Here is a 45288-nt window from a genome sequence, read left to right on the forward strand (position 1 = left end):
GCGGTGCGGTCGTCCGGTACGGCCGAGGACATGGGTGACGCGTCCTTCGCCGGCCTGTACGACTCGTACCTGGACATCAGGGGCGCCGAGGACGTGGTCGACGCGGTGCGGCGCTGCTGGGCGTCGCTGTGGACGCCGCGATGCGCGGCCTACCGCAAGCGGCTCGGATTCGACCACCGGGACGCAGAGGTGGCCGTGGTGGTGCAGCAGATGGTGGCGGCCGACACGGCCGGTGTGTTGTTCACGGCGAACCCGCTTACCGAGCGCACCGACGAGTACGTCGTCAACGCGAGCTGGGGCCTGGGGGAGTCGATCGCGTCCGGCATCGTGACCCCGGACGAGCTGATCCTGGACGCGGCGACATTGGCGGTCAAGCGGTCGACCGTCGGGTCGAAGCAGTGGCGCATCGACCGCGCGGCGGCGGGCAGCGGCACGAGCAAGACCGCGACGACGGCGCAGGACGCGGCCCGGCGTTGTCTCGATGACGCGACCGCGGCCGAACTCGGCGCCCAGGGCCGGCGGATCCTCGAGCTGTGCGAGGGCATCCCACAGGACATCGAGTGGGCGGTGAGCGACGGCGAACTGTTCATCCTGCAGTCCCGGGACATCACCGGCGCCGGCTTCCTCTGGGAGGAAGACATCGAGTCCTGGCAGAGCGCTCCCGACGACGAGGAGACCGTGTGGTCGCACACCTGGGCCGAGGCGTTCTGGACCGGAGCGGTGACCCCGCTGTTCTACTCCGTGCGCGGCCGGGAGCTGCGCAACAGCGATGAGCGCCTGTTCACGCTGTGGGGTTTCGACGACCTCGCGAAGATGCGGCGGTTCAAGTACCGCCGGAACACCGTGTACTTCAGTTCGGACGCCGACCGGATCTACTACCGCAACCTCCTGCCCGCGCGGCTGCGCAAGCATTCACTGGACAACCTGCCGCCGGACTGGCGGGATGAGGCGGGGGCCGCCCGGTTCGATCCCGCCAAGGCGGCCCGCATGTACGCCCGCGTACGCGCACTCACCACCGACCACGGGCCGCTGCGCACAATCAAGTCGGTGTACCGGTTCATCGACGACCGTGCTGCCGAGGCGAACTCGCCGTCGGCCGCGGAACTGCGCCTGCTGTCCGACCACGAGCTGCGCAAGGAGATCGCGAGCAAGATCAAGCTGTTCGAGGACTACCTCACGGTCCTGCGCCCGGCGTTCCACGTGTACGCCACCACAGCGTTCGCCATTCTGCGTGAGTTGCTCGCGGCGTGGTACGACGGCGACAACCCCTATGTCTTCCAGGATCTCATCAGCGGGCTGCCGAAACGCACGGCGATGCTGCAGGAACAGGTCGACCTGTGGGAGCTGGCCGCCGAGCTGAGGCGATCGTCCACGGTGGTCGCGCTGCTGGAGAAGAGCACGAACGGGGCGGAGTTCTTCGCCGCCGTGCGGGAGGAACCGGCGGGTGCGGACTTCTGCTCGCGCTACGACGAGTTCATGGCCGCGCACGGGCATCGCGGGCACCAGGACCGGGACCTGTGGTACCCCCGGCGTTCGGAGGATCCCGACATCGACTTCCAGAGCCTCCGTTCACTGGTCGCGGCGGACTCGCCGTCGCCGGTCGACAACGAGCACCGGCTGGTCGCCAAACGCGAGGAGGTCACCGCGGAGGTGATCGAGCGCATCCGCGCCAAGCCGTTCGGATCGATCCGGGCCGAGTTGTTCAAGGCGGTGCTGGACTACATCCACCGGTTCCTGGTCCTGCGTGACGACGAACGGCCGTTCGCCGACGCCATCACCATGGGCAAGAAGCGGGCTTTCGTCGAACTCGGGCGACGGCTGTACGAGCGGAAGCTGATCGACGATCCGGACGACTTCTACCACCTGGCCGAGTACGAGCTGTACGACCTGCTCGACGGGCGGGTGTCCCGCAGGCTGGTGCGCGCGAAGGTGCGCAACCGGCGTGCGGTGTTCGACAAGTTCATCGCCAGGTCGGAGATCCCGGCGGACTACCTGCGCGGCAACACTCCGATGGAGGTCGACGACGGCACGGACACCGGTCTGGAGGGGACTTTCGCAGGCGTGGGCATGAGCCGCGGTTCGGTGACCGGCACCGCGCGGATCGTCGGCGACCTCCGGGACATCGGGCGGGTCCGGCGTAGCGAGATCCTGGTCTGCAACTCCACCGACCCCGGCTGGACGCCGGTGTTCGGGTTGATCTCCGGTCTGATCCTGGAGGCGGGCGGGATGCTGTCCCACGGCGCGTGCCTGTCCCGGGAATACGGTCTGCCCGCGGTGAACCTGCCTGGCGCGATGCAGAAGATCCCGGACGGCGCGACCATCAGCGTCAACGGCGACACCGGCCGGGTGAGCGTGGTGACCGAGGATGACTGACATCCGAGTGGTGCGGTCCCCGGTGAATTTCCGCGATCTCGGTGGTCTCTCGACCGTCGACGGCGGGGTGCTCCGGCCGGGTGTGCTGTACCGCTCCGACAACCCGCATCTGGCCACCGACGAGGACGTGCGGTTGCTGACCGCCGAGTACGGTGTCACCGACGTGATCGATCTGCGCTCCCAGCGCGAGCTGGACGCGGAGGGCTGGCATGCCGGGCTGTCGGCGGGCGCCCGCGTGCATCACTTCCCGATCGCCGGTGGTGCCGGCAACGCGGTCGAGGCGGCGCCCACCGGCGAGCGTCTCGCGGCGCGCTATCTTGAATACCTCGACGACCATGGGGACAGTGTCGCCGGAGCGGTGGCCACCGTCGCCTCCGCCACCGAGGGGGCCGTGGTGGTGCACTGCCGGGTCGGGAAGGACCGGACCGGCGTGGTCATCGCCATGATCCTTGATGCGCTGGGTGTCCGTGAGGAGGACATCGTCGCCGATTTCGCGCGCACGACCGCGGGTATGAAACAGATCATGGCACAGCTGCGGGCGAGCCCGACCTACGCCGCCAACGTGTCGCGGCTGCCAGAGGAGATGTACCGGTCGGACGCGCCGACCATGTCCGCGTTCCTGGCGAAGCTGCGTGACCGCGGCGGCGCGGTGCGGTGGCTGACCGAGCACGGGATGTCCGCGTCCGCGGTCGGTGCCCTGAAGGAGCGGCTCGTCGGGTGAGCCGCACGTGCCGGGCCGTGGAATCCGCGGCCCGGCACGGATTCACCGCGTCGCCGGAATTTCGCCGAAGACGGCGGTGCAGGCCAGGTCGGCCGTCTGGCTCGCCACGACGTCCGGGGACCACGACCCTCCCGGGCGGTACCAGGTGGGCACGCTCGTGACTGCGGAGAGCACGAAGAACGACATGACCTTGACGTCCATGTCGGCTTTGGTGAGACCCTGCTCGTGCGCCGTCAGGATCATCTTGCGCACGTAGCTTTCGAACAGGCGCCGATGCCCGCGCACGGTCTCGGCGTAATCGCCGGTCAGGTGGTGCCATTCGGTGAAGTAGAGGTTGGCGCGTTCCCTGTTGGCGAGATACCAGACGATCAGCCTGCGCACGTACTCCCGGAGCTTGTCCTGCACGGGCAGCCCGAGGGCGTCCACCTCGTCCATGATGGCAGTGGATTCGTCATGGGCCTGCTGGAATATGCGGAAAAGCATTTCCTCCTTGGAGGTCATGTAGTAGTACAGGCTGCCCTTTTTGATGCCGACGGCGGCCGCCACGTCCTGGAGCGAGGCCGCGAGGTACCCCTTCTCGTAGAAGACTTTCATGGCGACGGTGAGCACTTCGTCGTCGCGATTGCGGCGGCGGGTCACGAATCGCCCGCCGCTTGTGAGGGGAATGGGCGCACACGTCCAATCTAACAGCCGGCCGGTCGGCGTGGCGGCCCGAGCCGGTCGGCCCCGTGCGCGCCAAGCGGCACTCCGGCTTGGCGGCCGCGCACGACGGCCCGGTGACACTGGCGCTGCCGCCGGCCGGGACATCCGAGGGCGTGCCGTTCGGCCGGGTCTAGGGGATCCGCCTCGTGCTCGGCGACAGTGAGCTCACCTCCGCGCCGCCGCCTGCGACCAGACGGCGCGCCCGGAGATCTCGACACCCGTTTCAGCGGGCCGATCGGGCGGGCGTCCGGCCGGACGACCTGCTGCTGCAGCTGGTGCGCGGGCGGCCCGGCTGCGGTGACCGATCTCGACGATGCGCTGCTCGGCTGCGGCCTGGCGGCCTGATCCGCTGGAGTCCGGACGGCATCCCGTCGTTCGCGCCGGCGGCGCCGTTCGCCGTGGCCTCTCGGAGTTACCCTTGCGACTTTGGTCTGATAATTCTACAGTCAGACCCAATGTAGTGACGGGGGCCACTCTACGGAGGCGAGCACATGTCAACGGTGACCGTGCAGGACCACTACGGCGAGCAGGACATCCGGGCGTTCTACGAGGCCGGGTACTGGCAGGAGGACGGGCTGTCCGCGCTGGCCGATGCCCGGGCCGCGTCGCACGGTGACAAGGTCCTCGTTTCCGACGGCACCTCGGGGCGGACCTACGCCGCCGTGCGGGACCAGTCGGCGAGGCTCGCCGAGGGCCTGCGCCGCCTGGGTGTCCGGTGTGGTGACCGCGTCGCCGTGCAGTTGCCGAACTGGACCGAGTTCGCCGTGATCGCACTGGCGGTGAGCAGGCTCGGTGCGGTGCTCGTGCCCATCATGCCGATCTACCGGGGCGCCGAGGTCGGCTACGTCCTGCGGCACGCCGGGGTCAAGGTCGCCATCACCTGCGCGGAGTTCAAGGGCTTCGGCCACCTGGACATGATCGCCGGGCTCCGCGCGGACCTGCCGGACCTGGAGTCGCTCGTCGTCGTACGCGGTGAGGGCACCGTCACCCTCGACGAGCTGCTCGACGCGCCGGACACCGGCCTGGAGTCGCCGCCCCCGGACGAGCCGTTCCTCATCGTCTACACCTCCGGCACCACATCCCGGCCCAAGGGATGCCTGCACACGGTCAACACCCTGCGCGCGAGCGCAGCCGCGATCGCCAAGAGCGTGCGCTACACCGAGGACGACGTCCAGTTCGGGCCATCCCCGGTCACGCACAGCACCGGCCTGGTGACCAGCGTCGTGCTGCCGATGCTGACCGGCGCCTCCTCGCACCTCATGGAGGCGTGGGAACCGGAGGAGGGCCTGCAGCGGATCGCGAAACACGGCTGCACCGCCGCGGTCACCGCGACACCGTTCCTGCAGATGCTCACCGCCGCCTACGACCCGGACCGCCACGACGCGAGCAGTCTGCGGCTGTGGGTGTGCGCGGGCTCGCCGATCCCCGGTTCGATCGTCCGCCGCGCGAGCGAGCAGTTCGCCGGCTGCCGGGTACTGAGTCTCTACGGCCGGTCGGAGAACTTCCTGACCACCATGTGCACGATCGACGACCCGCCGGAGCGCTCGGCGACCTCGGACGGGGCCGCGATCGCGGGCGCCTCCGTCAAGATCGTCGACGAGCTCGGCGAGGAGGTGCCGCGCGGCACCGAAGGCGACATCGCCTACCGCGGGCCGAGCCACATGCTGCAGTACTACCGCGACCCCGAACAGACCGCGGCGCTGTTCACCCCCGACGGCTACTCCCGTTCCGGCGACCTCGGCTTCATGGACCCCGACGGGTACGTCCGGGTCACCGGGCGGCTCAAGGACATCGTGATCCGCGGCGGGCTCAACATCAGCGCTCGCGAGCTGGAGGACCTGCTTGTCGACCACCCCAAGGTCGACGAGGTCGCCGTGGTCGGCATGCCCGACGAACGGCTGGGGGAACGGGTCTGCGCCTACGTCGTTCCGGTGGCCGGGCAGACGCCGACCCTGGCCGAGCTGACCGAGTATCTGCGTGGGTGCGATGTCGCGACACCGAAGCTGCCCGAGCGGCTCGAACTGCTCGACCGGTTGCCGCTCACCGCCACCGGCAAGGTCCGCAAACACGTCCTGCGCGACGACATCAAGGCCAAGCTCACCGAGCCCCGGCGGTGAGCCGCGACATCCTGCGCGCGGCGCTGGAGAACGCCGCCGTGATCGCCGGGTGCGGGCGGGCGCGGGTGGTGGGTGCCGACGATCCGGTCCCGCGTGACGCGCCATCCGTGCCGCTCGGCAGGGCGGGCGTGCTGGTTCTCGACGGTGCCGAACTCGACGAGTCCGCGCTGCGACGGCTGGCGGCGCTGGGCGAGATCGTGCGGACCGCGCTGGCCGAAAACGACGCACTCGCCGTCGAGCTGACCGCCGAGCGGCGCCTGAGCGCGCTGGCCGGCGGCCCCGGCGGACTGGCCGCGCTGGTCCACGCCTGCTCCGACCTGACCGGCAAGGTGGTGGTCCTCTACGACGCGCAGCACAGGCTGGTGGCGTCGGCGAGTCCGCACGGCGCGAGCCCGATCCGGTTGCGTTCGCTGGGCGAGATCGGCGCCCGCGACGGCATGGTCCCGGCCCGCCTCGACGGGCTCACCCACCGGCATCTCGTCGTTCCGGCTGACCGCCACGGCGAGACGTTCGGGTGGCTCGTCCTGGTCGAACACCCGTCCGCGTTCCGCGCCAACGACCGGGAGATCGCTCGCCGCGCGGCCGGGCACGTGGCCACCGAGTTCGCGGTGCAGCGTCGTGTGGCCGCGGTCGCCTGGAACGCGCGCTCGTCGCTGGCGCGCCAGCTCGTCCGCGGCTCGTCCACGGTGGACGATCTACGCAGCAGCGGCGAGTACCTCGGCGTGGACGTGGACGCCCGGCGCGTGCTCGCCTACGTCCTGGGGGAGCCCTCCGACGGCGAGCGGCTGGCCGCCGCGGTGGAGGAGATCCTCGGCGCCGAGGTGCTGGGCACGCGGGGTTCGGAGGGCGTGCTGCTGCTCGTGCAGGCGCGGGAAGGTCCGATGGTCCGCCGGGTGAAGGCCGCCGTCCGGCAGGCCGCGCACGGGTCGCTGGGGGAGCTGGCGGTGGGGGTGTCGCCGGTGTGCGAACCGCACGCACTCGCGCGCGCCTACCGGGAGGCCCGCGAGGTCGCGCATTGCGTGCACCGGTTCGTCGGCCCGGAATCGCCGCGCATCCTCGCTGTCGACGACCTCGGCCCGGCGCGGCTCTTCGTCGCCAACAGCGCGGTCGGCGCGGTGCGCGCCTACGTCGACGACGTCCTCGGCCCGCTGCTCACCGGTGAGGCGGCCGTGGCGGACCTGCTGTGCACGCTGCAGCAGTACTTCGACGCCGGTCGGAGCGTGCGGGTGTCGGCGTCGCGCCTCGGCGTGCACGAGAACACCGTGCGCCTGCGCCTGGCCCGGGTCCGGCAGGCGACCGGGTTCGACGTCGCCGCGGACCCGGGTGATCAGCTCAGCGTTCAGACCGCGCTGCTCGTGCTCCGTCTGCAGGGGCATCCGGCACTTCCCGCCTTCGACGAAGGCGGGCTCGACGAAGACGGAAGGAAGACGGCGTGACGCAGGAACGGAAGGTCAAGGCGCTGGTCACCGGCGCCGCCCGCGAGGGCGGCATCGGAGCGGCCATCGTGGAGCGGCTCGAGGCGGACGGCATGACGGTGGAGACCCTCGACTGCGAGCCGGGATGCACCTACCAGGCCGACATCGCCACCGACGACCTGCCGCCCCTGGACGACATCGACGTCTACGTCGGCAACGCCGGGCTCACCACGATGTTCGGTTCCGCGCACGGGTTTTCGCTGGAGCGGTGGAACAAGGACCTCGCGGTGAACCTCACCGGAACCTTCCGCGTGCTGCAGGCGTGCCTGCGCGGCATGCGGGAACGCGGGTTCGGGCGCATCGTGATCGTGTCCAGCACCGCCGGAACGCAGGGGCTGCCGGGGCAGGTGTCCTACAGCACCAGCAAGGCCGGGCTCCTGGGCCTGGTCAAGACGGTCGCCGCGGAGAACGTCACCACGGGGATCACCGCCAACGCCGTCCTGCCCGGGATGACCGCCAGTTCCGGTGTCCTGTCGATGCCCCAGGACATCGTGGACGCCTGGACCGAGAGCATGCCCGGTGGCCTGGTGCGGCCCGAGGACATCGCCGGGGCGGTCGCGTTCTTCGCCTCGCCCGCCGCTTCCCGCGTGACCGGGCAGATCCTGACCGTCGACGGCGGGGACAGCCTCAACACCCGGTCGGTCACCTCGACCATGGTCCGGCGGTGAGCATGCGCGCCTTCGTGATGACCGAGCTGACCGGTCCCGCCGGTGGTGCGGTGACCGACGCGCCCGAGCCCGTCGGCGCCCACCCCTGGGCGGACGGGGACCGCCTGCTGATCGACGTGCACGCGGCCGGGGTGTCGTTCCCCGACCTGCTGCAGACCCGGGGGCAGTACCAGCACGGCGCGCCGCCACCCTACGTGGCGGGCGGCGAGGTCGCCGGCGTGGTGCTGGAAGCGCCGGAGGGGTCCGGGTTCCGGCCGGGCGACCGGGTGGCGAGCCTGACCGTGTGGGGCGCGCTGGCCGAGCGGGCGCTCGGAATTCCGCGCTACACCGTCAAGTTGCCCGGCGACTTCGACTTCGTCGCGGGCGCGGCGCTGTACCTGAACTACGCGACCGCGTGGTTCTCGCTGCACCGGGTGGATTTCGTCAAGGGTGAGGACATCCTGGTGCACGGCGCGTCCGGCGGGGTCGGCACGGCGACGGTCCAACTGGTGCGGGCACTCGGCGGACGACCCATCGCGGTGGTGTCCACTCCGGACAAGGCGCGCGTCGCTCGCGAAGCCGGCGCCGAGGACGTCGTGCTCAGCGACGACGGCTGGGTCTCTCAGGTGCGCGAACTCACCGGCGGGCTCGGTGTGCCGGTGGTGATCGACCCGGTGGGCGGCGACCGGTTCACCGATTCGCTGCGCTGCCTCGACGTCGGCGGCCGGCTCGCGGTCGTGGGTTTCGCGGCGGGGGAGATCCCGACGGTGAAGGTCAACCGGCTCCTGTTGCGGGACCTGAGCGTGGTCGGTGTCGCGCTCGATCCTTACGTGGCGCGGTTTCCGGAGGTGGCGCGGAAGCTGGCGGGCGAGCTGGAACGGCTCGCGGCCAGTGGTGAGCTCCGCCCACTGGCCGGGCATGTGCTGCCGTTGAAGTCCGCCCGCGAGGCACTGGAGCTGATCGACACCCGGCGCGCGGTCGGCAAGGTGGTCGTGACGATCCGCTAGTTGATCAGGACGCCGCCGTCCACGGGGAGGCTCACGCCGGTGATGTAGGCGGCGGCGTCGCTCGCCAGGAAGACCGCTGCCGCGGCCACGTCGGCAGGGTCGCCGATGCGGCCGAGCGGGATCTTCGCGTCGATCACCTTGCGCCGGTAGTTGTCGCTGTAGTGCGCGGTCGCCTCGGACGGGAACACGCCCGGCAGCAGCGCGTTCACCCGGATCCCTCGTGATCCCCACTGCGCGGCCAGGTCACGCGTCAGGCCGAGCAATCCGGCCTTGCTCGCGCTGTAGCCGGCAGCCGGCATCTTAGCCGTGGTCAGCGCCATCACGCTGGAGATGTTGACCACCGACGATCCCGGTCCCATGACGCGCCCGCAGGCCTGCGCCATCCAATACGCGCCGTGCAGGTTCAGGTCGACCACGGACCGGAAGTGCTCGGGCGGGTCCTCCGTGGCGGGGAAGTACCGCCCACCGGTGCCGGCGTTGTTGATCAGCACGTCCACGCGCCCGAACGCGTCCATTCCGGCGGCGACCAGTCCGTCGCAGTCCTCGACCACTGTCACGTCGGTACGCACGGCCACCGCCTTGGTCGCGACCGCGGACGCGGTCTCGCGCAGGCGGTCCTCCCGGCGGGCGCCGAGGACCAGGTTCGCGCCCGCATCGGCCAGCGCGTGCGCGAAGGCGACCCCGAGACCGGAGGACGCGCCGGTGACGACGGCGACCTTGCCGTCCAGGCGGAAACGGTTCATGCCTCGCTTCTTACCCGTTGCCCGGGCCCGGTTCGAGCGCCGGCGATCCAGCCACTGTGGGAATCTCCAGCGCGAAGGCACACGCTCCTTGCCCGGCCCTCGGCGGAACCACCACAGTGAAGGAGTGCCGGAACTCGACCACGACGACGTTCTCCAGCGTGCCGGGAAACCCTGGCCGGGCGGGCGCTTGCTCGGCCTGCGCCGCTTGCCGGGCGGGGTTTCCAGCCTCACGTTCGCGTCGGTCCTGCGGCGACCGGGCCACGCCGACGTCCCGGTCGTGCTGAAGGTCGCACCGCCCGGGCTCGCCCCCGTGCGCAACCGCGACGTGCTGCGCCAGGCGCGGATCATGCGCCTGCTGGCGGACACCGCGGTGCCGGTGCCGCGGGTACTGGCCGAGGATGCCGGGATCCCGCCGTTGTTCGTGATGAGCCACGTGCCCGGCGAATCTTACGAGCCCCTGCTGGACGTGATGGACCGGCCGCCCGCGCCCGGCGTCATCGCGGCCAGGGCCCGCGCCGCCGCCGGCACGCTGGCCCGGATGCAAACCGTGCCCGTCGCCGACCGTCCCACCTCGCTGCGCGCCGAGCTGGACCGGTGGGCACGCCTGCTGGACACGGTCGACGCGGACATCGCTCCGCACCACGAGCGGCTCTACCGCGCGCTGGCCGCCCGCCTCCCGCAACCGGTGGAACCCTGCCTGCAGCACGGCGACTACCGGCTGGCCAACATGCTGTTCACCGGTGAGCGCCTGACCGCCGTCATCGACTGGGAGATCTGGTCGGTGGGCGACCCGCGGATCGACCTGGCGTGGCTGCTGATGCACACCGATCCGCCGCACCGCTTCCACGAACACCGCGACGACGCGAACGTCAAGGCCGGCAGCGGAATGCCCTCCCGCGAGGAACTGCTGGCGGAGTACCACGGCATCCGGCGCGGCACGCTGCCTGATCTGCCGTGGTTTCTGGCGTACTGCCACTACAAGACGGCCGCGACGCTGTCGGTGTTCGTCAAGCGCAACCGGCGCCGCCCCGACCCCGATCCGCAGCTCGTCGTCGCGGCGCGCGGACTGGGCGAGGTGATCGAGCGGGGACGGGCGGTGCTGGCTCAGTCGAAGTAAGCGAGGACCGACTCCGCCACGCACGCGGGCTTGTCCGAACCCTCGATCTCGAAAGTCTGGGTGAGGGTGAACCGCGTGCCGCCGGAGATCTCCCTGGCCTCGCTGAGCCGGGCGACCATGCGGACGCGGGCGCCCACTCGCACCGGGGTGAGGAACCGGACCCGGTCGAAGCCGTAGTTCAGCCCGAGCGAGTGCCCGCGCATCGTGTAGATCTCGTACAGGAACTTGGGTCCCAGCGACAACGTGTAGAGCCCGTGTGCGATGGTGCCGCCGAACCCGGCAGCCGCGCCGCGCTCGGGATCGACGTGGATGTCCTCGAAGTCGTCGGTGGCGGCGGCGAAGGCGTCGATGCGAGCCTGGGTGACCTCGTGCCAGGCGCTGGTGCCCAGTTCGGTGCCGACGAGTGCCCGCAGTTCTCCGATGCTGTTCAAGGTCCGCATGCGCCAGACACAAGCACCTCTCGCGGCGGCGGGGAATTCCCGGTGCCGCGAGTGATGGAGAAGTCCACAGTGCCGGTTCCGGCCGTGCTGGGGCGCCGCCGCGGAACTTCCTAGCGTGGGGGAAAGTCCGCCGACGAGAGGTCGTGCCATGGAGTGGTCCATCCCCGCTGACGTCGAACAGTTCGTGAAGGATCTCGACGCGTTCATCGAAGCCGAGATCCGTCCCCTGGAGGCCGCGAACCCGGAGCTGTTCGACCACCGCCGGGAGTTCACCCGCACCGACCTCGACCGCGGTGGCATCCCGACCCGGCGCTGGCGGGAGCTGATGCTCGAAGCGAGGCGGCGCGCCGACGCCGCCGGGTTCTACCGGTACCCGTTGCCGGCCGCGCTCGGCGGGCGGGACGGGACGAACCTGGCGATGGCGGTGATCCGCGAGCACCTGGCCGGTCTCGGTCCGGGATTGCACGCCGAGCTGAGCCACGAGGCGTCGGTTGTGGCGAACCTGCCGCTGGCGCTGGTTTTGCACGCCTACGGCACACCGGAGCAGAAGGAGGCCTACCTGGAACCGCTGATCCGCGGGGACCTGGAGATGGCGTTCGGGCTGACCGAGCCCGGTCACGGCAGTGACGCCACCTACCTGGAGACCACCGCCCGCCGCGACGGCGACGACTGGGTGATCACCGGCGCGAAGCGGTTCAACAGCGTGGTCGACGTGGCCGAGGTGGACCTGGTGTTCGCCCGCACGTCCGGCGAGTACGGCAAGGCTGAGGGCATCACCGCGTTCCTCGTGCCGACGAACGCACCCGGGTTCGAGATCCCGTACTACCACTGGACGTTCTCGATGCCGAGCGACCACGCGGAGGTGACGCTCGACGGCGTGCGGGTGCCGTCGTCGGCGGTGCTCGGCGAGGTGGGCCGCGGGCTGGACTGCGCGCAGCTGTTCGTGCACGAGAACCGCATCCGGCAGGCGGCCTCTTCGCTCGGGGCGGCGCAGTTCTGCATCGACGAGAGCGTGCGGTACGCGAACGAGCGGGTGGTGTTCGGCAAGCCGCTGCACGAGCACCAGGGCATCCAGTGGCAGCTGGTCGAGTTGCAGACCGATGCGGAGCTGCTGCGCAACACTCTGTACAAGACGGCGTGGTTGATGGACACCCACGGCCGGACCGGGGTGACGGACAAGGTGTCGATGGTGAACCTGCGCGGCAACCAGCTCGCCTGCCGCGCGGCGGACCGGGCGATGCAGATCCACGGCGGAGTGGGGTACACGCGGCACAAGCCGTTCGAGTTCATCTACCGGCACCACCGGCGCTACCGCATCACCGAGGGCTCGGACGAGTTGCAGTTGCGCCGGATCGCCGGGTCGATGTTCGGGTTCCGGAAGGGCTGAACTCAGCGGCGCAGCGTGGCCAGACCCTCGCTCGCGAAGCCGGCGATCAGATCGGCCAGCGCGGGGGCCTGGGCCAGCTTCGCGGGCCAGTAAGCGATCGAGAAGATCACCCCGAGGCACGCCTGGGTGCCGGCCGCTATCTCGTCCGCGCCGGCGTGCGGGAAGCACCGGGCGACCACCGCCTCCCAGCGTCCGACGTACTGGCGGCGCCGCCGGTCGAACTGGCGCTTCCACGGGTCCACCAGCGACCGGTCCTCGCGCTGGTAGATGTTCACCAGGTGCCGGTGCCCGACGGCGAACCCGACGTGGTGCCGGATCAGCCGTTCGAGGTCTTCCGCCGGGTCGTCGTGCACCGGCGCGGTGGCGCTGACCAGCTCGTCGAGCGCCTCGTTGAACAACGCCGCCAGGATCTCGTCCTTGCCCGAGAAGTGCCGGTACAGGGCCGGTCCGCTCAGCCCGGCGCGCTTGCCCAGCTCGTCGACCCCGACCCCGTGGAACCCCTTCTCGTAGAACACGGCCGCGGCCGTGTCCAGGATCTTGCGGTCCCTGTCCACGCCGCGAAATCTAGCACATTGGCGTGAACGATCGTTATTGTGAGCGGGTGCGCAAGGAAGCGGAGCTGGCCGGCCGGGGCCGGGCGTTGCTGGACGAGGCGGCCGCCCTCGCCGGGCCGATCCTCGACGCCGCGGCGCCCGCGGGCGATGATCCGGCGGCGTTCGACGGTCCGCTGGCGGTCCTCATCGGCGTGCTCCGCGACCACCTGCCGGAGGCGGACCGGCCGGCCGAGGCCGCTCTGCTGCTGGCCGACGCCTATGCGTTGCGTTCCGAGATCCGGGAGCTGCTCGGTGGCGAGAGACTGCGCCGGCGGGACGCGCTGGAGTCCGGGCTGGCCCGGCTGCGCCGGGTGTCCGATCCCGACGAGCTGCTCGCCCGCGCCTGTGAAGCGGTCGTCGAATCGTGCGGGTTCGACCGGGTGATGTTGTCGCGGGTGGAGGGCTCGCTGTGGCGGCCGTGGAAGAGCTTCGCCGTGACCAACCGGGACCCGGAACGAGCGTTCCGCGAGTGGATTCGGACGCTGCCGGAGATCCCGCTCGACACCCTGGTGCTGGAGACCGAGATGGTCCGCAGGCGCGAACCCGCGCTGGTCACCGACCCGCGCAACGACCCTCGCGTCCACGGACCACTGGTGCAGGCGTCCCGGCTGAACTCCTACGTCGCCGCCCCGCTGATGCCAACGGGCCGGGTCATCGGGTTCCTGCACGCCGACTACGAGTCCCGTCGGGTCACCACGCTGGACCGGGACATCCTCGGCGCGTTCGCCGACGCGTTCGGCCGGATCTTCGAGCGCGCCGTCTTGCTGCGCCGGCTGAGGGAGCAACGTGAGCAGGTGCGCGAGGCGATGCGGACGGTGGAAACGGTGCTGGAGGACCTCGCCGACGCGGAGATCGACCTCGCGAACCAGTCGCAGGCGGCACTGAGGCCAGCGCGGATCCCGGTGCGCTCGTCCGCGACGCTGGAGTCCCTGCTCACCAGCCGGGAGCTGGAGGTGCTGGCCCTGATGGCGACCGGGGCGACCAACAGCCGCATCGCCGACGAGCTGGTCATCGCCGACGGCACGGTGAAGTCCCACGTCAAGCGCATCCTGCGCAAGCTGTGCGTGGAAAACCGGGCCGAGGCCATCTCGCAGTACCTGCGGCTCACGATCGGGGACTCCGCCTTCTGAGTCATCCGCCGTGCCCCTTGAACCGGCGGGCCGTCCGAATTATGGTCCAATAGTTGAGCCAACGGAGGTGGCCGGTGCGGGCAGTCGTCATGCGGGAGTTCGGTGCGGCCGAGGCGCTGGCGGTCGGTGAGGTGCCCGACCCGGTCGACGAGCCGGGCTGGGTGACGGTGCGGCTCAAGGCCGCCGCGTTGAACTGGCACGACGTGCTGGTGCGGCGCGGGCAGTACGGCTCGCCCCTGCCGCACGTGCCCGGCGCCGACGGGGCGGGCATCCGCACCGACACCGGCGACGAGGTGGTGATCGTCCCGTCCCTGTGGTGGGGTGAGGACGAGTCGGCGCCGGCGCCGGGGTGGGAGATCCTCGGCGACCACCGGCCCGGCACCTACGCCGAACTGGTGCGGGTGCCCGTCGAATGCCTCGCACACCGCCCGGCCGGGTACAGCTGGGCCGAAGCCGCCGCGCTGCCGCTGGTCGGGCTGACCACCTTCCGGGCCCTGTTCAGCCGGGCGCACCTGCGAGCGGGTGAGTCGCTGCTGGTGCTGGGCGCCGGTGGTGGAGTCGCCACCACCGCCGTGACGCTGGCGTCCGGGGTGGGCGCCTCGGTGGTGGTCACGTCGTCCTCGCGGGCGAAGATCGAGCAGGCCCAGGCGCTCGGTGCGCTCGACGGTGTGCTCTACACCGAGATCGGCTGGGAGCACGCCGCGAAGAAGCTCTCGCCCGGTGGCCGGGGCTTCGACGTGGTGCTCGACTCGGTGGGCACCTGGCCCCAGGCGCTGTCGGCGTTGCGTCCCGGCGGCCGGCTGGTCGTGCTCGGAGCGTCCGCGGCCGAGCACGCGCCGATCGACGTGCGGAAGTTCTACTTCGGACAGTACAGCCTGCTGGGCACCACGATGGGCAGCCCGCGGGACTTCGCTGGGCTGCTGCGGCTGCTCGGCGAGCACTCGATCGCGCCGCCGGTGATCGATCGGACTTATCCCCTGGCCGAGGCGGCGGCCGCACACCGCTACCTGGAACAGGGCGGCGGCTTCGGAAAGGTGGTCCTGCTCCATGAGTGAAAAGTTCGTCCGTTACGAGGTCGACGAGGCCGGCGCGGCGTTCGTGACGCTCGACGATCCCGGCACCCGCAACGCGCTCAGTGACGAGCTGCTCGACGAGTTGCTGGCGGCACTGGAAAGGGCGCGGGGCGACGAGGCGGTCCGGGTGGTCGTGCTCGGCTCGTCACATGAGCGGGTGTTCTCCTCGGGCGGCAACCTCAAGGCGTTCGCCGACGATCGGCCGCCCATCGTCAAGTACGCCGGGCTGGACCGCTTCCCCCGCCTGTTCAAACTGATCGGGGCGCTGGGCAAGCCGGTGATCTGCGCGGCCGGCGGCGACGTGCTCGCCGGTGCGTTCGGCCTCGCGCTCGCGTGCGATCTGGTGCTGGCCAAGGAATCGGCGCACTTCGGGTGCCCGGAGATCAACGTGGGCGCGTTCCCGTTCATGATCTCGGCGCTGATCTACCGCAATGTCGACCGGATGAAGGCCAACGAGCTGATGATGCTGGGCGAGAAGATCACTGCGGCGCAGGCGCGGGACCTCGGCATCGTCAACCGGGTCGTCCCCGACGAGGAGTTCGACGCCACGGTCCGGGAATGGGCCCACCGGGTGGCCGCGAAGTCGCCCCTGCTGATGAAACTGGGCAAGGACGCCATCGACGCCACTCGCGATCTGAGTCTGCCCGAGGCGCTGGACCACCTGCAGGCGCAGCTCGCGCTGGCGTTCACCACCGAGGACCTGCGCGAGGGAGTCCGCGCGTTCCAGGAAAAGCGCGCTCCGGAGTGGCGCCGCCGCTGACGCCGTCGCGTTCCTTCGCGGGAATCCGGACCGTTGATTTTTTGGTCCAACAATATTAACGTTGGACCGACGCACAAGGTTCGGACTCAGTCCATCTCCCAGATCAAGGAAGATCGCTCATGACGTTCGCGCGGGTCACGGATCGCTACTCGGCCGAGGAGATCGAGCAGTTCTACGCCACCGGCCGCTGGCGCAGGGAGAGCCTTTTCGATCTGCTCGAGCAGCAGGTGGAGATCCGTCCGGACAAGGTGTTCCTGACCGACGGCACCGCCTCGCTGACCTTCCGTGAGCTGCGCGACGGTGCCCTGCGGCTGGCCGCCGGCCTGCGCCGGGCGGGCGTGTCGCGTGGCGACCGGGTGTGCGTGCAGATCCCCAACTGGGTCGAGTTCGGGCAGATCGCCGTGGCGCTGTCCCGGATCGGCGCCATCATGGTGCCGATCATGCCGATCTACCGGCTCGACGAGGTCGGCTACATCGTGCGCAATGCCGGCGTCCGGATGGCGATCACCTGCCACACCTTCAAGAAGTTCGACTACGTGGCCATGTACCAGCAGATCCGGCAGGACGTGCCCGACCTGGAGACCGTCGTCGTGGTCCGGGGCGAGGCCGACGGCGCGACGTCGCTCACGGAACTGACCGCCGACGTCGAACCCGGGGCGGCCGTTAGCGAGATCGGGCCCGGCGCCGGGCCCGACGACCACTTCGTGATCGTCTACAGCTCGGGCACGACCTCGCGGCCCAAGGGCTGCCTGCACACGTTCAACACCATGGCGTGCGGCTCGCGGTTGCTGGCTCAGGGCTTCGGCTACAGCGACGCCGACGTGCAGTTCGGACCGTCCCCGGTCACCCACACCACCGGTCTCGTCACGAGCATCCTGCTGCCCCTGATGCACGGCGCGGCCTCGCACCTGATGGAGGTGTGGGAACCGAAAGCCGGCCTGGAACAGATCCGCGAGTTCGGTTGCACCGTGGCCGTCACGGCGACCACGTTCCTGCAGATGCTCATGGACGTCTATGATCCCGGCCGGCACGACGCGAGCAGCATGCGGTTGTGGGTCGCCGCCGGCGCGCCGATCCCGGCCGCCTTCGTCGAGCAGGCGCGGGAACTGCTCCCAGGCTGCCGGATCCTCAGCCTCTACGGGCGCACCGAGAACGTCACCACGACCATGTGCACGGTCGAGGACGACCCGGCGCGCTCGCTCACCTCCGATGGGCGCGTGCTGCCCGGCAGTTCGGTCAAGATCGTCGACGCGCTGGGGGAGGAGGTGCCGCGCGGGCAGGAGGGCGACATCGCCTACCGCGGGCCGATGCACATGCTGGAGTACATCGGCAACCCCACCGAGACGGCCGCGCTGTTCACGCCCGACGGGTATTCGCGGTCGGGCGACCTCGGGGTCATGGACGCCGACGGGTACGTCCGGGTCACCGGCAGGCTCAAGGACATCGTGATCCGCGGTGGCATGAACATCAGCGTCCGCCAGGTCGAGGACCTGCTGACCGGGCACCCCGCGGTGGCCGCGTGCGCGGTGGTCGGCATGCCGGACCGGCGTCTGGGCGAGCGGATCTGCCTCTACCTCGTGCCCCGCTCCGGCCACGAGGACGTGACCCTGGAGCAGATCAAGGAGTTCCTGCTCGGGAAGGGGCTGGCGATCCAGAAGATGCCGGAGCGCTTGGAAGTCGTGCCCGAGCTGCCGATGACGGCTACCGGCAAGATCCAGAAGCACCGGCTGCGCGCCGACATCGCGGCCAAGGTGGAGGACGCCGAGACCACGGCGCGAGGCCGGTGATGGACTGCGACGTCACCAGCCTGCACGACCGCCGGGCGGACCGCCGCTGGAACCGCATGGCGGTCGGGGACGTGCTGGAACGCCTCACCTGGAGCCGCCCCGACCAGATCGCGATCACCGGGCGGCCCGGCGCGTCCGGCGGCGAGCGGTTCTCCCGGCTGACCTACCGTCAGGCCGACGAAGCCGCGAACCGGGTGGCCCACGCTCTGCGCGCCCAGGGGTTGCGGCGCAGTGCACGCGTGCTCCTCTACTGCGACAACTCGGTCGAGGCGCTCGTCCTGATGTTCGGCATCGCCAAGGCCGGGCTGGTCGCGGTGCCGGTCAACCCCATGCTCGCCCCGGACGTGCTGGCCTGGGTGCTCGATCACGCGGAGGTGTCCTTCGCTGTCGTGGACGCCGAGTTCGCCGGACGGGCCGCTCCGGTCCTCGCCCGGGCCGGCCTGCCCGAGCCGGTGGTCATCCCGATCGGCGGTGACGGTGGCTCTTCGTCGTTCCACGATTGGATCCGCGACCAGCCGTGCTCGGAGGTCGACGGCCCGGTCCACGCGGACGACGTGTGGAGCCTCGTGTTCACCTCGGGCACGACCGCGATGCCGAAGGCGTCGATGGCCACGCACACCTACTCCTACCTCACCGCTTCCAGCTATGCGCTGTCGCTCACCCGCGGGCTGCGGTACGAGGACGAATTGCGGCTGTGCACGTTCCTGCCGATCGTGTACCACTGCGGCCACAACTCGGCGGTGTTCCCGGCGTTCTTCACCGGTGGGAGCGTCGTGCTCGGCCGCAGGCCGGACCCGGTGGCACTCGCCGACGCGATCACCGAAGAGCGCGCCACCGCGATCTGGGCGGGCTCCCCGCTGTGGCTGCAGAAGCTCGTCGACGAGGCGGCCGCGCGGCCCGGCGAGGTGGACCTGCGCAGCCTCACGGTCGCGATGTTCTCGTGGGGCGCGATGAAGCCGGACCTGTTCGAGCGGATGCGTGAGGCCTGCGGCGGCGACGTGCAGCTGCTGGAGGTGTTCGGGCAGACGGAGTCGATGTCGTGCTACCGGTTCTGGCCGGACCGCTTTCCGGACAAACGGGATCTGGCGATGACCGGTGTCAACTACGTCGGCACCCCCAACCCGTTGCTCGCGGCCGACATCGTGGACGAAAGCGGGCGGAGCCTTCGCGGCAAGCCCGGTGTCGCCGGGGAGGCGGTGTACCGCTCACCGGTCATCACCGCCGGCTACTACCGCGACGAGCGGGGCACAGCCGAGGCGTTCCGCGGCGGCTGGTTCCACTCGGGCGACAGCTGCGCGTTCGACGAGGACGGTCAGCAGATCATGGTCGACCGGTTCAAGGACATCGTGAAGTCCGGCGGCGAGAACGTGTCGAGCCTGCGGGTGGAGTCTGTTCTGGCCGAGCACCCGGACGTGGCCCGCGTCGCGGTGATCGGGGTGCCGGACGAGAAATGGGGCGAGGTGGTGACCGCGGTGGTCACCACCGTCGCCGGTGCGGCAGTGGACGAGGCCGCTCTGATCGCGTTCGCGCGGGAACGACTGGCCGGGTACGAGTGCCCGAAGCGGGTCCTCTTCGTCGACGAGATGCCGGAGACGGTCGGCGGGAAGATCCTCAAGTACCGGCTCCGGCAGCGCTTCTCGTGAGCCTCAGGTGACGGCGACCCGTGCCGTGGCACGCAGGACCTCGTCCTCGCCGCGGATTGCCCGCAGGGTCAGCTCCGCGACGCCGTCCCGCACCCCGGCCACCTCGCCGGAGAAGCGCAGGACGGCGCCCAGGAAGACCGGCGCCACGAAGCGGACCTCGTACTCGCGCAGATGCTCCACCCCGCACCAATCGGTGAGCCAGGCGGCGAGCATGCCCGCGTGCATCTGGCCCATCGCCAGCACGCCCGGGAACCCGGCCGCCCGGGCGAACTCCGGATCGTGGTGCAGCGGGTTGAAATCCCCGCCGGCACCGGCGAAACGCACGATGTCGGTCTGGGTGACGGGGCCGACCTCCCGCTCCGGCAGCGACTGGTCGGGCGCGACGGCGACGGGTGCTCTCATCGTTCTCCTCGCTCGATCAGGACTTCCCGGACCCGCACAACGCACTCGCCGTCGGCGTCTGAGTAGTCGGTCTCCAGGGTCACGAACCGCTTCCCGTGCTTGCGCACGTCATCGGCCACCCGCCGCACGCCGTGCAGCGAGTCGCCGGCGCACAACGGCCGGAAGTAGGTCCACTTCACCGAGCCCACCACGACGCGGTCGAAGGCCAGCCCCAGGTTCGCGACGAATCCCTGCTGGTCCCGGTGGTGCCCGGCGACGACGACGTGGGTGGCGGTGGCGGGCACGTCCGGGAACCCGGCGGCGCGTGCGGCTTCGGTGCTGGTGTGCACGGGGTCCTCAGTGCGGGTCGCCCGGGCGAACTCCCGGATTTTCCCGCGCTCGACGTCGAAGGCCACTTCGTCCAGGATGTCCACCGAACCTCCCTGTTTGGTCCGACCTATAGTATCATTGGTCCGAAACGACGTGAAGGGTTGGCACATGGACCTCACGGACTCCCCCGAGGAGGAGCAGTTCCGCGCGGAGATCAGGGAATGGCTGGCCGCCGCGCTGCCGAAGCTGCCGTGGCCCGAGCCGCCCGGCCTGGAGGACAAGCTGCCGTTCTGGCGGCAGTGGCAGCAGATGCTGTTCGAGGCCGGCTACGCGGGGCTGTCCTGGCCGAAGGAGTACGGCGGACGGGGTGTGGACGAGAAGCTGCGCGCCGTGTTCATCGAAGAGACGGACCGGGCCGGCGCCCCCGAACGGCTCAACATCATCGGCGAAGACTTCGCCGGGCCCACGATCGCCGAATTCGGCACCGAGGCGCAGAAGGAGCGGTTCCTGCGCCCGATCCTCGCCGGCGAGGAGATCTGGTGCCAGCTGTTCTCCGAGCCGGAAGCCGGGTCCGACCTGGCGTCGCTGCGCACGCGGGCGACCAAGGTGGACGGTGGCTGGCGCATCGACGGCCAGAAGATCTGGACCAGCCGGGCCCAGCTCGCGGCGCACGCGATCCTGCTGGCCCGTACCGGCGGCGGTCCGCGGCACAAGGGCATCACGTTCTTCCTGCTGCCGATGGACAGCCCGGGCGTCACGGTGCGGCCGCTGAAGCACATGCTCGGTGAGGCCGAGTTCAACGAGGTTTTCCTGGACGGCGTGTTCATCCCCGACGACCTGGTCGTGGGGGAGGTCGACGGCGGCTGGCGGGTCGCGATGGGCACGCTGGGCTACGAGCGCGTCGCGATCGCGACCGGCCGGGTCAACACCCAGCGCGCGGTCGCCGACATCATCAGCGACATCGCCGGGCGCACCGGCGAGGACGGCCGCCCGCTCGGCGCGAATCCGGTGATCCGGCAGAAGGTGGCCGACCTCTACGGCCGGGCCCTGACCCACCGCCTCATCGGGCAGCGTGTGGTGACCCTCGCCGCCGAGGGTGGTCCGCCCGGACCGGTCACCTCGATCGGCAAGCTGTACTTCTGTCCGCTGGTGGAGGACCTGGCCGACTTCCGGCTGTCGCTGGAGCCGCTGGGCGGCCAGTTCGGGCTCGACGACGAGCTAGCCGAGGCCGCCAGGTGGCTGCGGCTCACCTACCAGGCGCGCGGTACCGCCATCGCCGGCGGTTCCACCTTCATCCAGCGCAACATCGTGGCCGAGCGGATGCTCGGCATGCCGAGGAGCTGACACCGTGGTCTACACCTGGGTCCCCACCGACGACTACGTCGAGCACGCCAATGTCACCCGGCTCGCCCGTGCCCACGGCATCGGCTCGCTGGCGCAGCTGCGGGCGCGGTCGGTCGCCGACATCGAGTGGTACTGGGACGCGGTCGTGCGCGACCTCGGCCTGCCGTTCCGCACACCGTACGCGCGCGTCGCGGACCTCTCGCGGGGCATCGAGTGGCCGGAGTGGTTCCCCGGCGGCGAGCTGAACATCGTCGACGCGTGCCTGACCCGGTGGGCCGACGCGTCGCCGGAGCGCCCGGCCGTGGTGCACGAGGCCGAGGACGGCAGCGTCCGCACGCTCACTTTCGCCGAGCTGGCCAGTGAGGTCGAGCGCGTGGCCGCCGGGCTGCGCGCGCTGGGCATCGGCCGCGGTGACGCGGTCGGGCTGTTCCTGCCGATGGTCCCAGAGGCCGTCGTCGCCTGCTACGCGATCGCCCGGCTCGGCGCGGTGCTGGTGCCGCTGTTCTCCGGGTTCGCGCCGACCGCTATCGCCTCCCGCCTGCAGGACGCCGACGCCAAGGCCGTCGTCGTGGCCGACGGCACCGTCCGCCGACGCCGCGAGGTGGCCATGAAACCGCTGCTCGACGAGGCACTGGAATCCTGCCCGGCCGTGCGCCACGTGGTCCTGGTCGGCAACCTCGACGAGGAACCGAAGACCGCAACGTCGCGGGATGTGCTCTGGTCGCGGCTGCCGGCCGGTGATCCCGGCCCGGTCGAGGCGATGCCCGCCACCGACACCCTGCTGCTCGCCTACACCTCGGGCACCACCGGCAAGCCCAAAGGTGCGGTGCACACCCACGCCGGGTTCCTGGTGAAGACGGCCAGCGAGGTCGCATACTCGTTCGACCTCAAGCCGGGTGGCGTCTTCTGCTGGGTCACCGACATGGGCTGGATCATGGGCCCGCTGTCGATCTTCGGCACGCACGCCAACGGCGGGACCCTGCTGCTCTACGAAGGCTCGCCGGACATCCCCGGTCTGGACCGGTTGTGGCGGCTCGCCGAACGCCACCGCGTCAGCATGCTCGGGGTGTCGCCGACCCTCATCCGGACGTTGCGCACGAACGAGGACACCGATCTGAGCGGGTTCAACCTGTCTTCGGTGCACGTGCTCGGCTCGACAGGGGAGCCGTGGGACCCGGACTCCTACGAGTGGCTGGCCCGCGACGTGTTCGGCGGCCGCGTGCCGATCATCAACTTCTCCGGCGGCACCGAGGTCGGCGGATCGTTCCTGGCGCCGTACCCGGTCGAGCCGATCCGCAGCTGTTCGCTCGGCGGGCCGTCGCTGGGCATGGACGTCGACGTGGTCGACGACGCCGGGCGGCCGGTCCGCGGCGAGGTCGGGGAGCTGGTGTGCCGGCAGCCGTGGCCCGCGATGACCCGTGGCGTGTGGAAGGACGACGAGCGCTACCTGGAGGCGTACTGGTCGACCTTTCCCGGGATGTGGCGGCACGGCGACTACGCCCTGGTCGACGACGACGGCCAGTGGTTCATCCGCGGGCGCTCCGACGACGTCATGAACATCGCGGGCAAACGGCTCGCGCCGGCCGAGGTCGAGGCGGTGATGGCCACGCACCCGGCCGTCGCCGAGGCGGCCGCGGTGGGCGTGCCGGACGCGAAGAAGGGCGAGGCCGTGTGGGCGTTCTGGGTGCCCCGCCCGGGCGCCGGCGAGGACGTGTCGGCGGCGCTGCGCGAAATGGTGGCCGAGGAGCTCGGCAAGCCGTTCGCGCCCGCGGTGGTGCACCGGGTGGCCCAGCTGCCCAAGACCCGGTCTGCCAAGATCCTCCGGCGCGCCGTGCGCGCGGCCGTGCTGGGCAGCGACCCCGGGGACCTCTCCGGCGCCGAGAACCCCGAGGCGGTCGCGGAGATCCGTGCGCTCGTCCGTCCGTGAGCCGGACGGCTCAGCCTTCGCCGGGGACCGGGATCTCGGTACGTTCCTCGACCTCGAGAACGGCCTCGGCGTAGGAGTGGACGTGCCGACTCATGCGGCGCACCGCGGCATCTGGGTCCTGGGCCCGGATGGCCGCGGTGATCGACTTGTGCGCCTTGACCGTGGTGCGCCGCACCTCGTCGTTGACGAACGCCTCGTTCTCGGTGGCTGCGTAGATCGCCGTGGACAGTGCGGTCATCAGGCCCGTCAGCAGTTCGTTGTGGCTGGCGGTGGCGACCCCGACGTGCCAGTCGACGTTGGCCTGCAGGAAGTCGGCGAGGCTGCCGTCCTCGTCGGCGATGGCCTTGTTGGCGGCGTCGAGGCGAGCCAGGTCGGCCTCGGTGCGGTGCCGTGCGGCCAGCTTGGCGCAGTAGGGCTCGATCGCCTCGCGGGTCTCCAGCAGCGCGGCCAGCCGCACCTTCTGACCGCGGATGAGCAGGTTCACCGAGCTGGTGATCGAGTCCCGACCCGGGCGCTGCACGAACGCGCCGCCGCCGCGGCCGGCCTTGATCCGGACCAGGCCCTGGACCTCGAGGATGCGCAGGGCCTCGCGCACCGTGGTGCGGCTCATCCGGGTCTGGGAGACCAACTCGCGTTCGGTCGGCAGCGCGGTGCCTTCTTCGAACTCGCCCTCGAGGATGCGTTCCCGCAGGTCGTCGGCCAGCACGTCGGACGCCTTGGGCACCTCCATCGGGCTCAGGCGCACCGCGGAGCGGGTGGCGTTGGTCGCCCCAGGGCGTGTGCCCGCCATGTCAATCTCCCCACACTTTGGCCTAAAGGTCTGACCTAACTTACCATCGTTCTCAGGTTCGCGACGTATTGAACCAGCACTCGCGACATCAACGGCGAAAGGCACGAGCATGCGTTGGACGTTGACCGAAGACCAGGAGTTGTTCCGGGACTCCTTCCGGGGCTGGCTCGACCGGTTCGCGCCGGCGGAGGCGGTGCGTGGCTGGCTCGACGCCGGTGACGCCGGAGTCTTCGAGCGGCGGTTCGTCGAGGAGGGCTGGTTCTCCGTCGGAACCCCGGAATCGGCGGGCGGTCAGGGCGGGGGGCTGCTCGAGCTCGCGCTGGCCGCGGAACAGCTCGGCCGCTCGGCTGCCCCGTCCTCGGCGTGGCTGGCATCCGTGCCGGCCGTTCCGATGCTGCCGGCCGAAGTGGCGGAGGCGTGCCTGACCGGCGGGGAATTCGCCGTTCTCGCGGTGACTGCGGACAAACCGGCCGATTTCCCCGTGGCGGTCGACGTGGCCGACGGTCTCCTGACCGGGACGGTGCCGCTGGTCCTCGGTGCGGACCGGGCGGCGAAGTTCGTGGTGCCGGCGGGTGGCCGGCTCTACCTCGTCGACGCCGCGGAGACGAGTCTGACCCGGCGGTCCCTGCTGGACCGCAGCCGCTCGGTCGCCGACGTCTCGCTCGACGGTGTCCGGGGGGCGGAACTCGCCGCGGACGCCGGACGGGAACTGGCGCGGGCCGCGTTGCGGTCGGCGGTGCTGGTCGCGGCCGACAGCCTCGGCGCGGCCGAGCGGATGCTGGACCTCGCGGTCGGGTACAGCAAGCAGCGCGAGCAGTTCGGCGTGCCGATCGGGTCGTTCCAGGCGGTCAAGCACGCGGCGGCGACGATGCTGGTCGCCGTCGAATCCGCACGCTCGCTGGTCTACTACGCCGCCGCGTCGGTCGAGCAAGAGCATGAGGACTTCGCGCTGCACGCGGCGGCGGCGAAGGCTCAGGTGTGCGCGTCGGCGGCCGGCGTCGCGGACAGTGCGCTGACCTTGCACGGCGCCATCGGATACACGTGGGAGCACGACCTGCAGCTGTTCTACAAGCGCGCCAAGCTCAACGAGCGCCTGGCGGGGTCGCCTTCGGCGTGGAACGAGCGCTTGGCGGCGGCGCTTCCGCTGGTCCCGGCCGCGTGACGGGAAGCCCTATAGTTTTGGTCAGTCCTTTGTTATAGTTGGGCCAAATCCAATGTCGGGTGGGAGAGCGCGGTGGACTTTGCACTGACCGAGGACCAGGCGACCATTCGCCAGGCGGTGGCCGAACTGGCTGCGAAATTCGACGACCAGTACTGGCTGGAGAAGGACGCGGCGAAGGAGTTCCCCACCGAGTTCTACAACGCCTTCGCCCAGGGTGGATGGCTCGGCATCACCACGCCGGAGGAGTACGGCGGGCACGGCTACGGCATCACCGAAGCCGCTCTGCTGCTGGAGGAGGTGTCGGCGTCCGGCGGCGGGATGAACGCGGCCAGCTCGATGCACCTGTCGATCTTCGGGATGCACCCGGTGATCGTGCACGGCTCCGAGGAGCTCAAGCGGCGCACGCTGCCCCGGATCGTCAACGGCGACCTGCACGTCTGCTTCGGTGTCACCGAACCGGGCGCCGGCCTGGACACCACCCGCATCACCACCTTCGCCCGCCGCGAGGGCGACGAGTACGTGGTCAACGGCCGCAAGGTGTGGATCTCCAAGGCGGTGGAGTCGGAGAAGATCCTGCTGCTGACGCGGACGACGAAGTTCGAGGACGTCAAGAAGAAGACCGACGGGCTGACGCTGTTCCTCACCGACCTCGACCGGTCGAAGGTGGACATCCGCCCGATCCGGAAGATGGGCCGCAACGCGGTCACCTCGAACGAGCTGTTCATCGACGACCTGCGGATCCCGGTGGAGGACCGCGTCGGTGAGGAGGGCGAGGGCTTCCGCTACATCCTCGACGGTCTCAACCCCGAGCGGATGCTGGTGGCCGCGGAGGCGCTCGGCCTCGGCCGGGCGGCGCTGCGGGCCGCCGTCCGATACGGCAACGAGCGCGAGGTGTTCGGCCGCCCGATCGGCATGAACCAGGGCCTGCAGTTCCCGCTCGCGGACTCGCTGGCCCGGCTCGACGCCGCGGAACTGGCCCTGCGCAAGGCGACCTGGCTCTACGACAACGGCAAACCCTGCGGGCGTGAGGCGAACACGGCGAAGTACCTGTGCGCCGACGCCGGTTTCCAGGCCGCGGATCGCGCACTGCAGACCCACGGCGGCATGGGGTACTCGGAGGAGTACCACGTCTCGCGGTACTTCCGCGAGGCCCGCCTGCTCAAGATCGCACCGCTGAGCCAGGAGATGGTCCTGAACTACCTCGGCTCGCACGTGCTCGGACTGCCGAGGAGCTACTGATGTTCCGACTCGACGACCGATCCGCCCTCGTCACCGGCGCGGGTGGTGGCATCGGCGCCGCCGTCGCCCGGGCGTTCGCCGCGGCCGGTGCGCGGGTGCTGGTCACCGACATCGACGAGCAGGCCGCCAAGGTGACCGCGGAGAGCATCGGCGACGCGGCCGAGTACCGCGCGCTCGACGTGCGCGACGCGGCCGCCGCGGCCGAGGCGGCGCAGCAGGCGGCGGCGCTCACGGGCGGGACGCTGCACATCCTGGTCAACAACGCGGGCGCGATCGCGCCGGCCATGTTCCCGAAGCTGACCGAGGAAGCGTTCCGCCGGATCGTCGACATCCACCTCGTGGGCAGCTTCGTGTGCAGCCAGGCGGCGTTGCCCTACCTGCCCGCAGACGGCAGCGGCCGGATCATCAACGTCACCTCCGCCGCGGGTATCGACGGAACGATCGGCCAGGCCAACTACGGCGCCGCCAAGGCCGGGATCATCGGTCTCACCAAGTCGCTGGCCCGGGAGCTGGCCCGGCAGCAGGTCACCGTCAACGCGCTCGCGCCGCTGGCCGCCACGGCGATGACGGAGAACATCCGCAGCAACGAGAAGCTGGCCGCCAAGACGCTCGCACGCATCCCGCTCGGCCGGTGGGCCACGCCCGACGAAATCGCCGGCAGCTTCGTCTTCCTGGCCTCGCCCGCGGCGGGGTACATCACCGGCCAGGTGCTGCCGGTCGACGGCGGGACGGTGATGTGATGCGGCACGGACGTGAAGTCGTGATCGCCGAGGCGGTGCGCACCCCGATCGGCAAGTCGCACCCCGAGCGCGGCTGGTACCGCGACACGCACCCGAACGCGCTGCTCGCCGCGTGCTACACCGAACTCCTGTCTCGCACGGGCGTCGCCCCTGCTGCGGTGGAGGACCTGGTGATCGGCTGCACCGCTCCGTTCGGCGAGCAGTCCCGCAACATCGGCCGCAACGCGTGGCTGCAGGCCGGGTATCCGCCCGAGGTGCCGGCGGTGACCCTGGACCGCCGGTGCGGCTCGGCGCAGACCGCGGTCGAGATGGCCGCCGGGCTGGTCGGGACCGGCACGCACGACGTGGTGATCGCCGGCGGCGTCGAGCACATGGGACACGTGCCGATCGACTCGCCGGTGAAGATCTCCGAACTCTACGGTGATCCGTGGCCGGCCGAGCTGCGTGACCGGTATTCCTTCGTGCACCAGGGGGAGAGCGCCGAGCTGATCGCCGACCGCTGGGACATCAGCCGTACCGAGATGGACGAGTTCGCGGTCCGCTCCCATGCACTGGCGAGTGCCGCGTGGGAAGCCGGGCACTTCGATGCGGAGCTGGTGTCCTTCGACGGCCTCCGTGGTGACCAGAGTGTTCGCCCCGGCACCGACCTGGAGAAGCTGTCGGCGCTCAAGCCGGCTTTCCGCAAGGAGAACGGCCGCATCACCGCGGGCAGTTCGTCGCCCATCTCCGACGGCGCGGCCGCGGTCCTGCTGGCCTCCCGCGACGCCGCGGCCGAGCACGGTCTGCGGGCGCGGGCGCGGATCCTCGACCAGACCACGGTCGGGGTGGACCCGATCATCATGCTGACCGGTCCCATCCCGGCGACCCGGAAACTGCTGGAGCGCAACGGGCTCACGGTCGGCGACATCGACCTGTTCGAGGCCAACGAGGCGTTCAGCTCGGTGGTCCTGGCCTGGGAGCGCGAGCTGAAGCCGGACATGGACCGCGTCAACGTCAACGGCGGCGCGATCGCCCTCGGACATCCGGTCGGCGCGACCGGCTCGCGGCTGATGGCCACGATCCTCGCCGAGCTGGAGCGCCGGGACGCCGAGCTGGGCCTGGTCACCATGTGCTGCGGTGGGGGCCTGGGCACCGCCACCCTGATCCAGCGGCTCGACGGATGATCGAGCTCGCCCGTCACGTGCCGCCCGGCGCCGGGATCTGGTGGGGCCAGGCCAGCGCCGAGCCGACCCCCCTGGTGCACGCCCTGCTCGACCAGATCGGCGAGCTGGGGCCGCACCGCGCGTTCTGCGGCCTGACCTGGGACCACCGGCTCACCCGGGAGCTGCCCGAGCAGCTGTCGCTGATCTCCTACGGAGCACTCGGGGAGCTGCGCCGGACCAGCCGAGCGGGCCGGCTCACCGTCGTCCCGTGCCACTACTCGGCCTTGCCGCGGATGTTCGCCGAGCGGGTGCTGCCCTCCGACGTCGGATTCGTCCAGGTCTCCCCGCCGGACTCCGACGGGATGTGCTCGCTCGGTGTCGGCGCCGACTACGCCGCCGACGCCGTCGAGCACACCCCGGTCCTGCTGGCCGAGGTCAACCACCGCATGCCCGCCACCACGGGCACCGCGCGGATCCCGTTGTCCCGCTTCGCCGCGACCGTGGAAACCGACCGGCCGCTGGCCGAGGCGCCGGCCAAGGCGCCCGACGACGTCGAGTCGGCGATCGCCCGGCACGTGGCGGAGCTGATCGAGGACGGCGACACGCTGCAGATGGGCGTCGGCTCGCTGCCCTCGGCGGTGCTGGACTGCCTGGCCGGGCACAAAGACCTCGGCTTCCACTCCGGCATGATCTCCGACGGCGTGCTTCGCCTGGTCGAGAAGGGCGTTCTGACCGGCGCGCGCAAGGAGATCGACCCGGGGATCATCGTCACCGGCGCCGCACTGGGCACCGCCGAGCTGTACGACCGGCTGCCCGACCTGCCGGTGCACTTCCGGCCGGCCAGCTACACCCACGCCCCGGAAACGCTGTCCCGCCTGCGGTCGCTGGTGTCGGTCAACTCAGCGATCGAGGTCGACCTCACCGGACAGGTCGGTGCCGAGATCCGCCGCGGCGTCTACATCGGAGCGGTGGGCGGTCAGGCCGACTTCACGCGGGCCGCGTCGCTCACCGGAACCCGGTCGATCATCACGGTGCGGGCCCGCTCCGGGACGCACTCCACCATCGTCCCGGCGCTGCACGGCGGCGCCGTCACCACGTCACGGTCCGATGTGGACGTCGTGGTGACGGAGTACGGCGCCGCGCACCTGCGCGGGTGCGACCTCGCCGAACGGGCCAGGCGCCTGATCGCGATCGCCGCGCCCGAGCACCGGGAAGCCCTGTCGAGAGGAGCCTGCACATGACCACCCGGCGACCGAGCAGCGTGCACATCCGTGAGGTCGGCCCGCGCGACGGTTTCCAGAACGAGCCCGAGCACATCCCCACCGAGCAGAAGGTGCGGCTGATCAACGCGCTGGCCCGCGCGGGACTCAAGCGGATCGAGGTCGCGAGCTTCGTGCGGCCCGACGTGATCCCGCAGCTCTCCGACGGCGTCGAGGTGCTGAACCGGATCGACGTGCCGGACGACGTGCGGCTGATGGTGCTGATCCCGAACAGCAGGGGCCTGGACAACGCCCTCGAGGTGCGGGAGAAGTTCCACGAGGCCGCGATCTTCGTGTCCGCCTCGGAGACGCACAACAAGAAGAACGTCAACCGCACCGTCGCCGAGACGATGGCCGACAACGACAAGATGGCCGCCCGCATCCGGAGCGAGGGGCTGACCTGCGCGGCGGTCGTCGCGACGTCGTTCGGCTGCCCCTACGAGGGCAAGGTCGAACTGGACCGGGTGCTCGGCCTCGCCGAACGCTTCGCCGAGGCGGGCGCCACTGAGATCGGCTTCGGCGACACCACCGGCATGGCGAACCCGGCCTATGTCACGGAGTTCTTCACCGCCGCGCTGGAGCGGCTGCCCGGCGTCGAGGTCACCGCGCACTTCCACAACACCCGGGGCCAGGGGCTGGCCAACGCCTTCGCGGCCCTGGAGGTGGGGTGCGCGAGCTTCGAGTCCAGCTTCGGCGAGCTGGGCGGTTGCCCGGTCCCACCCGGATCGACCGGCAACATCGCGACCGAGGACCTGGTCAGCATGTTCCACGAAATGGGCGTCGAGACCGGGCTGTCCCTGCCCGGGCTCATCGACGCCGCGCGTGCCGCCCAGGACGTCCTGGGTCGCAAGCTCACCAGCCATTCCATCGTCGCCGGCCCCGTCAACTGGAACTGAGAGGAAGCACATGAGCAACCGCGTCGCGCTCGTCACCGGCGGTGCGCAGGGCATCGGGCAGGGCATCGCCCTGACCCTGGGCGAGCAGAAGTACCGGGTCGCGATCGCCGACCTCAACCTCGAGGCCGCGCAGGCCGCCGCGCAGACCATCACCGACGCGGGCGGCACCGCGCTGGCGGTGCAGACCGACATCACCGACACCGCGTCGGTGCAGGCCGCGGTCAAGACCGTGACCGCGGAGCTCGGTCCGGTCGAGATCGTCGTGAACAACGCCGGCTGGGACGACTTCATGAAGTTCGTCGACACCGACGAGGACTTCTGGAACCGCATCCTGGACATCAACTTCAAGGGCGCGCTGCGCGTCATCCAGGCCGTCCTGCCGGGCATGATCGAGCGCGGCTTCGGGCGGGTGATCAACATCGGATCCGACGCCGGCCGCGTCGGCTCGTCCCTGGAGGCGGTGTACTCCGGCGCCAAGGGCGGCATCATCGCGTTCACCAAGACCCTGGCCCGCGAGGTCGCCACCAAGGGCGTCACCGCCAACACCGTGTGCCCCGGGCCGACCGACACCCCGGCACTGCGCAAGTTCGCCGACAACTCCGGCCAGGACGCGGACAAGGTGCTCGCCGGGATGGTTCGCGGTGTCCCGATGAAGCGGCTGGCCAAGCCCAGCGATGTCGCGGCCGCGGTCGCGTTCTTCGCCTCCGACGCCGCCGAGTACATCACCGGGCAGACCCTGTCGGTCAGCGGCGGATTGACGATGGCGTGAGCGTCGAGTGGAAGCAGGTCGGTGACTACACCGACATCCGGCTGGATTACAGCGGGGACGGCATCGCCAAGATCACCATCTGCCGTCCGGAGGTGCGCAACGCCTTCCGCCCGCAGACGCTGGTCGAGGTCTCCGATGCCCTCGAGGTCGCCCGCGAGGACACCACCATCGGGGTCATCATTTTGACCGGGCAGGGGGATCTCGCGTTCTGTTCCGGCGGCGACCAGCGGGTGCGCGGCGACACCGGGTACCTGTCCGAACCGGGCAAGCCCGGCCGGTTCCACGTCACCGACCTGCACGTGCAGATCCGGCGGCTGCCGAAACCGGTGGTCGCGATGGTCGCGGGCTACGCGGTCGGCGGGGGACAGGTGCTCCAGCTGGTTTGCGACCTGGCGATCGCGGCGGACAACGCGCGGTTCGGGCAGACCGGTCCGCGCGTCGGCTCGTTCGATGGCGGGTTCGGCGCCGGGCTCCTGGCGAACCTGGTGGGCGCCCGCAAGGCCAAGGAGATCTGGTTCCTGTGCCGCCAGTACGACGCGCGGCAGGCGCTGGAGATGGGTTTGGTCAACACCGTCGTGCCACTGGCCGATCTGGAGCCCGAAACCGTCAAGTGGTGCCGGGAGATGCTCGAGCTGTCGCCGTTCGCGCTGCGGATGCTCAAGGCGAGCTTCCACGCCGCCGAGGACGGGCTGGCCGGCATCCAGCAACTCGCGCACGACGCCAACCTGCTGTTCTACGCCTCCGACGAGGCCAAGGAAGGCCGTGAGGCCTACAAGGACAAGCGGCGGCCCGACTTCGGCCGGTTCCCGCGGCGTCCCTGACCACGAAAGGGTTTTTCCATGAGCGACAACGCGGTCGTCCGGCGCGCCGCTGGTGACGGTATCGAGGTGTTCACGCTACGGCGCGGCCCGGCGAACGCGCTGGGGCTGCCCATCATCGACGGTCTCAACACGGCGCTGGATGCCGCGGAGGGCGCCAAGGTCGTCGTGGTGGCTTCCGAGATCCCCGGGTTCTTCGCGGCGGGCGCCGACATCAAGCACATGTCGGCGATCGACGCGAAGTCGTTCACCGAGTACGGCGACCGGTTGCGCGGCGTGCTGGACCGGCTCGCGTCGGCCGACCGGATCACCATCGCCGCGGTGGACGGGCTGGCGCTGGGTGGCGGTCTGGAGCTGGCGATGGCCTGCACGCTGCGGGTGGGGTCGGCGTCGGCGAAGTTCGGTCTGCCCGAGGTCAAACTCGGCCTCATCCCGGGCGCCGGCGGGACTCAGCGGCTACCGCGGCTCGTCGGGCGCGGCCGGGCGCTGGACATCATGCTGACGGCGCGTCAGGTGCCCGCGGAAGAGGCGCACGCGATCGGGCTGATCGACCGCCTCGTGCCCGCGGGGACGGCGGAGAAGGCCGCGCTGGAGCTGGCGCGGGAGCTGGCCCGTCTGTCGCTGCCCGCGCAGCAGGCGGTGATCCGGACCGTGGACGCCGCGTTCGACCTGCCGCTGGACCAGGGTTTCCGGTTCGAGGTGGAGCAGGAACAGGAGCTATTCGAGTCGGGCGAGGCTCGTGAAGGGATCACCGCGTTCCTCGAGAAGCGGCCGGCGAATTTCGCCTAGCAACGGGCCTCTCCCGATCGGGGGAGATGATCCCCCGCCCGGGAGAGCGTTTTGCCCCTTTGTGGAGACGCTTTTGTTCCAATGATAAGACCAAAATTCGGGGGACCATCTGATACTCCCCACCCCTGGAGTCCTCCGGCTCCCCAACGGACTTGTCGAGGTCATCGTGAGGAACAAAGTCGTTCCAGTGCTCACCGCTCTGCTGGCCGGGGCGCTCGTCGCCGCCTGCGGCACCCCCGGCAGCAGTGAGGCGGGGGACGCCGCCGGCACCATCAAGGTCGCCATCATCCCGCCCTCGTCCGGCGCGCTCGCCCAGTTCGGATCCGACGCCGCGAAGGGCTGGCAGTACGCCGTCGACACCGTCAACGCCCAGGGCGGCATCGACGGCCGCCAGGTCGAGCTGATCCGGATGGACACCGACGCCACGTCCGCCACGACGCTGCGGGCCGCCCGAGAGGCGGTGACGCAGCGGGGAGCCCAGTTCATCGGCGGGGTCATGACCTCCACCGAGAACGGGGCGCTCAACCAGCAGCTCGAAGGCCTCCACGCGTTGTCGTTCAACAGCCTCGGCAAGGACGACGCCCTCACCGGCAAGGACTGCGCGGCCAACGCCTTCCGCGTCGTGCAGACCAACCGGATGGACGTCAACGCCCTGGCCGCGACGCTGAAGAACCTGCCCGGTGACCGCTGGGCCGTGCAGGCCGTCGACTACTCGACCGGGCACACCGCGGCCGAGATCTTCCGGGACGCCGCCCAGGCCGCGGGCAAGCAGGTCGTGCTGGAGCAGTTCGCCCCGCTCAACACCACCGAGTTCGGGTCCTACATCACCAAACTGCAGGCCAGCGACGCCGACGCGCTGTTCGCCGTCGAGTACGGCGCCGACGGCGTCGCGTTCGTCAACCAGGCCGCGCAGTTCAACCTGCCTGCCAAGTTCCGCACCGTGCTCGGCTTCAACATGGTCTCCGAGCCGCTGTTCCCCGCGCTCGGCGACAAGATCACCGGGTTCTACAACAACGTCGGCTACGACGTGGGCGACCCCAACCCGCTCAACCAGCAGTTCGTGCAGGGCTTCCAGGCCAAGTTCGGCAGTTTGCCCTACTACGTCGAGGCCGACGCCTACCTCGCCGCCGAAACGCTGTTCGCGGGCATCCGCAAGGCCGGCAGCGCCGACCCGGTCAAGGTGCGCGAGGCGCTGGGCGACCTCACCTTCGACAGCATCGCCGGCCCGGTGACGATGCGCGCGGCCGACCACCAGCTGGTGCGGCCCTCCTACCTGGGACAGGTCGTCAAGGACGGCAACGGACTCGCGTTCAAGATCGTGGCGAGCGCGCCGGGCCCGCAGACCGCCCCGCAGGCCGACCCGGCCTGCACCCTCAAGGGGTGATCGCGTGAACTTCGCCCAGTTGCTCAACGGGATCGCCTTCGGCTCGCTGCTGATGATCCTCAGCTCCGGCCTGGCGATGATCTACGGCCTGCGCGGTGTCACCAACTTCTCGCACGGCGCGCTCTACATGGCCGGCGCCTACCTCGCCTACAGCGTCAGCACGCACTTCTCGTTCTGGCTGGCGTTGCTCGTCGCCCCCGCGGTGCTGGCGGTGCTCGGCGCGGTGCTGGAGCTGGTCTTCTTCCGGCGGCTGCAGCACCGCTCCCACATCGAGGTCGGCCTGGTGACCTTCGGCCTGGCGATGGTGCTGGAACGCGTCATCGTGCTGGTCTGGGGTGAGCGCACGCTGGCCGTGGCCGCCCCGGCCGGGCTGGGCGGCACCACGTCGGTGTTCGGGGTGGACTACCCGAGCTATCGGTTGCTGATCATCGGCTTCGCCGTGGTGCTCGCGGTCGCCCTGACGTGGTGGCTGCGGTCCTCCCGGCTCGGCCTGCACATCCGGGCCGCGAGCCGGGATGGGCAGACCGCGCAGATCCTGGGCATCAACGCCGACCGCGTGAGCCTCGTGGTGGTCTGCCTCGGCGCGGCGCTGGCCGGGCTGGCGGGCGCACTCGCCGCGCCGTACGTGTCGGTGGACCCGGGCATGGGCGTGGCGATCCTGATCAACGTCCTGATCGTCGTCGTGATCGGCGGTGCGGGCAGCATCGCCGGCGCGATGAGCGCCGGCATGGCGCTGGGCATCGTGCAGACCCTCGGCGCGGTGTGGCTGCCCAGTGTCGCGGTGCTCGTGCCCTACGCCGCGCTCGTCGCCGTGCTGCTGTGGCGTCCGGCGGGACTCTTCGGGAGGCAGGCATGAGCACCCTCGCCGTCGCCGAGCCGGACGTGGTCACCGGCGGACCGAAGACGGGCCTGCATCGCACGCTCGTCCTGCGCGGCCTGCTGCTCGCCGTGCTGGTCGCCGCGGCCGGCCTGGCGGTGCCCTACCTGGTGCCCGACCGCTACACGATGGGCCTGCTGCTCGACGGGATCATCCTCGCACTGCTGGCGCTCGGGATCGGGTTCCTCGCCCGGCACCTCGGGCTGATCAGCCTCGGCCACACCGCGTTCTTCGGCGGCGCGGCCTACGCCCTCGCGATCGCCACGCAGCAGTGGGGCTGGGGCCCGCTCCCCGCGGCGCTGTTCGGGCTCGCCGTCGGCACCGGGCTGGCCGTGGTGATGGGCCTGCTCGTCGTGCGGGCGTCCGGCATGGGGTTCCTGATGCTGACCCTCGCGCTCGGCCAGGCCCTGTACCAGTTCTGCGTGCAGACCGTCGCCCGGCCGTGGACGGGCGCCTACGACGGGCTGCAGGTCCACTTCGAGCCAGGGCAGACCTTCGCGGGCATGCCGGTCGACGACGTCATGAACGCCGCGCTGTTCTGGCCCGTCGTGTGGATCGCCCTGGTCGCCGCCGCAGTCGTGCTGTGGCTGCTCGGCCGCGCGCGGTTCGGCACCGTGCTGGAGGGGATCCGGGAGAACGAGGAACGCATGCGCTTCTCCGGTTTCGACACGTTCCGGCCCCGCCTGGCCGCGTTCGTCGTTTCGGGCGCGGTGGCCGCCCTGGGCGGGGTGCTGTTCGCCCTGAACGCCGCGTACGTCTCGCCCGACGTGCTGAGCTTCCTCAAGGCGGGTGACTCGCTGATCGCGGCGATCGTCGGCGGGCTCGGCTCGCTGGCCGGCCCGATGGTCGGTTCGCTGGCCTACATCTGGGCGCAGGCGGAGTTCAACAGCTCCGGCAACCTCCAGCTCTACACCGGTGTCGCGCTCGTGGCGGTGCTGGTGTTCCTGCCCGGTGGCCTGACCGGTGTGCTGGGCAAGCTGCGGCGCCGGTTCGTCAGGAGGGGCGGGAAATGAGCCTGTTCGAAGCGACTGGCGTAAGCGTGCGGTACGGCGCCGTTCGCGCACTGGACAACGTGGACATCGCGCTGGAGCCGGGTGTCCTGCACGGCGTCATCGGCCCCAACGGCGCCGGCAAGTCGACGTTCCTGGACGCGTTGTCCGGGCGGGTCCGTCCCGCCTCGGGCATGGTCCGCTACCTCGGCGAAGACATCACGCGGCGGGCACCGAGGTGGCGGCGGGACCGGGGCATCGCCCGGTCGTTCCAGCGCACCAGCGTGTTCGGCTCGATGACCGTGCGCGCGCAGCTGGACATGGTGGCCCACCGGCAGGGCGCCCGGGACGTCCCGGCGATCGTCGAGGCCCTGGAACTGGGCCCGGTGCTGGACCGGGTCTGCGCCGAGATCGCCTACGGCACCCAGCGCAGCGTCGATCTGGCGCTGGCGTTGATCGGCGCGCCGCGGGTGGTGCTGCTCGACGAGCCGTGCGCGGGCCTGGTCGCCGACGAGTCGGTCCGGCTGCTCGACCACGTGCGGCGCCTGTGCCGGGAGCGGGAGGTCGCCGCGGTGCTGGTGGAGCACGACGTCGACGGCGTGTTCCGGGTGTGCGACGTGATCACCGTGCTCAACCTCGGCAAGGTCCTCGCGCACGGCGCACCCGCCGACGTGCGCGCCGACGCCGAAGTCATCCAGGCCTACCTCGGGAGTGCAGCGTGACCGCGATCCTGGAGTTCAAGGGCGTGCGCGCCTCCTACGACGGCGCGGTCGTGCTGGACGACGTCTCCTTCACCATCGAGGAGGGCAGCACCGTCGGGCTGGTCGGCCGCAACGGCGCGGGCAAGACCACCGCGATGCTGTCGGTCTACGGGGTGCCCCAGGTGACCGGCGAAATCCTCGTCGACGGCAAACCCGCCGGCCGCAGGCGACACGAACCGGCCGCCCGCGGGGTCAGCCTGGTACCGCAGGGCAAGCGCATCTTCGGCAACCTGACCGTGGAGGAAAACATCCTCCTCGGCCGGGCGTCCCGTCGGAAGGGGCAGTGGAGCGTGCCGGCGGTCTACGAGCTGTTCCCGAACCTCGGCCGCGGCGCGAAGCGGCCGGGCACGGCGCTCTCCGGCGGCGAACAGCAGATGCTGGCCATCGCCCGCGCCCTCCTGGCCGAGCCGAAACTGCTCATGCTCGACGAGCCGACCGAGGGTCTGGCGCCCGTGGTGATCGACGAGCTGACCGCGGCGCTGCGCGAGATCCGCTCCCGCGGCACCGCGCTGCTGCTGGTCGAACAGCACATCGGCATGATCCGTGCGCTGGCGGACAGTTTTCTCGCGCTGCGCAAGGGGAAACTCGCGGGTTCGGGACCGGTGGCCGACCTCGCCTCGCGCGAGGTGCAGGAGGTGATCGCCCTGTGACGGGACCCCTGTCCGGCGTCCGGGTCGTCGAGGTCGGCTCGATCGGGCCCGGCCCGTTCTGCGCCATGCTGCTGGCCGACCTGGGCGCGGACGTGCTCCGGCTCGACCGCGTGGACGGTGCGGCACTGGTCGGGCCCAACGCCGACTTCCGCACCGAACTGCTGCACCGCGGGCGCCGGTCGGTCGCCGTCGACCTCAAGCACCCCGCCGGCGCCGAGGTGGTGCTCGACCTCGTCGAGCGGGCTGACGCGCTGATCGAGGGTTTCCGGCCCGGCGTGGCCGAACGGCTCGGCATCGGCCCGGACATCTGCCTGGACCGCAACCCCGCCCTGGTGTACGGCCGCATGACCGGGTTCGGCCAGGACGGCCCGCTCGCGCAGGCGGTCGGCCACGACCTCAACTACGTGGCGCTGTCCGGGACCCTCTCCTTGATCGGCCGTCGCGGCCAGCCGCCCACCCCGCCGCTGAGCCTGATCGGGGACTTCGCGGGCGGGGGCTCCCTGCTCGCGTTCGGGATCCTCGCCGCGTTGCTGGAACGGCAGCGCTCCGGGCGCGGGCAGGTGGTCGACGCCGCGATGGTGGAAGGCGCGGCGCTGCTGTCGACCGCGTTCTTCGGGTACACCCAGACCGGCGCCTGGAGCCGGGAGCGCGGCACCAACCTCGTCGACAGCGGCGCCCCGTTCTACGACGTCTACGAGACGGCGGACGGCAAATGGCTGTCGGTGGCCGCCCTGGAACAGCGCTTCTACGACGACCTGGTCGACCTGCTCGGGGTGGCCGACCCGCCGGACCGCGAAGACCGCTCCACCTGGCCGCGGCTGCGCGAGCTCTTCGCCGCCGCGATCCGCACCCGCACCCGTGACGAGTGGGCGAAACTGGCCGAGCGGCGCAGCTCGTGTGTGGCGCCGGTGCTGGACACCGACGAGGCGCCCCGGCATCCGCACAACGTGGCCCGCGGGTCCTTCGTGGAGCGGGACGGGCTCGTGCAGCCCGCTCCCGCGCCGAAGTTCAGCCGCACCCCGGCCGCTCTCGGCCGGCGGCCGCCGGTGCCGGGCGAGCACACGGCAGAGGCGCTGCGGGACTGGGGCGTGGCCGCGGAGCGGGTGGAGCAGTGGCGGCGATCCGGTGCGATCGCCGGGGAGGGAGTGGCATGTACGGACTGACCGTCTTCAGCTCGGGGTCTGGACCCGAGCGGTTCCGGCGCACCGCGGAGATCGCGGCCAGAGCGGAGGAAGCCGGGTTCGACGCGGTGTGGACCGGCGAGCTGTACAACCGGTCGGCGACCGTGCCGCTGGCGGTGCTGTCCCAGGCCACCCGGCGGGTCCGGCTCGGCACCAACATCGCCTACGGCGTCGGCCGCACGCCGCTGGTGTGGGCGGCCGAGGCCCGCGACCTCGACGAGCTCTCCGGCGGGCGGCTGACCCTCGGCCTGGGCAACGGCACGCCCCGGATGATGGCGGACTGGCACGGCGTCAGCGGCGAGGCGCCCGCGGCGCGGATGGAAGAGCTGGTGACGGTGCTGCGCAAGCTGTGGCGCCTGCACGAGGGCCCGGTCGAGCACGAGGGCCGGTTCTACCGGGTTCGGCTGCGGCCGACCTCCGACACGCCGCCGCCGGTGCAGGAGCACCTGCCGATCTGGACGGCGGGCGTCAACCCGCGGATGATCCGGGCCGCGGGCCGGGTCGCCGACGGGCTGGTCGGGCACCCGATGGTCACCCCGGAGTACCTGGACGAGGTCGTTCGTCCCGGTTTGGCCGCCGGTCTGGCCGACTCCGGACGGCAGCCGGGCGACGTGAAACTCATGGGCATCCTGATGTGCGCGGTCGACGCCGACGTGGACGCCGCGCGGCGGCGGCTGGCCTTCGCCATCGCCCAGTACGCCGCGTCCCGGGTGTACGACCGGTTGTTCGAGCTGCACGGCTGGTCCGCGGCGCAGCAGAAGATCCGGGAGGCGGCGCGCGACCGCGACGCCGACGCGATGACCGCCGCGGTCCCGGACGCGGCGATCGACGCGGTGGGTGTGGCCTGCCGGCCGGGTGAGCTGGCGGAGCGGGTCGCGGTGCACGCGCGTGACTACGACCACCTGAACCTGGTCAGCGTGCCGTGGGGGCTCAAACCCGACGAGGCGGAGGAAGCGACGGTGGCGATTGTGGAGGGGATGAGCTGATGGTGGATCTGAAACCGGAGACGATCGAGCTGTCGGAACCGGCCGAGGGCGTCGTCGTGGCGACCCTGAACCGGCCGGAGAGCCTGAACTCGATGACGGTCACGATGTTCGCCGAGATCGAGGAGCTGGCGTTCGCGCTCGGCGACGACGACGACGTGCGGGTGCTGATCGTCACCGGCGCGGGCAAGGCGTTCTGCGCGGGCTACGACCTGGACGACGCCGACGAGCTGGCCGGGCTGACCGCGCTGGGCATGCTGGAGCGGCAGGAGCACGCGGCCCGCTCGCTGTCGGCCCTGCGCTCGCTGCGGATTCCGGTGATCGCGGCGGTCAACGGTGCGGCGGCCGGTGGCGGGCTGGCGCTGGCCCTGGCCGCCGACATCCGGCTGGCCTCGGAGAACGCCAAGTTCAACGCCGCCTTCGTGCGCATCGGGTTGTCCGCCGGTGACCTCGGGTCGTCCTGGCTGCTGCCGCGCCTCATCGGACCGGCGCTGGCGTCGGAGATCGCCTACACGGGCCGGTTCGTCTTCGCCGAGGAGGCGGAGCGGATCGGTCTGGTGAACAAGGTCGTGCCGAGCGAACGGCTGCTGGCCGAAGCGCTGGCGATGGCGGGGCTGATCTGCGCGAACTCGCCCGGTGGCGTGCAACTGTCCAAACGGGCGCTGCAGGCGAACATGGAGGTCACCTCCTACGCCGCGGCGCTGGAGCTGGAGAACCGCGGCCAGGCGCTGCTGACCCGCGGCGCCGACATGCCTGAGGCGCTGGCCGCGTTCAAGGAGAAGCGCGCGCCGAAGTTCACCGGCCGCTGAAGGGGGACCGACATGATCGATTTCGAGGTGCCGGAGCTGACCACGCTGCGGATCGAGGAACCCGAGGACGGGATCCTGGTGCTGCGGATCAACCGGCCGGAGCGGATGAACTCGCAGACGGTGGTGATGTTCGGCGAGTTCCTCGCCGCGGCCAGGGCGATGCGGGACAGCAAGGCCAGGGCGCTGATCCTGACCGGGGCGGGGGAGCGGGCCTTCTGCGCCGGCTTCGACCTGGACGAGATCGAGGTGATCACCCGCATGGGCGTGCGCGAGTTCCTGCATTTCCAGGAGCTGGCCACCGGCGGGCTGGCGGCGATCCGCGCGCTGCCGTTCCCGGTGATCGCCGCGGTCCACGGTGCCGCCGTGGGCGGTGGGATGGCGCTGGCGCTGGCCGCCGACATCCGGCTGGCCGCGCCGACCGCGAAGTTCAGCGCGGCGTTCGTCAAGGTGGGCCTGTCGGCGGGTGAACTGGGCACGTCCTGGCAGCTGACTCGCTTGGTCGGCCCGGGCCGCGCGGCCGAGATCGCCTACACCGCGCGGGTCGTCGCCGCCGAGGAGGCCGAGCGGATCGGGCTGGTGAACCGGGTGGTTCCGGCGGAGAGCCTGATGGCCGAGGCGCTGACGACCGCCCGGCAGATCGCCGGGAACTCGCCCGGCGGTGTGCGGATGTCCAAGCGGGCGCTGCAGCGCAACCAGGAGGTCGCCTCCTACGCGGGCGCCCTGGAACTGGAGAACCGCGGCCAGGCGCTGCTGACGCGGTGCGAGGACATGACCGAGGCACTGTCGGCGTTCAAGGACAAGCGCGCGCCGCAGTTCACAGGAAGGTAGACGATGACCACGCTGGGAGACATCGACCCCGGGTTCGGCCCTGACGACGACCTCCGGCACTGGCCCGAGCCCGGTGGCCGGATGCGGGACAGCCTGTTCTGGGAACTGATCATGCCCGAGGAACAGCTCGGTATGCAGGTCTACCTGTACCTGACGAACCGGGGCAGGACCGGCTACAACGTGTCGGTGTGGGGACCGGGCACCGAGCCGGTCGCCCTCAAGCTGGCCCAGGGCACGGTCGGTGACGAGCATGACCTGGACAACTTCGAGTTCGAGGGCCTGACCGTCAAGCAGCCGGAGCTGCGCCGCACCGCGCAGGTGAGTTATACCAGCGACGAGGTGAGCCTGCAGTTCGACTTCACCGCGCTGCACGACGCGTTCAGCTACAAGTGCAACCCCGACGGGCTGCCGTCGTGGTTCGCTGCCAACCGGCTGGAGCAGACCGGCCACGTGACCGGCTTCCTCGAGGTCGGCGGGCGGCGCATCACCTGGGACCGCAAGGGCCACCGCGACCACTCGTGGGGCACCCGGAACTGGGGCGTGCCGCACCACTGGAAGTGGTTCATCGCCTACACCGAGTCCGGCCGGGTGGTCAACGGCTGGATCTGGATCGCGCGCGGCGAGTGGGGTTTCGCCGGGTATGTCGTCAAGGACGGCGTGACGATCCCGGTGTCGCACATCGACCACAAGGCCGACTACGACGACGGCATGGTCCAGACGCGGCTGGAGGCCGACGTCGTGGACATCACCGGCGAGACGACGCGGCTGGTCATGGAGTCCTTCGGCGCCATCAAGCTGCCGACCAAGGACCCGATGGGCACGGTGATCACCGAGGCCGCCTGCCGGGTCACGATCGACGGCGAGGAGGGCGCGGGGCAGTTCGAGACGCACTGGCCCGGGCAGTACCTGCAGCACCTGATCGAGAGCGGTCGATGAGCTGGGACTGGAGCGACGAACAGCGGGACGGGCTGGCGCGGTTCCTCGCCGCGCGCGAGATCTGCGACGGCCCGGTCACCACACGCCGGATCGGGGACGGGCACTCGAACCTGACGTTCCTGGTGAGCGACGGGCGGCGGCAGGTGGTCGTGCGACGGCCGCCGCCACCACCCATCCCCCCGGGCGCGCACGACATGCTCCGCGAGGCGAAGCTGATCGGCGCTCTGGCGGGCACTGGCGTGCCGGTGGCCGACGTGCTCGCGGTGGGTCAGGCCGGGGACGTGATCGACGTGCCGTTCTACGTGATGAGCTACGTCGAGGGGCCGGTGATCACCGAACGGACCCCGCCGGCGTTGAGCACACCGGAAGAGCGGCGTCGCATCGGGGAGTCCCTGGTGGACACGCTCGCCGCGCTGCACGCGGTGGACTGGCGGGCCCGCGGCCTGGCGGGCATGGGCCGGCCGGAGGGGTTCAACGCCCGGCACTTCCGGCGCATGGGCCGGCTGATCGCGGACGACGACGGCAAGCCGCCGGCCGAGTTCGCGGAGATCGACGCCTGGCTGGCCGCCCACGTGCCCGCGGAGGCGGGGGCGACGATCGTGCACAACGACTACCGGCTCGGGAACGTGATCGTCGCGCCGGACCCGCCCGGCCGGATCATCGCCGTGCTGGACTGGGAACTGGCCACCCTGGGCGACCCGCTCTTCGACGTCGGCTACTTCCTGGCGTCCTGGCCGGTGGCCGGTCAGCCACGCACACCGACGGAGGACCTGGGCGTCGCCGCGCTGGAGGAGGGTTATCCGACCCGGGACGAACTCGCCTCGCGCTACGCCGAGCGCACCGGCCGGGATCTGTCCAACCTGGGCTGGTACACCGCACTGGCGCTGTGGAAACTGGCGGTGCTCTACGAGTACGGCCGCCGCCGCGCGGCGCAAGGTGTCGGCGACGACTACTACGCCGACGCCGGGCTGGTGAAGTCGTTCCTGGCCGCCGCGGAGCAGGCCGCGTCATGACGCGGACGATCACCGGCGCGGCGGCGGATCTGCGGGCCGGACGCGTGTCCGCCGTGGAGCTGGTCGACGCGGCGATCGCCCGCGCGGAGGCCGCCGATGCGACCCTGGGCGTGTTCCTGCACCGCGACGACGAGCGAGCCAGGGCAGCGGCGCGCGCCGCCGACGACCGGCTCGCGCGTGGGGAACCGATCGGCCCGCTGGAGGGGATCCCCCTCGGCATCAAGGACATCCTGGCCTGCGCGGACGGGCCGACCACGGCGCAAAGCCTGGTCCTCGATCCGGCGTGGGCGCGCGGGCAGGGCGATGCCCCGGCGGTGGCCCGCCTCCGGGGCGCGGGCGGCATCGTGCTGGGCAAGCTGACCACGATGGAGTTCGCGCTCGGGGTGCCGGACGTGTCGAAGCCGTTCCCGGTGCCGCGCAATGCTTGGCACCCCGGGCATTACGCGGGCGGGTCCAGCTCGGGCTGCGGCAGCGGGGTGGCGTCGGGCATGGTGCTCGGCGCGCTGGGCTCGGACACGGCGGGCAGCATCCGGATGCCGGCCGGGTTCAACGGGGTGACGGGACTGAAACCGACGTTCGGGCGGGTGCCCAAGTCCGGCATGGTGCCGTTGAGCTACACGCTGGACCACGTCGGCCCGGTCGCCCGCAGCGCGCGGGACTGCGCGCTGCTGCTGTCCGTGCTGGCTGGTCATCACCTGGCCGACCCGTACGCGGCGGCGGACGTGCCGGGTGACTACCTCGGCGGGCTCACCGGAGATCTGGCCGGCGTCCGCGTCGGGTACGACGACCTGGACCGGTTCGCCCCGCGTGCCGATTCGCTCCTGCGGCAACGGTTCACCGCGATGCTGGCGATCTTCGAAGACGCCGGGGCCGAACTCGTTCCGGTGCGGCTGCCGATGTACGAGGAGCTGCAGGCGATCGATTCGGTCGTGATGCTCGCCGAAGCCCTGAGCTACCACGTGAGGGATCTGGAGTCCCGTGCCGGCGACTACGGCCAGGCGACGCGGGTGCTGCTCTGCGGAGCGCGGGGGATCACCGCGGCGCACTACCTGCAGGCGATGCGGGTGCGACGGATCGCGCAGGCACGCATGGACGCGCTGCTGGAGACCGTGGACCTGGTCGTGACCCCGATGGGTCACCTGCCGGCGCCCCGGATGGACGAGATCTCCGGCCTGGAACCGACGGGTGTGATGACCTCGTTGCACACCGCGTACTGGAACCCGCTGGGCAATCCCACGCTGGTGGTGCCGATGGGCCTGTCGGCGGCCGGTCTGCCGTTGGCGCTGTCGATCAGCGGGCGCCGCTGGGAGGAGTCGGTGGTGCTGCGCGCCGGTGACGCGGTTCAGGGCCTCTCGTCGCACCATCTCGGCACGCCGCCGGATCCCGGCCCGCCGCTGCCGCCACCGCCCGCGCCGAGCGGTTCCGAGGCCGAGGTGGTCGCCCAGCTCCAAGCGGCTCTGGCCGCCCTGGGCGAGTCGTTGTCGGGGATTGCGGAGGCCCGCTACGTGGAGCCCAGCGGGGGCTACGCCTGCGGGCGCTGACAGCCGGTACGGAAACAGGGGGCCACCTCGCCGAG

The 45288-nt window shown here is 70.9% G+C and carries 43 protein-coding genes (1 of these 43 cut by a window edge); 36 read left to right on the top strand and 7 right to left on the bottom strand.

What is annotated here, in order from left to right; all coding sequences use genetic code 11:
* Positions 1-2373: the 3' portion of a PEP/pyruvate-binding domain-containing protein gene (locus ABZ215_RS06090; protein WP_354948090.1), read on the top strand. 339 nt of this gene lie to the left of the window's left edge; 2373 of the gene's 2712 nt are visible here — the last part of the coding sequence; its start codon lies beyond the left edge, outside the window; the stop codon is at positions 2371-2373.
* The gene (locus tag ABZ215_RS06095) at positions 2366-3094 is read left to right on the top strand and encodes a tyrosine-protein phosphatase (RefSeq protein WP_354948092.1); all 729 of its coding nucleotides are present in this window, start codon (positions 2366-2368) and stop codon (positions 3092-3094) included. The genes ABZ215_RS06090 and ABZ215_RS06095 overlap by 8 nt, the downstream gene beginning before the upstream one ends.
* A gap of 42 nt (positions 3095-3136) precedes the next feature.
* Here the strand turns inward: ABZ215_RS06095 and ABZ215_RS06100 are convergent, their stop codons facing one another.
* Entirely contained in the window at positions 3137-3733 is a 597-nt protein-coding gene (locus ABZ215_RS06100) for a TetR/AcrR family transcriptional regulator (RefSeq protein WP_354948094.1), read from the bottom strand.
* 554 nt (positions 3734-4287) lie between these two features.
* On the opposite strand from ABZ215_RS06100, the gene ABZ215_RS06105 reads away from it, so the two are divergent.
* From ABZ215_RS06105 to ABZ215_RS06120, 4 genes are read left to right on the top strand one after another with little or no spacing between them, the layout of a single operon-like run.
* Positions 4288-5913, top strand: a complete 1626-nt coding sequence (locus ABZ215_RS06105; RefSeq protein WP_354948096.1) for an AMP-binding protein — start codon at positions 4288-4290, stop codon at positions 5911-5913.
* A complete protein-coding gene (locus ABZ215_RS06110) occupies positions 5910-7349 on the top strand; it encodes a helix-turn-helix domain-containing protein (RefSeq protein WP_354948098.1) in 1440 nt (479 codons plus the stop codon). Before ABZ215_RS06105 ends, ABZ215_RS06110 begins: the two co-directional genes overlap by 4 nt.
* On the top strand, positions 7346-8056 hold the full coding sequence (locus tag ABZ215_RS06115) for an SDR family NAD(P)-dependent oxidoreductase (protein WP_354948100.1): 711 nt from the start codon (positions 7346-7348) through the stop codon (positions 8054-8056). Before ABZ215_RS06110 ends, ABZ215_RS06115 begins: the two co-directional genes overlap by 4 nt.
* A gap of 2 nt (positions 8057-8058) precedes the next feature.
* Positions 8059-9042 (top strand): NADPH:quinone oxidoreductase family protein, encoded by a 984-nt coding sequence (locus ABZ215_RS06120; RefSeq protein WP_354948177.1) that lies wholly within the window; start codon positions 8059-8061, stop codon positions 9040-9042.
* Here the strand turns inward: ABZ215_RS06120 and ABZ215_RS06125 are convergent.
* The gene (locus tag ABZ215_RS06125) at positions 9039-9785 is read right to left on the bottom strand and encodes an SDR family oxidoreductase (protein WP_354948102.1); all 747 of its coding nucleotides are present in this window, start codon (positions 9783-9785) and stop codon (positions 9039-9041) included. The two genes, ABZ215_RS06120 and ABZ215_RS06125, sit on opposite strands and share 4 nt — an antisense overlap.
* A 124-nt stretch (positions 9786-9909) precedes the next feature.
* Here ABZ215_RS06125 and ABZ215_RS06130 point away from each other — a divergent pair, with 124 nt between their 5' ends.
* Positions 9910-10902, top strand: coding sequence for a phosphotransferase family protein (locus ABZ215_RS06130; protein WP_354948104.1), 993 nt, complete (start codon positions 9910-9912; stop codon positions 10900-10902).
* Here ABZ215_RS06130 and ABZ215_RS06135 read toward each other — a convergent pair.
* Positions 10890-11342, bottom strand: a complete 453-nt coding sequence (locus ABZ215_RS06135) for a MaoC family dehydratase (protein WP_354948106.1) — start codon at positions 11340-11342, stop codon at positions 10890-10892. The two genes, ABZ215_RS06130 and ABZ215_RS06135, sit on opposite strands and share 13 nt — an antisense overlap.
* A gap of 148 nt (positions 11343-11490) precedes the next feature.
* Between ABZ215_RS06135 and ABZ215_RS06140 the strand changes: the two genes are divergently transcribed.
* Complete coding sequence (locus ABZ215_RS06140) at positions 11491-12729, top strand: acyl-CoA dehydrogenase family protein (protein ID WP_354948108.1); 1239 nt, start codon at positions 11491-11493, stop codon at positions 12727-12729.
* A gap of 2 nt (positions 12730-12731) precedes the next feature.
* On the opposite strand, the gene ABZ215_RS06145 is transcribed toward ABZ215_RS06140, so the two are convergent.
* The gene (locus ABZ215_RS06145) at positions 12732-13283 is read right to left on the bottom strand and encodes a TetR/AcrR family transcriptional regulator (protein WP_354948110.1); all 552 of its coding nucleotides are present in this window, start codon (positions 13281-13283) and stop codon (positions 12732-12734) included.
* A gap of 47 nt (positions 13284-13330) precedes the next feature.
* Here ABZ215_RS06145 and ABZ215_RS06150 point away from each other — a divergent pair, with 47 nt between their 5' ends.
* The 5 genes from ABZ215_RS06150 to ABZ215_RS06170 all read left to right on the top strand — a co-directional run bounded on the left by ABZ215_RS06150 (position 13331) and on the right by ABZ215_RS06170 (position 19715).
* Entirely contained in the window at positions 13331-14452 is a 1122-nt protein-coding gene (locus ABZ215_RS06150) for a LuxR C-terminal-related transcriptional regulator (RefSeq protein ID WP_354948112.1), read from the top strand.
* A 74-nt stretch (positions 14453-14526) separates the two neighbouring features.
* A complete protein-coding gene (locus ABZ215_RS06155; RefSeq protein WP_354948114.1) occupies positions 14527-15507 on the top strand; it encodes a zinc-binding dehydrogenase in 981 nt (326 codons plus the stop codon).
* Complete coding sequence (locus tag ABZ215_RS06160) at positions 15500-16285, top strand: enoyl-CoA hydratase-related protein (protein ID WP_354948116.1); 786 nt, start codon at positions 15500-15502, stop codon at positions 16283-16285. The genes ABZ215_RS06155 and ABZ215_RS06160 overlap by 8 nt, the downstream gene beginning before the upstream one ends.
* Positions 16286-16404: 119 nt before the next feature.
* Entirely contained in the window at positions 16405-18072 is a 1668-nt protein-coding gene (locus tag ABZ215_RS06165) for an AMP-binding protein (protein WP_354948118.1), read from the top strand.
* On the top strand, positions 18072-19715 hold the full coding sequence (locus tag ABZ215_RS06170) for a class I adenylate-forming enzyme family protein (protein WP_354948120.1): 1644 nt from the start codon (positions 18072-18074) through the stop codon (positions 19713-19715). Before ABZ215_RS06165 ends, ABZ215_RS06170 begins: the two co-directional genes overlap by 1 nt.
* Before the next feature lie 3 nt (positions 19716-19718).
* Here ABZ215_RS06170 and ABZ215_RS06175 read toward each other — a convergent pair whose 3' ends face one another.
* Positions 19719-20117 (bottom strand): MaoC/PaaZ C-terminal domain-containing protein, encoded by a 399-nt coding sequence (locus ABZ215_RS06175; RefSeq protein ID WP_354948122.1) that lies wholly within the window; start codon positions 20115-20117, stop codon positions 19719-19721.
* Positions 20114-20530, bottom strand: a complete 417-nt coding sequence (locus tag ABZ215_RS06180) for a MaoC family dehydratase N-terminal domain-containing protein (protein ID WP_354948124.1) — start codon at positions 20528-20530, stop codon at positions 20114-20116. Before ABZ215_RS06180 ends, ABZ215_RS06175 begins: the two co-directional genes overlap by 4 nt.
* A gap of 64 nt (positions 20531-20594) precedes the next feature.
* On the opposite strand from ABZ215_RS06180, the gene ABZ215_RS06185 reads away from it, so the two are divergent.
* Together ABZ215_RS06185 and ABZ215_RS06190 are read left to right on the top strand one after the other, a co-directional pair.
* A complete protein-coding gene (locus ABZ215_RS06185) occupies positions 20595-21770 on the top strand; it encodes an acyl-CoA dehydrogenase family protein (protein ID WP_354948126.1) in 1176 nt (391 codons plus the stop codon).
* 4 nt (positions 21771-21774) lie between these two features.
* Positions 21775-23697 carry an AMP-binding protein gene (locus ABZ215_RS06190; RefSeq protein ID WP_354948128.1) on the top strand — a complete coding sequence of 641 codons (1923 nt, stop codon included), beginning with the start codon at positions 21775-21777 and terminating at the stop codon, positions 23695-23697.
* A gap of 10 nt (positions 23698-23707) precedes the next feature.
* Here ABZ215_RS06190 and ABZ215_RS06195 read toward each other — a convergent pair whose 3' ends face one another.
* Entirely contained in the window at positions 23708-24487 is a 780-nt protein-coding gene (locus ABZ215_RS06195; RefSeq protein WP_354948130.1) for a FadR/GntR family transcriptional regulator, read from the bottom strand.
* Between the two features lie 109 nt (positions 24488-24596).
* On the opposite strand from ABZ215_RS06195, the gene ABZ215_RS06200 reads away from it, so the two are divergent.
* The 21 genes from ABZ215_RS06200 (at position 24597) to ABZ215_RS06300 (ending at position 45253) form a co-directional block, all read left to right on the top strand.
* Complete coding sequence (locus tag ABZ215_RS06200; RefSeq protein WP_354948132.1) at positions 24597-25649, top strand: acyl-CoA dehydrogenase family protein; 1053 nt, start codon at positions 24597-24599, stop codon at positions 25647-25649.
* 72 nt (positions 25650-25721) lie between these two features.
* Positions 25722-26888 carry an acyl-CoA dehydrogenase family protein gene (locus ABZ215_RS06205; RefSeq protein ID WP_354948134.1) on the top strand — a complete coding sequence of 389 codons (1167 nt, stop codon included), beginning with the start codon at positions 25722-25724 and terminating at the stop codon, positions 26886-26888.
* Entirely contained in the window at positions 26888-27628 is a 741-nt protein-coding gene (locus ABZ215_RS06210) for an SDR family NAD(P)-dependent oxidoreductase (RefSeq protein WP_354948136.1), read from the top strand. Before ABZ215_RS06205 ends, ABZ215_RS06210 begins: the two co-directional genes overlap by 1 nt.
* A complete protein-coding gene (locus tag ABZ215_RS06215) occupies positions 27628-28791 on the top strand; it encodes a thiolase family protein (protein WP_354948138.1) in 1164 nt (387 codons plus the stop codon). Before ABZ215_RS06210 ends, ABZ215_RS06215 begins: the two co-directional genes overlap by 1 nt.
* Positions 28788-30011 carry an acetyl-CoA hydrolase/transferase C-terminal domain-containing protein gene (locus ABZ215_RS06220; protein WP_354948140.1) on the top strand — a complete coding sequence of 408 codons (1224 nt, stop codon included), beginning with the start codon at positions 28788-28790 and terminating at the stop codon, positions 30009-30011. Before ABZ215_RS06215 ends, ABZ215_RS06220 begins: the two co-directional genes overlap by 4 nt.
* On the top strand, positions 30008-30925 hold the full coding sequence (locus ABZ215_RS06225) for a hydroxymethylglutaryl-CoA lyase (protein WP_354948142.1): 918 nt from the start codon (positions 30008-30010) through the stop codon (positions 30923-30925). Before ABZ215_RS06220 ends, ABZ215_RS06225 begins: the two co-directional genes overlap by 4 nt.
* 10 nt (positions 30926-30935) lie before the next feature.
* A complete protein-coding gene (locus ABZ215_RS06230) occupies positions 30936-31694 on the top strand; it encodes an SDR family oxidoreductase (protein WP_354948144.1) in 759 nt (252 codons plus the stop codon).
* Positions 31691-32515: a 1,4-dihydroxy-2-naphthoyl-CoA synthase gene (menB, locus tag ABZ215_RS06235; protein ID WP_354948146.1), complete on the top strand. Its 825-nt coding sequence runs from the start codon at positions 31691-31693 to the stop codon at positions 32513-32515. Before ABZ215_RS06230 ends, menB begins: the two co-directional genes overlap by 4 nt.
* 18 nt (positions 32516-32533) lie before the next feature.
* Positions 32534-33301 (top strand): enoyl-CoA hydratase-related protein, encoded by a 768-nt coding sequence (locus ABZ215_RS06240; RefSeq protein ID WP_354948148.1) that lies wholly within the window; start codon positions 32534-32536, stop codon positions 33299-33301.
* Between the two features lie 187 nt (positions 33302-33488).
* Entirely contained in the window at positions 33489-34685 is a 1197-nt protein-coding gene (locus ABZ215_RS06245) for an ABC transporter substrate-binding protein (protein WP_354948150.1), read from the top strand.
* Between the two features lie 4 nt (positions 34686-34689).
* Positions 34690-35541, top strand: a complete 852-nt coding sequence (locus tag ABZ215_RS06250) for a branched-chain amino acid ABC transporter permease (RefSeq protein ID WP_354948152.1) — start codon at positions 34690-34692, stop codon at positions 35539-35541.
* Positions 35538-36575, top strand: coding sequence for a branched-chain amino acid ABC transporter permease (locus ABZ215_RS06255; protein WP_354948154.1), 1038 nt, complete (start codon positions 35538-35540; stop codon positions 36573-36575). The genes ABZ215_RS06250 and ABZ215_RS06255 overlap by 4 nt, the downstream gene beginning before the upstream one ends.
* On the top strand, positions 36572-37273 hold the full coding sequence (locus ABZ215_RS06260; RefSeq protein WP_354948156.1) for an ATP-binding cassette domain-containing protein: 702 nt from the start codon (positions 36572-36574) through the stop codon (positions 37271-37273). Before ABZ215_RS06255 ends, ABZ215_RS06260 begins: the two co-directional genes overlap by 4 nt.
* Positions 37270-37962 (top strand): ABC transporter ATP-binding protein, encoded by a 693-nt coding sequence (locus tag ABZ215_RS06265; protein ID WP_354948158.1) that lies wholly within the window; start codon positions 37270-37272, stop codon positions 37960-37962. The genes ABZ215_RS06260 and ABZ215_RS06265 overlap by 4 nt, the downstream gene beginning before the upstream one ends.
* The gene (locus tag ABZ215_RS06270; RefSeq protein WP_354948160.1) at positions 37959-39125 is read left to right on the top strand and encodes a CaiB/BaiF CoA-transferase family protein; all 1167 of its coding nucleotides are present in this window, start codon (positions 37959-37961) and stop codon (positions 39123-39125) included. Before ABZ215_RS06265 ends, ABZ215_RS06270 begins: the two co-directional genes overlap by 4 nt.
* The gene (locus ABZ215_RS06275; RefSeq protein WP_354948162.1) at positions 39113-40129 is read left to right on the top strand and encodes an LLM class flavin-dependent oxidoreductase; all 1017 of its coding nucleotides are present in this window, start codon (positions 39113-39115) and stop codon (positions 40127-40129) included. Before ABZ215_RS06270 ends, ABZ215_RS06275 begins: the two co-directional genes overlap by 13 nt.
* On the top strand, positions 40129-40935 hold the full coding sequence (locus ABZ215_RS06280; RefSeq protein WP_354948163.1) for an enoyl-CoA hydratase-related protein: 807 nt from the start codon (positions 40129-40131) through the stop codon (positions 40933-40935). Before ABZ215_RS06275 ends, ABZ215_RS06280 begins: the two co-directional genes overlap by 1 nt.
* 12 nt (positions 40936-40947) lie before the next feature.
* Complete coding sequence (locus ABZ215_RS06285) at positions 40948-41763, top strand: enoyl-CoA hydratase-related protein (RefSeq protein WP_354948165.1); 816 nt, start codon at positions 40948-40950, stop codon at positions 41761-41763.
* Positions 41764-41766: 3 nt separating this feature from the next.
* On the top strand, positions 41767-42699 hold the full coding sequence (locus tag ABZ215_RS06290) for a hypothetical protein (protein ID WP_354948167.1): 933 nt from the start codon (positions 41767-41769) through the stop codon (positions 42697-42699).
* Positions 42696-43712 carry a phosphotransferase family protein gene (locus ABZ215_RS06295; RefSeq protein WP_354948169.1) on the top strand — a complete coding sequence of 339 codons (1017 nt, stop codon included), beginning with the start codon at positions 42696-42698 and terminating at the stop codon, positions 43710-43712. Before ABZ215_RS06290 ends, ABZ215_RS06295 begins: the two co-directional genes overlap by 4 nt.
* Positions 43709-45253 carry an amidase gene (locus tag ABZ215_RS06300; protein ID WP_354948171.1) on the top strand — a complete coding sequence of 515 codons (1545 nt, stop codon included), beginning with the start codon at positions 43709-43711 and terminating at the stop codon, positions 45251-45253. The genes ABZ215_RS06295 and ABZ215_RS06300 overlap by 4 nt, the downstream gene beginning before the upstream one ends.
* Positions 45254-45288 lie beyond the last annotated feature (35 nt).

The sequence above is a fragment of the Amycolatopsis sp. NPDC006131 genome (genome assembly GCF_040614175.1).
Lineage (GTDB): Bacteria > Actinomycetota > Actinomycetes > Mycobacteriales > Pseudonocardiaceae > Amycolatopsis_E > Amycolatopsis_E tucumanensis.

What these genes read in the sequence shown, in the direction of transcription:
- ABZ215_RS06095 (WP_354948092.1), top strand. Translation starts at nt 2,366, where the DNA reads ATGACTGACATCCGAGTGGTGCGGTCCCCGGTGAATTTCCGCGATCTC.
- ABZ215_RS06105 (WP_354948096.1), top strand. Translation starts at nt 4,288, where the DNA reads ATGTCAACGGTGACCGTGCAGGACCACTACGGCGAGCAGGACATCCGG.
- ABZ215_RS06120 (WP_354948177.1), top strand. Translation starts at nt 8,059, where the DNA reads ATGCGCGCCTTCGTGATGACCGAGCTGACCGGTCCCGCCGGTGGTGCG.
- ABZ215_RS06125 (WP_354948102.1), bottom strand. Translation starts at nt 9,785, where the DNA reads ATGAACCGTTTCCGCCTGGACGGCAAGGTCGCCGTCGTCACCGGCGCG.
- ABZ215_RS06135 (WP_354948106.1), bottom strand. Translation starts at nt 11,342, where the DNA reads ATGCGGACCTTGAACAGCATCGGAGAACTGCGGGCACTCGTCGGCACC.
- ABZ215_RS06140 (WP_354948108.1), top strand. Translation starts at nt 11,491, where the DNA reads ATGGAGTGGTCCATCCCCGCTGACGTCGAACAGTTCGTGAAGGATCTC.
- ABZ215_RS06160 (WP_354948116.1), top strand. Translation starts at nt 15,500, where the DNA reads ATGAGTGAAAAGTTCGTCCGTTACGAGGTCGACGAGGCCGGCGCGGCG.
- ABZ215_RS06165 (WP_354948118.1), top strand. Translation starts at nt 16,405, where the DNA reads ATGACGTTCGCGCGGGTCACGGATCGCTACTCGGCCGAGGAGATCGAG.
- ABZ215_RS06170 (WP_354948120.1), top strand. Translation starts at nt 18,072, where the DNA reads ATGGACTGCGACGTCACCAGCCTGCACGACCGCCGGGCGGACCGCCGC.
- ABZ215_RS06175 (WP_354948122.1), bottom strand. Translation starts at nt 20,117, where the DNA reads ATGAGAGCACCCGTCGCCGTCGCGCCCGACCAGTCGCTGCCGGAGCGG.
- ABZ215_RS06185 (WP_354948126.1), top strand. Translation starts at nt 20,595, where the DNA reads ATGGACCTCACGGACTCCCCCGAGGAGGAGCAGTTCCGCGCGGAGATC.
- ABZ215_RS06195 (WP_354948130.1), bottom strand. Translation starts at nt 24,487, where the DNA reads ATGGCGGGCACACGCCCTGGGGCGACCAACGCCACCCGCTCCGCGGTG.
- ABZ215_RS06200 (WP_354948132.1), top strand. Translation starts at nt 24,597, where the DNA reads ATGCGTTGGACGTTGACCGAAGACCAGGAGTTGTTCCGGGACTCCTTC.
- ABZ215_RS06210 (WP_354948136.1), top strand. Translation starts at nt 26,888, where the DNA reads ATGTTCCGACTCGACGACCGATCCGCCCTCGTCACCGGCGCGGGTGGT.
- ABZ215_RS06215 (WP_354948138.1), top strand. Translation starts at nt 27,628, where the DNA reads ATGCGGCACGGACGTGAAGTCGTGATCGCCGAGGCGGTGCGCACCCCG.
- ABZ215_RS06220 (WP_354948140.1), top strand. Translation starts at nt 28,788, where the DNA reads ATGATCGAGCTCGCCCGTCACGTGCCGCCCGGCGCCGGGATCTGGTGG.
- ABZ215_RS06225 (WP_354948142.1), top strand. Translation starts at nt 30,008, where the DNA reads ATGACCACCCGGCGACCGAGCAGCGTGCACATCCGTGAGGTCGGCCCG.
- ABZ215_RS06230 (WP_354948144.1), top strand. Translation starts at nt 30,936, where the DNA reads ATGAGCAACCGCGTCGCGCTCGTCACCGGCGGTGCGCAGGGCATCGGG.
- ABZ215_RS06240 (WP_354948148.1), top strand. Translation starts at nt 32,534, where the DNA reads ATGAGCGACAACGCGGTCGTCCGGCGCGCCGCTGGTGACGGTATCGAG.
- ABZ215_RS06255 (WP_354948154.1), top strand. Translation starts at nt 35,538, where the DNA reads ATGAGCACCCTCGCCGTCGCCGAGCCGGACGTGGTCACCGGCGGACCG.
- ABZ215_RS06260 (WP_354948156.1), top strand. Translation starts at nt 36,572, where the DNA reads ATGAGCCTGTTCGAAGCGACTGGCGTAAGCGTGCGGTACGGCGCCGTT.
- ABZ215_RS06275 (WP_354948162.1), top strand. Translation starts at nt 39,113, where the DNA reads ATGTACGGACTGACCGTCTTCAGCTCGGGGTCTGGACCCGAGCGGTTC.
- ABZ215_RS06280 (WP_354948163.1), top strand. Translation starts at nt 40,129, where the DNA reads ATGGTGGATCTGAAACCGGAGACGATCGAGCTGTCGGAACCGGCCGAG.
- ABZ215_RS06285 (WP_354948165.1), top strand. Translation starts at nt 40,948, where the DNA reads ATGATCGATTTCGAGGTGCCGGAGCTGACCACGCTGCGGATCGAGGAA.
- ABZ215_RS06290 (WP_354948167.1), top strand. Translation starts at nt 41,767, where the DNA reads ATGACCACGCTGGGAGACATCGACCCCGGGTTCGGCCCTGACGACGAC.
- ABZ215_RS06295 (WP_354948169.1), top strand. Translation starts at nt 42,696, where the DNA reads ATGAGCTGGGACTGGAGCGACGAACAGCGGGACGGGCTGGCGCGGTTC.
- ABZ215_RS06300 (WP_354948171.1), top strand. Translation starts at nt 43,709, where the DNA reads ATGACGCGGACGATCACCGGCGCGGCGGCGGATCTGCGGGCCGGACGC.